The sequence below is a fragment of the Microbulbifer mixtoriginis (SeqCode) genome, assembly GCF_052468275.1.
In genome coordinates, this window is record NZ_CP174341.1 from 4,378,331 (window position 1) to 4,436,001 (window position 57,671).

The following is a 57,671-nucleotide window of genomic DNA, read 5'->3' on the forward strand; positions in this document are numbered from 1 at the left end:
TTAAAATACTTACCAAGCCCTCTTTTCCCAGCAAACGCTCGCTGATTTGCTCTAATGGCAGCCCTTGCTGATCAAGCTGCTGTGCCTCTGCAGATAAATTCAACAGAAATTCATATTTCTGCTTTAACTGCTGCCAGCCATTTTCTACAACGCCTCGATGGGGACAGAGAATGACTTCGAAGGAGTGCTCCAATACACTTTTGATACTGCTTAACAGGATGGGAATATCCTCATCGATGCGAAGAAACTTTAAGTAATTGGCAATATATAAATCTGCACTGAACAACCAGCCGCGCTCTGGCAACAGGTAACAAGTCATATCTTTGGCATGGCCAGGGCTAAATAGGGGTTGCACTTCTTCAGTACCAATGCGGATATCTTCTGGCAGTGGCGCTACTTCGGCTTTTCCAGCGGTTCCCCAGAACAGTTTTTGCATGGGGGGGATACGAAAGCCCTTTTTTAATATCCCTATAGTTAAGTCCGGCGCATAAGCCTGCACGCCGGTGAGCTTCTGGATAGCTCCGGCGTTGCCGCTGTGATCCTCGTGGTGGTGAGTCAGCAATAGTTGTTTTAGCGGTGTATTTTCAATAAACGGCTTAACATATTTCCACTGGTTACTAGGGCCAGTATCTATTACTGTGCCATTAAGCCTATAAACGACAAATGTGGTGTTGACCCCCATATTCAGGCGGCCAACTCGGATTGCCTCCAGGCCCTGATATTTAAACGTTTCTCTTACCGACATGGGGAACTCTCTTACAGATTTTGGAGTATTTTCAGGCAAGTGGCACAAGCGGAGAAATTGCAATTTCCTCGAATGTAGGTGACATATCACTACTAATCTCTAGAAGGGGACAAGCAAGAAGGCCCAAGTGAGGCATAAATCCCCTAACCCAGTAGCAAACTGTTCTCACAATGCTTCCAGCGACACCACCTCAATCCCTCTTTCCGTGTAGCGCCAACACAAATTGAACCCACACAGCGCCATGCCATAAATTCGCTGTGGATCGTTTTTTTGGTAAGCCGGCCGGGGATCTTGTGCCAGAACCTGCTCAATTAACTTCGGCAGATCGGTGCCCCAGTCATCTTTATAGGCCTTGGCTTGGTGAAGAATCGCTTCCGGGATATTTATAGTGATTAATGCGGGGGCGGCATCGGCAAAAGCGCTTTCAGCATGTTGTAGGGCATCGGCATAGGGCACATAGGGTTTGATATCCAACACTGGTGTGCCGTCTACCAGGTCGGCTCCACCGACAATCAATTCCACTTTGGGGGAGGTGCGCACTTCCAGTAAACGCACCACGGAAAGGCCAATATTATTGGGCCTAAAGGGGGATCGAGTGGCGAGTACACCGAGCTTTTTATTACCACCCAAGCGCGGGGGGCGGACCTTGGCGGACCATTGCCCGGCAGCCTGGTGAAACTGGAAAACAACCCAGATATGACTGTTTTCCTCCAACCCCGCTACCGCATCTGCCACATTCAGTGGCGCTAGTAGTTCGATACTGGCCCGGCTGGCATCGGCGAGCAGTGGCTGACGGGGAACACCAAATTTTTCACCAAAACAGGAGTGCACACGGGCAATGGGCTCAACAACCATGGAAAATCCAGACAACCAATAATGAGCCCGATATTTTAAACCAGTTGCGGGAATTATTTATCGACACCAGCAATACACAAATATTTTATTTCCATGTAGTCCTCAATACCGTATTTAGAACCTTCCCGTCCCTGACCAGACTCCTTTACACCTCCAAAGGGCGCCATTTCATTGGAGATAATCCCTTCATTCACACCCACCATGCCGTACTCCAGCGCTTCAGACACTCGGCAAACCCGTCCAATATCACGGGAATAGAAATAAGAGGCGAGGCCAAACTCGGTATCATTAGCCAAGCGAATCACCTCTTCTTCCGTGGAGAATTTAAACAATGGTGCCACTGGACCAAAGATTTCCTCTTTAAACAGATTCATTTGCTCAGTGGCATTTCCCAGTATTATGGGTGCATAGAACTGATCGCCCATAGCATCGGGTCCGCCAGCAACCAGAGTTTTCGCACCTTTTTGAAGGGCATCTTCTACCAACCCCTCCACCTTTTCGACCGCTTTGACGGTAATCATAGGGCCAATATCGGTTCCCTCTGCAAAGCCATTCCCCATTGTTAGCGCGTTAACTGCCTGGGCAAATTTCTCCGCGAAAGCCTCGTAAACCCCTTCCTGTACGAAAATACGATTGGCGCAGACACAAGTTTGCCCGGCGTTGCGGTACTTACAGACAATGGCACCTTTCACTGCCTCATCCAGATCCGCATCATCAAAAACAATAAATGGCGCGTTGCCGCCCAGCTCCATTGAGGTTTTCTTCATGGTTTCAGCACACTGCGCCTGCAGTTTCTTGCCCACAGCAGTGGAACCGGTAAAGGTAAACTTGCGCACTAGAGGATTCTTCGTCATCTCGGTGCCGATGGCCGGCGCATTTTGACCAACCACAATATTGAAGATCCCCGGGGGAATACCCGCTTCCTCCGCCAGTACCGCCAGCGCCAGGGCGGATAATGGCGTCTCATGGGCCGGCTTGGCGATAAATGGACAACCGGCCGCCAGGGCCGGCGCCATCTTGCGGGCGATCATGGCATTGGGGAAATTCCATGGCGTGACTGAACAAGTGACCCCAACAGGTTGCTTGATCACCACGATGCGGCGGTCGTTGGCGGGGGGCGCTATGACATCGCCATAAATGCGCTTAGCCTCCTCGGCAAACCACTCGATATAGTTGGCACCGTAGACTATCTCTGTGCGTGACTCAGAGAGGGGCTTCCCCTGCTCGGCGGTAAGAATTCTGGCTAAGTCCTCGGTGTTATCGATCACCAAGTTGTACCAATGCCGCAGTAACTTGGCCCGCTCCTTAACCGGAGTAGCAGCCCAGTCTGGCCAGGCAGCACTGGCCGCCTCAATAGCGCGACGGGTCTCATCGGCACCAAGGTCAGCTATGCTGGCCACTACCTTGCCGGTGGCCGGATCTTTAACGTCGAATGTAGCGCCGGAATCGGCATCGACCCATTGGCCGTTGATATAGGACTGGGTGCGCAATAGCGCGGGTTTTTTCAGCTCCAGCATCGCCATCTCCTTAGGTGTCGTCCCTGATCCCGGTCGGACCCGCGATCTACCGCTAAGGATATTAACCCGTAAAATGCCCCCCGCAGTGCAAGACAAGGGGGGGATTGGCGACACTCTGGCTTGTAGGCGTGTGGAACTTTATTTTTTCTTTTTCACAAACTTCATCAGGCGGCGTTTCTTGGCCTTCTGGCGATCACTCAGTTTGTTTTTCTTACCGGCGTAGGGGTTGTCACCGGTACGGAATTCGATTTTCACCGGTGTCCCGTGTAGCTCCAAAGCCTTGCGGAACGTCTTTTCCAGATAACGTACATAGTGCGCAGGCACCTGTTCGGTCTGATTGCCGTGAATAACGATCACCGGCGGGTTCTGGCCGCCCGCATGGGCGTAACGCAGTTTGATACGATGGCCGTGCACAAGCGGTGGTTGGTGCTCACTTACTGCCCATTGCAGAATACGCGTGAGGTGGTTGGTGGAGAGTTTATCTGTCGCACTCTGATAGGCGGCCTCGATAGACTCGTACAAATGGCCAACGCCAGTACCGTGCAGGGCGGAAATAAAGTGCACATCGGCAAACTCGACAAAACGCAGGCGGCGCTCCAGCTCCGTTTTCACGTAGTCGCGGTGATCTGCCTCCAGGCCATCCCACTTGTTCAGAGCCACCACCAAGGCTCGTCCGGCCTGAATCACGCTGCCCATCAGGTGCATATCCTGGTCCACCAGGCCCTCGCGAGCATCAATCACCAGCACCACCACATTGGCGTCTTCCACCGCCTGCAGGGTTTTGACGATAGAGAACTTCTCCACCGATTCCTTAATGTTCTTGCGTCGGCGAATACCGGCAGTATCGATCAAGGTATAGGGCTTCTCATCGCGCTCATAATTGATATAGACACTGTCGCGCGTGGTGCCAGGCTGGTCGTATACCACTACGCGGTCCTCGCCGAGCAGGCGGTTGACCAGGGTAGATTTACCCACGTTGGGGCGCCCAACAATGGCAATCTTGATTCCAGTGGCCTCTTCCGGCTCCTCTTCAGCCGCCACCTCAGGAAGATCCTCAACCACGCGCTGCATCAGGCTGCGCACACCACGACCGTGGGTGGCAGTGGTGGGAAAGAGTTCACCGATACCCAGCTCATAGAAGGGCGCCAGGGCGATATCCGGGTTGACACCATCGACCTTGTTGGCAACCAGGAAGGTCGGCTTGGAGCGAGTGCGCAGCCGGTCTGCGATCATTTCATCCGCCGGGGTCAGGCCATCGCGACTATCCACCAGGAACAGTACGATATCCGCTTCTTCGATAGCCTGCATAGACTGCTGCGCCATGGCCGCATCAATGCCCTCTTCTCCACCGGTGATACCGCCGGTATCTACGAGAAGTACCTTGCGTCCATCGATTTCGGCCTCGCCATATTTGCGGTCGCGAGTAAGACCGGCGTAATTAGCCACCAAGGCGTCGCGGCTCTTGGTTAGACGATTAAACAGTGTGGATTTGCCCACGTTGGGGCGCCCGACCAGGGCGATAACTGGCAGCATAGAATTCTGGCTTTAGCCTAATAAATAAATACAAACGCCCGCACAAGGCGGGCGATTTCAATTCACCTGCGAAGCAGGCTCCTTTTGCGGGCTGGTGCCCAAAAGCGGACTGCCTGTCCGCCACAGCAATATTGCGCGCTTAGCTCCGAGCGAGGGTCAGGGCTACCAACTTGCCGTCATCAGACAGGACAAACAACAGGTCGCCATCCACCAGCATGGGGATACGAATCGAATCGTTATCCACCTCTTCGCGGCCGATAAACTGACCGGAACTGGGGTCAAGCACATGCAGGTAACCTTCCAAGTCGCCGACAATCACAACATCCTGGAAATAAGCCGGGCCACTCAGTTCGCGGCGCAGTAATTCATTGTTACTCCAGGCGATCTGGCCAGCGCCCACATTGTAAGCGTATACACTGCCCGAGGCGCCGCTCAGGTACACATGCCCTCCACCAACAGCCACTGAGTGGTTGGTAGAGGCATCACGCGCCCAGAGGCCGCGACCGTTTTCCTTGGATAAAGCGACAACACGCCCCTGGTAACTGGCGGCAAACACCAGATCACCGCGCACTACCGGCGACCCGTCGATATCCACAACCCGCTCCAATTCAGCAGAACCCTGCGGAATGGCAACGCGTTGTTCCCAGCGGGTGATACCGTCGCGGGCGTCCAGGGCAACCAATTTGCCATTATCGAGGCCGGCAATTACCAGACCGCCGCTAATCACGGGGGCCGCGGTGCCGCGGAGAGTCAGTACGGGCAAGGTGGTGGTTTGGCTCCACAACTCTTCACCGCTGCTGGCATCCAGGCCCACCAACTTACCGTCAACGGTTTGCAGGACCACAACACTGGATCCTATTGCCGGAGCGGAGACCACTTCACCAGAGACTTGATAGGTCCACAGTTGAGCGCCATTTCGCAAGTCCAGGGCCACCGCGCGGCCGCGGTAGTCGACAACTACAGCGATACCCAATCCAACACCGACACCACCGCTTAATTCAATATCCAGATCGGTTTCCCACTGGGGCCTACCGCTGCTGCGATCAAAAGCGGTCACTTCACCGTCGCTGCTGGCGGCAATCAGTTTACCGTCAGCCAGACCCGGCTGCAGCATCGCATAACGCTTCTCGTCGATGCTGCCCACATCCGCCGACCAGACTTCGCGCAGCTGAACACTAGGCGCGAAATCGACCAGGTCTACCGGATCGACATCCTCCTTACTCTCGTTGGAGGCGCAGGCACCCAGAGCTACCGCTAGGGCAACCGCTGCGGTGCGCCCCACAGCGCGATTGAGAAATCCCATTATTCGCCTCCCTCAGGTGCTGGTTCACTTGGTTTCTGCTCTTCGCCAGAGGCCACTGCTAGGCTCTCAACTTTGAGTTGTAGCAGCTGGGTACTGCCCGCCTGCTCTGGTAACAGCTCGGTCAAAGCCTGTTCGTAGGCACTGCGCGCGCCGGCGTCATTGCCTTTCTGTCGGAGAATATCACCGCGCGTCTCGGAATAGAGGGCGGCAAAGGCCGGGGGCACACTGCCCTCAATCAGCTTCAAAGCTTCATCTGGTTTGCCGCGCGCGGCAATCACCGTGGCCAGGCGGCGCTTGGCCAACAGCTTCATGGCGTCTTCTTTGGTGTTGTCGAGCACCCACTGCAAGTGAGTCTGCGCGACTTCCAGGTCATTCTTTTCCACAGCAATTGCGGCCAGGCGCAAAGAGGCCTGACTAGCGTAGATACGGCTGCCGTACTCGTTTTTCAGCTGCTCGGCAAGTGACTTCGCAGTAGTCAGCTGCTTGTTGTCTGGCTGGTTGTCATTAGCGGATACCGCCTGGATAAAACCTTGGTAAAGGTCCGAGGCCGCCTCAGCCTTGGAGCGCTGGTCACCCTGCCACCATTGATAACCAAAGTAGCCGGCCAGAGCCAGGACTATGCCGGTAAGAATGCCCCTGCCGTTTTCCGCCCACCAGCGCTTCAGCGTTTCTATTTGTTCTTGTTCGGTAAGATGCTCAGACATTGGGTAAATCGCCTTTCCTGTGGTTTCTAACTATCCTGGCGGGGGCCACCGCCACCCTGAGTATTTGAATCAGCCCTGCAGCAATGCCGCAAGTTCCGTGAGCGCGAGAGTCTGTTGCTGTTGCTCGGAGCGCAGATATTTCACTGTAATCTGACCATTTGCAGCCTCATCCTCGCCGATAATCAGTGCGTAATCGGCACCGCTTTTATCCGCTTTCTTCATTTGGCTCTTAAAGCTCCCACCTCCGCAGTGCGCCTGTAGACGCAACCATGGTAGCTCGTCGCGCAATCGTTCGGCGGCAGCCAAGGCGGCTGATTGTACATCACCCACCGCCACCAGGTAGGCATCTACTTGCTGCGCCAGACTCTCCGGTAGTACTTCAAGGGTTTCCAACATCAATACCAGGCGCTCGGCACCCAGGCCAAAGCCAACTGCTGGAGTGGGCTTCCCACCCATCTGTTCTACCAAACCATCGTAGCGGCCGCCGGCACAGACAGTGCCCTGGGCACCGAGACTGTCGGTCACCCATTCAAAAACGGTTTTACCGTAGTAATCGAGACCGCGCACCAGTTTGGGGTTGATCTCGTATTTCACCCCTGCTGCATCCAGTAGCTCGCGCAACTGGGCAAAGTGGGCGGCAGATTCCTCATCGAGGAAATCCAATAGACAGGGCGCCTCGGCGAGCAGTTCCTGGGTTTGCGTATTTTTACTGTCGAGAATACGCAAGGGATTGCGCTCCAGGCGGCGCTGGCTGTCCTCGTCCAGCTGCTCGCGGCGCTCGCTGAGGTAGGCCACCAGGGCCTCACGATAGGCTGCGCGGCTGTCGGAGTTGCCCAGGGAGTTCAACTGCAGGGTGACGTGTTCACCGATACCCAGCTGACGCCACAGCCGCGCAGTCATAATCAGCATTTCCGCGTCGATATCCGGCCCTTCGATGCCGAACACTTCCACTCCAAACTGGTGGAACTGGCGCAGACGGCCTTTCTGTGGGCGCTCATAGCGGAACATGGGGCCGAAATACCACAGGCGCTGGGGCTGAATCAGCAGGTTGTTTTGGATCGCTGCGCGCACGGTCCCTGCGGTGCCCTCTGGGCGCAGGGTAACGCTGTCTCCGCTCTTGTCCTCGAAGGTGTACATTTCCTTTTCAACAATATCGGTAGCCTCGCCCACGGCGCGGCTGAACAGCTGGGTTGCCTCCAGAGTGGGCGTACGGATTTCACTGTAGCCATAGCGGGCAAAGAGTTCACTGAGGGTCGCTTCCACATACTGCCAAACCGGGGACTGTTCCGGCAGCAGGTCGTTCATGCCGCGAATTGCGCGAAGTTGTTTCAACGCTGTTCCTTAAATTTCTAATTACTTAAATCAACGAATAGGGCAGTGCAATAGACGTGCCCGCTACGCTTTGGCGATGATATCTGCCTCACGCTCGGCCTTGGCAGCGGCCTTTTCGCGAATTAGGCGTTCCAAATCATCCACTAAATTCTCATTTTTGAATTTGCGGTCTGGCTGGCCGTCCACATAAATCGCGTGGCTCGGTGTACCGCCGGTGAGGCCAATATCCGCTTCCTTCGCTTCGCCCGGGCCATTGACGATACAGCCGATCACCGCCACATCCAACGGCGTGGTGACATCTTCAAGGCGCGTCTCCAGCTCGTTCATGGTTTTTACCACATCGAAGTTCTGGCGTGAGCAGCTGGGACAAGCGATAAAATTGATCCCCTTGCTGCGCAGGCGCAAGCTCTTCAGAAGATCCCAACCTACTTTCACCTCTTCCACCGGGTCTGCCGCCAGGGATACCCGCAGGGTATCGCCAATACCGTCGAGCAACAGGGCGCCGAGGCCAATTGCGGATTTCACCGTACCGGCTCGCAGGCCGCCGGCCTCTGTAATACCCAAGTGCAAAGGCTGCTCAATTTGCTGGGCCAGCTTGCGATAAGCAGCGGTAGCCATAAAGATATCCGAGGCTTTCACGCTCACCTTGAAGTCTTGAAAATTCAGGCTATCAAGAATCTCAACATGGCGCAGTGCGGACTCCACCAGTGCATCTGGCGTGGGCTCACCATATTTTTTTTGCAGGTCTTTTTCCAGAGAGCCCGCGTTTACACCGATACGAATCGGGATGCTCAGATCGCGGGCCTTGTCCACCACCGCACGAATACGCTTCTCACGGCCGATATTACCGGGGTTGATGCGCAGGCAATCCACCCCCAGGTCGGCCACACGCAGAGCAATGCGATAGTCGAAATGAATATCCGCCACCAGCGGAACATTCACCTGCTTTTTAATTTCCCCAAAAGCCTCAGCGGCCTCCATGCTGGGCACTGAGACCCGCACGATATCCGCACCGGCATTTTCCAGACGCTGGATCTGGCCCACAGTGGCGGCCACATCACAGGTTTCGGTATTGGTCATGCTCTGCACCGAGATCGGCGCATCGCCACCGACCGGTACATTACCCACCATGATCTGGCGCGACTTGCGGCGGACAATGGGAGATTCAAATTGCATAGGGCGGACCTGGCAGTATTGCTGCTAAAAATTCGAGGGGGAGATTATAGAGAGATTGGGCGCAAACCTACAGAGTTCGCGCCCAAACGGCGGAGATCCTTTAATTGCCCACAATCAGGCGGCGGGTGCGGCGATTGCCAATGGGGTCGCTTTCAATCGTTTGCTCGCGATAAACCACCTTGGTTGCACGGGCATTGCCGAGCATCACTTCGAAGGGCGCGCGCCCATCCAGGTTCTTGGAACTGCCGGCTTGCTGAACACCGGCGAGCAGTACAACACCCTCGGCATCCTTTACTTCAACCCAGGAATCCTCGTCGAAACTGAGACGCAGCGCTCCTTGCAACTGTTCATCCAGCTGCGCAACGGTTGCGGGTAGCTGGGCGGTAGCGTCTTCAGCTTGCACGCTGACCTGAGGTTCAGTAAGCGCATTATGTTCGGGAGTTTGAGCCTCCTCCGCGACTTCTTCCCCAGCGGGCTCTAGTTGTTGCGCCGGTGCCTCAGCAACCTGCAACTGGGTTGAACCAGGCTCCGCCAATGCTATTTCATTGATATTTACGGATGGCTCAGCAACGGATAGCTCAGCAGTTTCGGCAGGAGCTGCATTTTGCTCTACTGAGTTCTGCAGGCCGGGAATATTTACCGGGCCAACATAGAGCCACCAAAATACAGCGCCCGCCACCACAAATGGCAGGAGAGCCAACAGACCATAGCCGTGTTTGCGCGCCGGGCGCAGGGAGTCGGCTTTCATCTCGATACGTCGCGATTCTTTGCGCACCTGCTGTTTTGGACGTGCCGCATCGTAGGCGGTAAGCACAGGAGCGGAGTCAATGCTCAGCTCCCGGCAAATATTGCGAATATAACCCCGCGCATAAACCGCTTCCGGCTGGCGCTCGTAAAGGTCTTCTTCTAACCACTCCACCGTATTGTCGATAATACACAAGCGCCGGGACAGCTCCTCGCGAGACAGCCCGGCCGCCTCGCGCGCAGAGTGCAGTAGCGCACCGGGAGAAGCCTGTGTACTGGATTCGATTTGGCCGCTGTCGCGGTGCACGGAGTTACTATCCGTCATTACCACTCAACTCCTGATATTTCAGTGTTTCCGCAGAGTACGGGTACAGATTTTTTAGCGCAAGAGCATAACTCAGCTCCTTGTCGCGGTTGCCAAACACCTTTTCGATACGTATCCCCAACCATAGGGATTGGGGTGTCTGGCGTTTATTCTCACTGTAACGATCAAGGTACTGTTTGGCCGCAGAATAGTCGCCGGCCTCATATTTAAGCTCCGCCAACTCCAGTAGCGCTACCGGCAGATTGCTGTTGAGAGCGAGCGCACGCGTGTAGGCCCGTTCTGCTTCATCTGCTAAGCCCAAGCGATTGGCAGTACGGCCATAGTTAACCAGGGCAAAGAAACGGCGGTTATAAGTCAGGTCACTGGAGGCGTGACGAAATTGCTCTAAAGCATCCTCATAGCGCTCCTGCTGGTAAAGGAACACGCCATAGTTTGTGCGCGCCATGGAGAAATTGTCGCTGTAGCGCAGGGCCTTTTTGAAATGGGACTCGGCCACCTTCAATTCGCCATCGGCCTGGTACAGCAGAGCCAGGCCATGGTGGGCCATAGGATTCTTCTTGCCCAGCTCCAGCGCTTTGTTGAAGTGACGGCGAGCCAGCTCGCGGTTCTCTCCACTCTGCAGATAGCGAATACCCAGTTGAACATGGGTTTCCAAAGCCTTCTCCAGGTTGACCTCCTGGCGCTCTGGCAAACCAGTGGTTACACATCCCCCCAGTAACACAGTGAGAATCAGGCCTAAGAACCGCAGGCCAAAAGAATTTGCAGACACGACATCACCTGTACATTTATTTTTCATCTATCCATCAAGCGGGATCGCAGTGATTAATCACTATCGATCAAGCACCAGGGCGGGGCAAAGTAAAAAAATAGTGGTGTGCCCACTGTGATGGCAGAGCAGTCCCCAAGATAACCTGTCTGCAATGCCTCTTCCGATACTGGATCCGGACGCAGATCCTGCCTCCCGACTCATATAGTGCCGCAAAGCACCGTGAGTTTCAGCTGTGTACCCCTAATTAATTCCAATTGACTCGGCGATATCTCTCGCTGATAACAAAATAAAATCGGGGCAGTGCGGAACCTGCACAAAAGTCAGAAAATTTCGTTAGTACCGGTAATAAAACCACCACTAGAGCTCCTTACCGGAGCTATCCCTCGCATCCAGCTGTTTGCCATCAGGACCCCCGTCGCGGGTAGGGATCAGGGCACGAACGGAATTTGAGGAGGTGTTGGCCGCATCCGGGTCGGTCAGGGTCTCAAGAAAACGTACGACCAGGTCGATCTCGGCATCGCTGAGATTATTACCGGCATCACCACCGGTGGTTGCAAGGATTGCTTGGGAGAGCGCAAGGCCATTGGGCGCCACCTTACTGGCACAATCTGTTAACTCTGAAAATTGTGACAAATCGCACATTTCGTTGTTGGTGTAATACTGGTTAACCGATGCCGCACGGTCGCGATAGTGTTCGACATTTCTGCGTAGCGTCGCGAATTGACCACTGTGCCCCCAAGGGCCAGTGAGCGCGACATTCAGTAATGTTGGGGGACGGAAGGCACCAGCACCGTTCGCCCCCAGATCCGCGCCACTGCCATTCTCATCGGTACCTATACCAATTTGTGGATAATTCGCAGGCCGTGGCCCTTCAGTAGTAAAAAATGCACCCGCATGGCAATTAGTACAGCCGGAATTCCCTGACATAAAAGTAATTGCACCGCGCTTCTCATCATTATCGAGCGCATTCAAGTCGCCATCTACATAGTCGAAGAAAGGGTTGTCGATAAAGAGCTGCACCGCTTCAAAAGCGGCTATAGCCTGCGCAATACGGCTGAAAGTAATCTCGTCGTCACCAAAAGCTGCGTTAAATAACCCGCTCCAGGATTCCCGCCCCAGATTGGCCGCCACTATATCTTCGCGGTAATCGGTGGTGCCACTATCACTACTCGCATCGTAACCAAATTGAGTAACATCACCCATTTCTGCAGGATTGGTTACTGGAAAATGCGCCTGCGCCATCATCAGGGCCAGGGTGCCAGTACCCACCGCCGCTTCGGTATTAAAGCTGACATCCCGTGAGTCGGTGCGGATACCGCGATCGGTAAGTGCCACCCGGTTATCCCAAAAGAGCCCACTACTCCACAATGCCACATTACATATCGGCTGGGCGTTTCTGGGTACTATGGGTACCTCATTGATACCGTCAGAGCGGCCTGGGCCAACCAATGCAGGATCTAATGGATTCACACCCACGGGCATAGAGAGATCGTCACCGCCACAGCCGATAGCAGCGTGGTGACAGGAGGCACAGGCTACATCGCCATTGGCACTGAGGGATTGACTGTAGAACAAGCGCATACCCAGCTCGACCATGGCGGGGTCTTGTTCACTTCGCACCCTGGCAGCAAAAGCGCGCATATCTTCCAGATGCCCAGCCATGTTGTTCGATTCCAGCATGGCCGCCAGGCAGGTATCCAGATCTTCATCTAATAAATTCAATGCACTGCGAACATTTTTACATTCACTAATGTTCACAAGGCGCTCGAGGACCGGTACTGCAACCGCACCATTGTTAAGGCCGCTATTCGTATTATTGATTAGTGTTTTCGCATTGACCCGGGCCGTTTCATTCTCGCTGATCACATCGCCACTGGTCACTGAGTAGCTGTACTCGGTATTTATCGAAAGGCCCTGGTCAACATAAAAATGATTATCTGTCTCGGCAATTTTTTCTCCGCCACGATAGATAGCATAGGTTGCCCCATCGCGCTGCCAGGAAAGGCCGATACTCGTTCCTGAAAAAGCATTGGCGATCAAGGCCTTCGGCGCACTGCCTTGCCCGGTCTCTGCGCCATTGCCTGTATCATCGTCATTATCTGTGTCGCCGCCATTGCCCGTATCATCACCACCGGAGTTTGTATCGGTATTTCCCCCAGCGTCGGTGTCAGCTTCCACCGTTTCCGAGCCAGAGCTGTCATCGCCACCGGATGAACCGGAGCTGCAGCCCACAGCCAACAGAACAAGCGGCAGTAGCACTAATCGCAACAGTGCTGCGCATGATATCGGCAAATTATTGCTCTGGGTTTTCATAAATACAGCTCGACTCCGCCACTGAAAAATCGTTTTGAACAGCACTGGACAGACAATGGAGCTACTAGTGCCCCATTCGGCACCAAAAGCTAATATTTTGGAACTATCCAACATTTTTAAAGGTAGTTTTTTGGGGAGCAGAAAGAGTTGCCTGCCCTCACAATACTTTTCATGAAACCGAACTTTTTGGTCAATTTCATGGGATACAGAGGTAATGACCCTAAAGCTTTTATTTGGCAAATTCTGTTGAGAGAGTCGCAAAGCACTGATGCTGGTACAGTGATATTGGATACTGTGAATTGTCTCTGGGTTTAAAGAAATAGAGAAAACGGTATTGAGAAGGCTACAAGCTAAGTTTGCCCATACTGCGACCCAGCCTAAAAAATTAATTGCACAAATCGCAAAGATAAGTATGAGGGTATAAAAACTATACCCTCATACTTTTGACTTTTTTCTAGCTATTCACTTGGCTATAAAACAAGGTAAACAGGGAATTACAAACTCTCCCCATTCCGGTTTCTAGCATCCAGCTGTTTGCCATCCGGACCACCGTCTCTGGGAGGAATCAAAAATTGAATCTCATTAGAGCTACTATTGGCGGCGGCTGGGTCAGTGAGAGTGCCCAGAAAAATGACAACAAGGTCGATCTCATCATCAGTCAGGCGGTTGACACCACCACCATCATTCCCTGCAAGAATATCCTGAGACAGAACCAAACCATTAGGCGCTACTTTACTGGGGCAATCCTGTAAATCTTTAAACTGTTCAAGATCACACATTTCATTATTGGCAAAGTAACTGGCAATTGAGACACCCTGATCCCTGTAATGCTCGACATTTCTACGCAAGCTGCCAAACTGCCCGCTATGTCCCCAGGGGCCGGTAATCGCCACATTTAACAGCGTTGGGGCTCGGAATGCTCCAAAACCCAAAGACCCCTCACCACCCAAATCAGCTCCACTGCCACTCTCATCAGTACCAATTCCAATCTGCGGATAGTTGGCAGCCATCAGCGCCTCGGAAGTAAAGAAGGCCCCCTTATGGCAGAAAGTACAGCCAGAATCTCTCGACATGAACGTGATAGCACCACGCTTCTCTTCAGCGCTAAGCGCTTGTAAATTGCCCTCGACATAGGCAAAAAATGAATTATCTATAAATATCTGCACCGCCTCATAAGCTGCAATAGCCTGGGCAATACGGCTAAAGTTAATCTCAGGATCACCAAAAGCGGATGTAAATAGCGGCCCCCAAGCTTCGATATCCAGATTCGCCGCCAATATATCTTCGCGGTATGCAGTAAAGTTTTCATCGACAGAATCATCGTAGCCAAAGTCAACGATATCCCCCATCTCAGGTGGTGCTGTAACAGGGAAGTGTGCCTGTGCCATCAGTAGTGCCAGGGAACCAGAACCTACCGCGGAGGAAGTATTTCGGGTAACGTCCGTTGAATCTGTGCGCAGCACACCATTAGGACTCAATGAAACCCGGTTGTCCCAAAACAGGCCACGAGACCAGAGCGCAGTGTTGCAGGTCGCTGGTGAATTCCTCGGCACTATCGGCACTTCATTAATACCGTCAGAACGCCCCGGCCCTAGCAACGTACTATCTACCGCATTAATGCCAACCGGCATTGATAGATCATCCCCACCACAGCCAATCGCCGGGTGGTGACAAGAGGAGCAGGAAGCATCTTGATTGGCACTCAGGGATTTATTGTGGAACAGGCGCATACCCAGCTCAACCATGGCTGGTTCCTGCTCGCTGCGAACACGCGCGGCAAAAGCACGTATATCCTCAACAAGAGAGGCCATGCGATTGAGCTCAAGCATGGCTGCCAGGCAGTTATCAAGATCTTCCTCGAGTAAATCCAGGGCACTGGCGACATTTTTACACTCGGCAAAAGTGGATATACGCTCGTTTAAGACATCGTCTTCTGTGCCGTTATTTAGCCCTGTATTCGTGTCATTTACCAATGTCTTAACAACAATCTGATCGGCCTCAGAGGCGCTGGCAGTATCGATTGTATTTAGCAAGTAGCTGTACTCAGTCGCTACCGTGAGGTTTTTATCGACAAAAAAGTTATTACTGGTTTGCGCGACTCTTTCACCATTGCGATAAACAAAATAGGTCTCACCATCCCGCTCCCAAGCAAGGCCGATGCTGGTCCCGGAAAAGGCATGGCCAATCAATTTACCGGGCCCACTACCCCGCTCAGATTGCGGATCGGGGTCTGAGTCTGAATCACCCTCTACAGTATTCGGTGTCGAAGTATCATCATCACCTCCAGATGATCCTGAACTGCAAGCTGCCAAGGATATACAGAGTATTAAAAATAAATATCGCAATAGGACATTGGCAGACACCTTAAAATCCACTTTTTCAGTACGCATAAAATTTAACAGTCCTTTCCATCCACTTTCGTAAAGTTCTGGACTGTTAACGCAGTATCCTGGGATTTGGTTGACACCAATAAAAGGGAGATCAGAAAAAAATGGAGAGGCTTTAAAGGAATTACGACCCTAAGGCCTACAGAAAGGATAGGACAAGCCCGGATCTAAGCTAGCAAGTGGCTATGCAAATCATCCAGGCTGGGTTCGTTGATCAGCCGACTATACGAACGGGGCGTTCGGCGTTGCGGTAGCGCTCGGAGCGGCGGGTGCGGTCGTTAACACTGCCGGCCAGCTGGCCACAGGCTGCATCGATATCGTCGCCGCGGGTAGTGCGCACGGTAACCGTATAACCCTTATCAAGCAGTATCTGCTGGAAGCGACGCAGTGCGTTATTGCTCACTCGCTGATAGTCGGACAGCTCAAACGGGTTAAAGGGAATCAGGTTAATTTTCACCGGAATCTCTTTCAGCAGCTCCGCCAATTGCTCAGCGTGCTCCGGGCGGTCGTTAACCTCGCGCATCAGCGTGTATTCAATGGTCATTTTACGGTGCGTATCCGGCATACGCTCGATATAGCGCTTAGCGGAATCCAACAACACCGCAATGGGGTATTTCTTATTGATCGGCACCAACTCGTTACGCAATTCGTCGTTAGGCGCGTGCAGGGAAATCGCCAGGCTCACATCGGTCACATCAGCTAGGCGGTCCAGTGCGGGCACCACACCGGAAGTTGACAGGGTGACACGGCGCTTGGAAATACCGTAGGCATTATCTTCCATCATCAGGTTCATGGAATCGACCACATTGTCGAAATTGAGCAATGGCTCACCCATGCCCATCATCACCACGTTGGTGACTTTGCGCGGTCCTTTCGGGTCTAATTGACCGAAAGATTTACAGGCGATCCACACCTGCCCGATAATTTCTGCCGCGGTTAAATCGCGGTTAAAGCCCTGCTTGCCAGTTGCACAGAAACTGCAATCCAGGGAACAGCCCACCTGCGAGGAGACACACAGAGTGCCGCGATCGCCATCGGGGATATAAACCGTCTCGATAGCATTGCCACCGGAGACTTTAATTAGCCACTTGCGTGTGCCGTCGGCAGAATCCCACTGATTCAATACTTCCGGGGCACGGACTTCGGCCACTTCCGCCAGCTTTTGACGCAGGGCCTTGCTGACATTGGTCATCTCAGCAAAATCATCAACCCCATTCTGGTGAATCCACTTTAAAACCTGAACTGCGCGGAAGCGCTTCTCGCCCAATGATTCAAAAAAGGCGGCCAGCTTTTCTACTGAAAGGCCGAGCAGGTTGGTTTTCTCTGTGGTCATTCATTTCACCTCGGGGGAAGAATTGCACCGGTCCGGACAGACCGGTGCGATTTGTGGCGCTAATTAAGCGCGCGCGCAGATTTCGTCGTCGGCGAAGAAGTAGCTTACTTCGCGGGCGGCGGACTCTGCGGAGTCGGAACCGTGTACAGCGTTGGCGTCGATGCTGTCAGCGAAGTCAGCGCGGATGGTGCCAGCAGCCGCTTCTTTCGGGTTGGTAGCGCCCATCAGATCGCGGTTTGCCAGGATAGCGTTCTCGCCTTCCAGAACCTGTACAACAACCGGACCGGAAGTCATGAAGTCAACCAGGTCTTTGAAGAAAGGACGCTCTTTGTGCTCAGCGTAGAAACCTTCAGCCTTTTCACGGGACAGTTGAACCATTTTCATGGCAACGATGCTCAGGCCAGCTTTCTCAAAACGGCTCTCGATTTCACCGATTACATTCTTGGCTACTGCGTCCGGCTTGATGATGGAAAGGGTACGCTCCAGGGCCATGGTTATCTCCAAATTGATTTTTTGTAACTTAACTTACATATAGAAAGAGCAACCTACACAGTTGCTCTTCCCTAGTATTCCTTTCATACCCACCGGGGGTACTCAATTTTTGATCACCGCATTTCGCGGCCGGCGGATTATACGGGGTATTGATCGACTTTTGTACTCCAATACCAATACCCCCTTAAACCCATTCTGACTACTCGCGTTCCTCAATCCAGGCGGCCTGAATAGCCTCCAGAATCTTTTCACCACAACGGCCCGGCTCATCATCAAACTCAGGTAACGCCATCACCCAGTTGCGCAAGTCGACAAAATTGACCGTGAGCGGGTCCACATCTTCATGGGCTTCGCAGAGCTCAATAGCGATATCGTGAATATCGGTCCACTTCATTGTTTTGGCTTCCTCACTACCCGCGGTACTCAGTGCTTTTCCGATACCTGGTTGATGGTGTATTTGGGAATTTCCACCACCAGATCTTCATCTTCAACGATCGCCTGACAAGACAGGCGCGACTCGGGCTCCAAGCCCCAAGCCTTGTCCAGCAGGTCTTCTTCCAGCTCATCGGGCTCCTCCAGGGAGTAGAAGCCTTCGCGCACAATCACATGGCAGGTAGTACAGGCACAGGCCTTCTCGCAGGCGTGCTCGATCTCGATATCGTTGGCCAGTGCCGCATCGATTACACTGACACCGCTCTCCGCTTCCACCACTTTACCTTCAGGGCACATTTCCGGGTGGGGTAAAAATACTATCTTCGGCATGGGTACTGACTCTCTATGGTCTCAATCCGACGGGGGCAAGCCCCGGCCGCAAGTTGTGCGGGCTAGACGCCCACCGCTTATTTATCAAATTCATCCAGGCTGTGGCCGCGCATGGCGCGCTTGATAGAAGCGTCCATACGCTTGGCCGCAAAGGGCTCCGACAGCTGGTTAAGGGTCTCCATACGCTGACGCATCTCATCGGCATCGCCCCCGTTATGGGCCAGGCGCAGAGCTTCCATTGCATGCTCCAACTCACTCAGCTCATGGTCTTCCAGCAACTCGGCACCGTTTTCACGCAGGGCCACCAGCAAGCTCTCTAAAGTCCGCTCCGCCTCAACCTGCGCCTCGCGCAAAGCACGCAGAGCGATATCCTCGGCGGCGTGGGTATAGGATTCCTGCAGCATGCGCGCTATGTCCTTATCCTCCAGGCCGTAGGAAGGCTTCACTACGATATCTGCACTAACACCACTGCTCTTCTCCATGGCAGTCACCGACAGCAAGCCATCCGCATCCACCTGGAAGGTCACGCGAATATGAGCGGCACCCGCCACCATTGGAGGAATTCCGCGCAACTCGAAACGTGCCAGCGAGCGGCAGTCGCTAACCAGCTCTCGCTCACCCTGCACCACATGAATCGCCATGGCGGTCTGACCATCTTTGAAAGTGGTGAATTCCTGAGCTTTAGACACCGGAATGGTGGTATTGCGCGCAATCAACTTCTCGGTGAGTCCACCCATGGTCTCAATACCCAGAGACAACGGGATTACATCTAGCAGCAGCAGGTCGTCGTCGGATTTATTGCCCACCAACACATCGGCCTGCAGGGCGGCGCCAATGGCTACCACTTGATCCGGGTCGATTTCCGCATGGGGCGCACGGCCAAAATAGTCTTCGACCCGCTCACGCACCCGCAAAGTCCGAGTGGAACCACCCACCAGGACCACTTCCTGAACTTCATCCACACCGATATCGGCATCGCGCAGGGCGCGTTTACAGGCGCGCAGGGTCTTGTCGATCATGGGGTCCAGTAACGAGGCCATGGTCACCCGGTCGAGCACGCCACGCCAGTCCCCATGGTGTATTTCTACCTGCTCGGCACCACTCAGGGACTCCTTTGCAGCGCAGGCACTGTCCAGCAACACCCGCTGAGTCGACGCATCCAGATCGGTGCCCAAACCCGCCTGCTCGGCGATCCAGGCCGCAATAATGCGGTCGAAGTCATCGCCACCCAAGGCCGTATCGCCACCGGTGGCCATTACCTCAAAAACACCGCGGGACAGCTGCAGGATTGAAATATCAAAGGTGCCGCCGCCCAGGTCATAGACAGCAATCACGCCCTCTTCCCCCCGATCGAGGCCATAGGCTACCGCCGCGGCAGTCGGCTCATTGAGCAGGCGCAGCACCTTCAGGCCGGCCAGCTTGGCCGCATCCTTGGTCGCCTGGCGCTGGGCATCATCAAAATAGGCCGGCACGGTAATCACTGCGCCGTCGAGCTCGCCATCCACTTTGCCGTAGAGTGCATCGCGGCCACGCTGGGCCAGCTTCTTAAGGATTTCCGCAGATACCTGCACCGGGTTGACCGGGCCGGCGGCAGTTTCAATAGTGGGCATGCCGCCATCGGTATCGGAAAAATGATAGGGCAGCTGCTCGCCCAGGCTTTTTACATCGGCGACCCCACGACCCATCAAGCGCTTGATCGACAACATGGTATTGTAGGGATCAGCAGCAGCACGCAGACGCGCCTCGCTACCAACGGTAATACCGTCGCGGCTGTAGTGCACCGCCGAGGGCAGGATGACACTGCCATCCTCTGCCGCAATGGCCTCTGCCGAGCCGCTGCGCACCGTGGCCACCAGTGAGTTGGTGGTGCCCAAGTCGATGCCCACCGCGTATTTGCGCTGATGGGGGTCGGGACTCTGTCCCGGCTCGGAAATCTGCAGTAATGCCATTACTTATCTCTTCTATCAGCGGGATTGTTCGCGTTGGCACCGCCTGTGCCTGATCCCGGTTTATTTTCTGGTAGCGCTTGTTTAATCGCCGAACAGATCAGCTTCCAGCTCTTCCACTTGCGACTGCAGCTTGACCAGGAATTGCTGCTTGCGCAGGGCGTCTTCTGCTTCGCTAAACTTGCCCGCGGCATAGGTCTCAGCAAATTGCCGCTGCGCACCGCGGTAGAGGCCATCCACCTCTTCGGCGAGTTCCTCCAGGGCAACAGTGGGATTTGCTTGCTCGCGCACTTCCTCCAGGCGCTCGCGCAGCACCATCTGCTGCATCAGGAACTCTGTATCGGCGGTAGTCTGCTCAGGTGGCACTTCCACTCCAGCCAACTTGAGCAGGTAAGCAGCGCGTTGCACCGGATCGCGAAGTACCGTGTGGGCTTCATTGATCTGCGCAGCCATTTGAATAGCGAGCAACTGTTCGCGCTCGGATTTGGAAGCGTATTTATCCGGGTGGAATTCCCGCTGCAATTCCCGATAGCGTGCGGACAGAGCACTGCGATCGAGTTCAAAGGCGGGGTCAAGCCCGAATATTTCAAAATGGGTCAGGTTGGTTGCCATCTCAGTTCACCTGCCGGCACTGGGCCTTAAAAACTGGGCGGCGGCGCCCCACCCGGCAACTGCCGGGCCAATAAAAAGGCCGGCATGCGCAGTGCATCCGGCCTCGCTGAAGCGGGCCACGCTCAGACGTGGAAACTCTCGCCGCAGCCACACTCGTTTTTGACGTTGGGGTTGGTGAAGGTGAAGCCTTCGTTGAGCCCTTCTTTAACGAAATCGAGCTGGGTACCGTCTAGGTAAACCAGACTCTTGGGGTCTACGATCAGCTTTACTCCATCCTGCTCGAATACCACGTCTTCGGCCTCTGCCGAATCGACAAACTCCAGTACATAGGCAAGGCCTGAACACCCGGCGGTCTTAACACCCACACGAATGCCGATTCCCTTACCGCGCTTGGCCAGCTGACTCTTGATATGAGCCTCAGCGGCCTCGGTCATAGTAATAGCCAAAACAATACCTTCACTGCTATTGGGCCCTGGGCCCGGTGGTTAACCTGCGGCGGATTCCGGCGCGTCAGCGGCTTCGGCAGACTCACCGCGCTTTTCACGGATGTTGCGCACCGCAGCCTTGATTGCATCTTCGGCCAGCACGGAACAGTGAATTTTCACCGGTGGCAGCGCCAGTTCCTCGGCGATAGCGGTATTTTTGATCTGCTCCGCCTCATCGATAGTCTTACCCTTCACCCACTCGGTGAGCAGGGAGCTGGAGGCGATAGCGGAACCGCAACCGTAGGTTTTGAACTTGGCGTCTTCAATCACACCCGCGTCGTTCACCTGGATCTGCAAGCGCATCACATCACCACAAGCGGGCGCACCCACCATACCGGTGCCTACATTGTCCGCCTTGTCGTCCATGCGCCCGACATTGCGGGGGTGTTCGTAGTGGTCAATTACTTTATCGCTATAGGCCATGACTTTTCTCCTAACTCTTGTGCGCGCTTAGTGAGCGGCCCATTCAATCTTGTTCAGGTCCACACCGTCTTTGTACATATCCCAAAGCGGCGACAATTCACGCAGTTTCTCCACTGCCTTGCGCACGGCGGCCGCGGCGGTGTCCACGTCCTGCTCGCTGGTGAAACGGCCGAAGCTGAAACGCAGGGAGCTGTGCGCCAGCTCATCGTTTACTCCCAGGGCGCGCAACACGTAGCTGGGCTCAAGACTGGCGGAGGTACAGGCGGAACCGGAGGAAATTGCCAGGTCGCGCAGGGACATAATCAAGCTCTCGCCCTCTACAAAGGCAAAGCTCACGTTCAAGTTGCCCGGTACACGCTGTTCGGCGGAACCATTGATATGGACTTCTTCCATATCTTTGATCTGATCCCAGAAGCGGTTGCGCAGGGAAACCAGACGCTCGCCCTCTTGCACCATTTCCTCTTTGGCGATGCGGAAGGCTTCACCCATACCGACAATCTGGTGAGTCGGCAGAGTGCCGGAACGCATACCGCGCTCGTGGCCGCCACCGTGTATCTGCGCTTCCAGACGGACGCGGGGTTTGCGACGTACATACAGGGCGCCGATACCTTTGGGGCCGTAGATTTTGTGGGCGGAGAAGGACATCAGATCGACCTTCACCTCCTGCAGGTCGATAGGCAGTTTGCCTGCGCTTTGCGCCGCGTCCACATGGAAAATAATTTTGCGCGAGCGACACAGCTCACCGATCGCGGCGATATCGTTAATTACACCGATTTCGTTATTCACGTGCATCAGGCTCACCAGAATGGTGTCCTCACGCAGCGCTTCCTCAACCTGTTGCGGAGTAACGATGCCGTCTTCACGGGGGTTCAGATAGGTTACTTCGAAGCCTTCACGCTCCAGCTGGCGACAGGTGTCTAGTACTGCCTTGTGCTCAATCTTGGAAGTGATGATGTGCTTGCCGCGGCCCTGATAGAAGTGCGCCGCACCTTTAATCGCCAGGTTGTCGGACTCGGTGGCACCACTGGTCCAGACGATCTCGCGGGGGTCAGCATTAATCAGCTCAGCCACCTGACGACGGGCATTTTCCACCGCCTCTTCGGCTTTCCAGCCGTACAGGTGAGACCGTGAAGCCGGGTTACCGAAGTTGCCTTCCATCGTCAGCTGCTCTGCCATCTTTGCAGCGACACGCGGGTCAACCGGGCAGGTAGCTGAATAATCCAGGTAGATGGGAAGCTTCATAGTCATACCGTTTCCGCTCAATAATTCTCAAATATTCCGCTTTGGCCACAGTTGTGACCGATATTTACAAGCCGCCGAGTACGGCGACCCGCTCTTCCGGCGCTTCGCGCATATCCTGGCGGCGTGCCACTTCCTGTACCTCGGCGCGAGACACCAAGTTGGCCAGGCTGATTCCGCTCAGGAAACCGTGAATCTGATCACTCAGGTCTGACCAGAGGTAATGGGTCAGACATTGTTCGCCATTGGCGCAATCGGCGTTGCCGCCACAGCTGGTGGCATCCACCGATTCATTGACTGCATCAATGATCTGAGCCACAAAAATTTCTTCGCCATCGCGGGCTAGACGATAACCACCGCCGGGGCCGCGCACACTGGACACCAGTCCGGATTGCCGCAGGCGGGAAAATAACTGTTCCAGATAGGACAGGGAGATGCCCTGCCGTTTGGAAATATCTGCCAAGCTGATCGGCCCACGCTCTGCATGCAACGCCAGATCCAGCATGGCGGTTACCGCATAGCGGCCTTTGGTTGTTAAACGCATACCAGCTCCCAACTGATGAACAGCCCTTTTCCGATCGGGGCGCGAGTATGAAATAACCCAGCACCTTAGTCAAGTATATAACCAAGCAAAGTACTCGGGTACTCAACTAGTCTGGGCGCCCCTTGCCACCAGAGCGGTGAATATAGTTCTGGATGGAGGTGAGCATGCCGCGCAGGATACCCAGCTCCATATCATCCGGGCGCACACGGCTGTACAGCCTACGCAGTCGGGTCATAGTCTGGCGAGGGTTATCCGGATCGATAAAGCCCAGTTCACCTAAAGCTTGCTGGAGGTGCTCAAAATAGAGCTCCATATCGCTGGCTTTGGACGGTGGGCGATCCCAGTCTGCATAACTCACAGGCTCGCCTTTCTCTGCTTCTAGCGCCGCCATACGCACCTCATAAGAAAGCACCTGTACGGCGGTCGCCAGGTTTAGAGAGCTGTACTCGGGGTTGGCCGGAATATGCACATGGTAATTGCACGCCTGAAGCTCTTCATTGGTCAGGCCGCGGTCTTCGCGACCAAACACCAGCGCCACCGGGTGGCTGGAGGCCTCGGCCACTGCGCGCTCACCGCACTGGCGCGGTGTCAGCAGAGGCCAGGGAATACGTCGCTCGCGGGCACTGGTGGCCACCACCAGGCCGCAATCCGCCACCGCCTCTTCCAGAGTGTCCACTACTACTGCACTGTCGAGCAGCTCCGCCGCACCAGCGGCGCGCCATACGGCATTGGCCGCAGGGAATTCCCGCGGTGCAACCAGATAGAGCTGGCTCAGGCCCATATTCTTCAGGGCGCGCGCCGCGCCGCCAATATTTCCTGGGTGGGCACTGTTAACCAGAACCACACGCACATTGTCGAGCGCACTGAGCGGAGTCGTGTCTAATGGGGACTTGGCCATACTGAAAGTAATAATTCGGTGTCATGGGGGCGCGCGAGTGTAGCAAAAAGGAGCGGGAATCCATACAATCGCGTCCGCTGCGGTTAACCCGCGGTCTGCTTTTTAACCACTTCAACCACTTAGTGCGGAATAGTTATGGAACCCATGCTAAATATTGCCCTGCGCGCAGCGCGCAAGGCCGGAGAATTGATCGAACGGGCCTGGGAGCGCGGCGACCTAATGAAATTCGAGGAAAAGGCGCGCAACGATTTCGTCACCGAAGTGGACAAGGCCAGCGAACAGGAGATTATTTATCACCTGCGCAAAGCCTACCCCAAGCACAGCATCCGCGCTGAAGAGAGTGGCCTGATCGAAGGCGCCGAGCCCGACTACGAGTGGATTATCGACCCTCTCGATGGCACCACCAACTTTATCCACGGCGTACCCCAGTTTGCGGTATCTATCGCCTGCCGCTACCGCGGCCGCATTGAGCACGCGGTGGTTCTCGACCCGATTAAGCGCGAAGAATTCACCGCGAGCCGCGGTCGCGGCGCGGCCCTTAACGGCCGTCGCATCCGTGTTTCCCCCCGCCAGGGCCTACGCGGCGCTCTAATTGGCACCGGCCTACCCTTCAATGGCCCCGCTCTGGAAAACATCGACCCTTACTTGGGCGCTTTGAAAGAGATCGCCGGGCAGACCGCCGGTATCCGCCGCCCCGGCGCCGCCGCACTGGACCTGGCCTATGTAGCGGCCGGGCGCTTTGACGGTTTCTGGGAGATGTATCTGAATACCTGGGATATCGCTGCAGGCTCGCTACTGGTCAAAGAGGCCGGCGGTTTAATCAGCGACTTCCGCGGTGGAGAGGACTACCTGGAATCCGGTAATCTGGTCTGTGCCACCCCCAAAGTCTTCAAGCCGCTGGTGCAGATCGTCGGTAAGCACCTGGGCTCCGTGCGCTAAGCTTTATTCGCTCACTGGCCCGGCGACTGCCGGGCCAGCTGTTACGGTGCCGCTAAACTGACCGACCGGCCCGCCCAAGGGTTTCCGCCAGCACACGCGACAACTGCATAAAGTCAAACTCTGCCGGAAGTGCCGGATAGTTCTCCCCACTGGGTTTTTCACCAACCAGTACAAAGCGCATGGCTCTAGTGGCGATATCCTCCTGCAAAATAGAGATTAGGTCCGCAGCGGACATGCCCGGCACTTCACTGTGAAACAACAGTACATCGGGACGCTGCGTTCGCGCGATAAAAATTGCCTCCACCACATCGGTGGCAATCAGGCACTGAACCTGGGGACTCTCCTTCAGCATTTCCTTAAGCTGGTCGGCCGCAGCAGGGCGGTTATCCACAAGTAACACGCGCCCCTCCGGCAACTGCGGAGGCTCCTGTGGATGAGCAGAAAAGCTCATAAGGGCATCGGGCGCATCGATCATAGGGAATTCGATCCAGAAAACTGAGCCCTGCCCCTCCTGACTATCAAAGTCGATTCGCCCACCCATAGCCTCGGTGAGCCGCTTGGCAATTGCCAGACCCACGCCGGTCCCCTCTATATGACCCTTTTCCTCCCCCAAACGATTAAAAGGCTCGAACACCTCGCTGCGCCGATCCGGAGAAATGCCCTTACCGGTATCGAGAATACTCAAGCGCAGCCAGCCCTCTGCCTGTGGAGTGAAATTAATAATGACCCTGCCATTATCCCGGTTGTATTTCACTGCATTGCCGGCGAGGTTTAGAACCACCTGCTTGTAACGTACCGGATCAGCGCAAATATAGGCAGATTCCCAGCCGAGAGGCTCGTAGACCAGACTGACCCGGCGGGTCTCCGCCAGTGGTTCCAGCAGGCGCTTACATTCGGCCACTAATTCCACCGGGCGCACCGATTCCATTGAGGGGCCGAGCCGCCGACTGTCGATACGGGCGAGCTCCAGCACATCCCCCACCAGGTGCAATAGGTGTTGACCCGCTCGGCGAATCTCCCCCAGCCGCTGGCGTTGGTCGGAATTCAAGCTCTGATCCAACTCCACCATTTGGCTGTATCCCAAAATGGCGTTGAGAGGGGTCCGCAGCTCATGGCTCAGGCTGAATAAAAGATCGGCTCGATGGGCATTTTCCTCGCGCTGCTGGTGCAACTCCCGTTCCAGCCGCGCCTGGCTCTCACGTCCAGCGCTAACATCCTGCAAAACCCCGAACACCCGCACCGGTTGACCGCGGCTGTCCAGTTGGGCCTTGCCGCGACAGCGAACCCAAACCAAGCTGCCATCGGAGCGCCACAGGCGGAATTCCACATCCAGGGGCAGCCGGTCGCGCACATGGTCCAACATCGATTGTTCCACCCTGGCTATATCCTCGGTGAGAATACGCGCTTTCCATTGCTCCGCAGCAGAGCGCCCAATACTGCGAATCGGGCTCACCTCGTAGCCAAGAATCCCCCAACAGGCGTCATCGAGTACCATTTCATCGGCGCGTAAATCCCATTCCCACAAACCATCTCCCACCCCGGACAACGCCTGCAGTGGCCGCTCACTGGGTAGATTGGTCAGATAGCGCTGCGAAAGTGCCTCGCTATAATCGGCACAAGTGCCAATCGCGATCACCTCGCTGCCATCGGCACTGGTGGTAGCCCGGCCACAAAAGCGCAGCCAGCGCATTTGTCCGGAGATGTCGTAGGCGCGAAAAGCGATGTCGAAGTAGCCACCCTCGCTGGCGATCCTTTTGCGTAACGCAAAAATGCGGTGGCGCTCATCAGAATGCACCGGGTGCAACTCGGCGCCAGACCACAGACCCTGAAGGGCGCGATCAGCACTATCGGCAAACAAATGCCAGATATCCCCCTGAGCGCGCTGGGCGCCACTATTTAGGTGCCACTCCCACAGACCGCAATCCACATCCATCATCAGCCCCTGCAGGCGACCGGTTTGGTGTGTGAGCTCCAGAACATCCAGAGAGTGCAACTCCTCTGGAGTTGCCAGCAGGAAAGGGAGATGGGGCGGAACGGGGTTCTGAAATTCGGACACGCTTAACTCGATTCGTTGGCATTGCTGGCAAAAAAAGGGGCATTTATACCTAGGCGCGAAAAGGGCGTCTATTTACCAAGCATTAGTGCCAATCAGAATTCCACACAGAGTCACAAAAATAAAATTTTTTTCGAGTGGGAGCGCTTGGAAAGAGGGATAGAAGAATAAAAAAGGCCCCGCAGAGCGGGGCCATAATCAGCGATGATGAGAGAAAACGGGAAGTTCCTCATTGGAAACGGTTTGCCATAACCCCATGCAAACTCCCCGAAGTACGGGTCATGCGTCCCGTACGTTTCTAATGCTGCAATCGGTATGCCAACTTTCTCGTAGGATTTTGCGGTGGCCGATCTCTTTTTTTCCTGGCGACCAAGCAATATGAACCAACAAGTGCCAAAAAACCTAAATATCGCACCAAAAAGAGGCGCAACCTGCCAAGGACAGCAACCACTAGAGGCCTGATGTAAAAAAATCCCTCTGAGAAATTCTGTGCGCCACTAGATTGGATGATCCACAAATATCCTTTAGGTAGAACAATGCCAAAGGCCTTTAGTGGGACAACATTGTGATGGGGCAACACCGCCACTCTCTGCTGATCGCCGCCAGTATGAACTTTGCTTTCGGCCTAATCCTCGGTCTGATTACCGGAGGTATTGTCGCCATGTTTTTGCTGGCAGGTGTTTTGCGCATGGTAATCAATCACCATGCCGCCTTCGCTTTCAACTCTTTGGGGCCACCACTGGAGCAAAAGAAAGTTCAGGGCGATATTTCGGCCCGGGACAACCCTGTTATCCATACTTTTGCATTTGGCGAGGGCTATCAAAACTCCCATCACGCCTTTCCCAAAGACTATCGAAATGGCGTAGGCTGGTTTGCGTACGACCCGACTAGACTAAAGGGCTGATAAAGGGCCTCAGTTGGCTGGGTATCACTTGGCAGTATGGATGGCTGCAAAAAGCGCACTGCGCCTCCTCACAATAATTATCTATATTCTCTGTGTAGCATCGTATTGGTAACTGGAAATTATCCCCAGAAATACACCGCCAAATAACTTCATAGAAAAATTGCGCCACTAACTATACGGGGCTTCCCGAGGCCGTTTCACAAACAGGCTCGAATTATGAATACTACTTCACCAACATCCACAACCAAGCGCAAATGCTTTTGGGTTCCCACAGTGCTGTTTGCCAGTACAGGTTTCCTGGCCCTGACCGCCGTGCCCATCTACGGGCTGATGGTTGGATATCACTGGTACCAGTGGCTCGCCTTCGCACTATTAGCCGCCTTGTGCAGTCTCTCGGTAACAGCAGGCAATCACCGGCTCTGGTCTCACAGAAGCTATAAAGCCCACTGGTCTCTACGCCTGTTCTTTGCCTTGTTCAGCGCGGCTGCCCTACAAAACTCCACCCTGACCTGGAGCGCTGCGCACCGCTTGCATCACCGCCATATTGATGACAATGATCGCGACCCCTACTCAGCAATGCGCGGCTTCTGGTTTTCTCATATCGACTGGATGATGCACGAATATCCAAGCAGCCACTTGGATTATAAAAATGTCGGGGATCTGAAGCGCGACAAGATCGTGATGTGGCAACACAATCACTATATCCCCATCACCCTCAGTATGAATCTGGGTATTCCTCTAGTGCTTGGGCTTCTCACCGGCGATGTGATCGGTATGCTATTGCTCGCTGGAGTACTCCGTATCGTAGTCAATCACCACACAACTTTTTTGGTCAACTCTCTGGCGCACATGTGGGGCAAACGCCCCTACAAAAACGATATCAGTGCACGAGATAATATCTTTCTGAACTTGTTGGTTTTCGGTGAGGGATACCACAACTACCACCACGCCTTTCCTGCCGATTATCGCAATGGCGTAGGCTGGTTTGCGTACGACCCAACTAAATGGATGATCAAGCTGTTCAGTTGGATCGGTATCACCAACGACCTAAAAACCCCCTCAGCGGTACAAATACAGAAAGCCAAACTGTCAGTGCAGTTCAGCCAGGCGGAGGAGAAGCTCGGAGGCAGCGCACACCGGGAGGACTGGTTAAAACTATTGGAGAACGAGGCCATACAATTCGCCAGGGCTCTGGAAAACTGGAAAAACCTGCAGTTACAGCGCGCCCAGTGCCGCGGGGATAAGATCGCGGAGAAGTGGCGTTCGCTGGCAATTCAAAACAAGGTTAAGGAGTTAGAGTTCGGCTTGAAAATGCAGAGCCGGCGTCTGAGTAGACTGATAAAGCAGTGCCAGACGGATTCAGCCACATCCTCCTAACAGTGCTGCGAAAATGCTGGAAAGTGGCAATAGGCAACTGCCTTCGAGTGGGTTAAAGGGTTTTTTCCGCAGCGAATTCACGCATGGAATACGCCACCCGCTCGTCCACCCCTTTCTCGAGCATCTCTTCATCCAGCCCCTCGATAAAACGCAGGCGCTGGCGCAGACCCACACCGTTAGCTACCTGAATTGCGAGACCGGGACGAGCATTGGCTTCGAGTAATAGCGGACCGCGCTCGCGATCCAAAACGATATCGCAACCGAGATAGCCGAGACCGGTCATTTCATAACAGCTCGCCGCCAGACGCACCAGATCGTACCAACCCGGAACCTTCAGCTCACCGAAAGACATCTTGGTATCCGGGTGGTGCTGGATGCGTAAGCCGCGCTGTACAGCGTGGCAGCTCTTGCCAGTGGCCAGGTCGATACCCACTCCTACAGCGCCTTGGTGCAGATTAGCTTTACCATCGGAGCTATGGGTAGAACAGCGCAGCATTGCCATCACCGGAAAACCGCGAAACACAATCACGCGAATATCCGGTACTCCCTCGAAAGAGTAATCCTGAAACACCGGGTCGAAATCCACCAGAGCCTCCACCATTACCCGGTCAGGCTTGCCGCCGAGGCTGTAGAGGCCACTGTGAATATTGTTAACGTGACGCAGAATATCCAGGGCTTCAACTTCAGAGCCGGAAATCTTCTTGTACTTATCCCCATCGCGCCCGGCAATGACCAGGATACCTTTGCCCCCCGAACCGCGCGCGGGCTTGATTACAAACTTCCACAAGGGATCGATCACTTCCATCACGCGCTTGCGGCTGGCCGGAGTTTCAAAGGCTGCGATCAATTCCGGTACTGGTATGCCTGCGCGCTTGGCCGCTCGCTTAGTGTTCAGTTTGTCGTCGACAATTGGGAATTTTTCCCGATCGTTGTAGCGCGCAATGTAATTGATATTGCGTGCATTCATCCCGAGTATGCCCATCTCATTCAGGGCCATCGGCGAAACCATACCACCGCGAACCTTGTTGATGATGTGCTTGAATGAAAATTGAAGCATCGCAACCCCCTACTTGATCAGAGGCCGAAAACGCATCAGCTCGCTGAGGCGATAACCGGTGTAGTTACCCACAACCAGGATAAAGGCCAGAAGAACCAGCAGCAGCTCGGGGAAATTAAAGGTCCAGTGTTCCACATAGCGGTTAGTCATCACCCACCAGGCCAAAACAGCCACCAGCAGGCTGCCGCCGGCCTGTACAATTACCTCGTAGGGGCCATCCTCCTCCCAAACGATGGACATGCGCTCAATGGTCCAGGCCAAAATAATCATCGGGAAGAAGGTCACCGTCAGTGCCTGCTCAATTCCGAGCTTATAACTGACCACACTGATCACCCCCATAATGAGCACCACCGTGACCACCACGGCGGCGATCCTCGACACAAGGAGCAAATTGAGCCGACTCAAGTAGAAACGCACCCACAATCCGAGCACCAGGATCAATACAAAAATTGATAGCCCTGTGAGCAGCTGGGTTTCAATAAAGGCTATTGCCAGGAGTACCGGCATAAAGGTACCGGAGGTGCGCAAGCCGACAAAGATGCGCAGCAGCACCACCACCAGGGCACCTACCGGCACCAGTAAAATCAATTTAAAGATGCTTTGTTGCTCGATGGGCAGGCTGTAGATGGAGAAATCCACCAGCGCCTCTTTTTCGCCCTTTGTGCTGCGCATGGAGACATCCCGTGCAGGCACGTCATTGGAAATGACCGAGAAAGTCACCTGCGAATTGCGGCCACCCTCCAGGTCCAGCAGACTCTTGCCACCGCGCTGCCAGATAAAGAAGTTTTCTGGAATTCCGGGCAAGCCGCTGCTTGGCTCGAAAACAATCCAGCGCTGACCATCGTAAACTTCGAGCAGATCCTCTGGAGCAAGGCGGCGACGGTCGTCCTCAAGATAGAGGCCGCGGATACGATGCGCGGGAATATCGGCGGTAGCCAGCATCAGCAGAGCGACATCCACCAGGGATTTATCGGTGTAGTGGCGGAAGACCAGGTTGCGATCCTGGTTACCATCGTCGTTCAGCTCAAACAGCAATTGAGTGGTGAAAGATTCCACGTCGGAGGAGCGCTCGCGGGCCTGCTTAACTAACGAATCAATCGCCAGACGCACGGCTTCTTGCTCCCGTGCACCGAGGAAAGGTTTCTGTACCTGGGTGCTGAGATTCAAAGGCTGTTCGAGCGCCGCACCGGGAGTCTGGTACACATCCAAGCGATAGAACAGGGACTGGGGTCCCTCGGCGGAGCGGCGCGTCCAAACTGCCCGATACTCATCATTTTCCCGGGCGATAAAAAAGCCAAAACCGGAGGAACTGAAAGTCTCGCCGAGGATTTCCATATTGCGTTGCTCACGGGGCAAAGTCAGCGCAGCTTTTACCGGGCCGCCCTCCGCATCGAAACCCACTTTGGCCTCAATGGTCCAGACAGTACGGTATTCACCCGGCAGCAGTGGAAAACCTAATTCGAAATGTTTGTAAGCGGTGAGACCCGCCCCGATCAATGCGAGCAATGCCGCAATAACATAAACTTGAACGCGCGGCGACATTCGCCCTTCCCCGTAACTCTAGGGTTCCAAAAGGAACCTAATCTTAATAAGCGGCCTATTTATTCCCGAACACCCGAGGCTGCCCTTGGATATTGCGCCGGCTCACATCGACAACCGCGGCATCTTTGAGGAAATTGCGTCCCAGCACCATCACAATATCGTTGCGGCCCTCATCCGTCAGACTGACCTCAACCATATGAGTAACCTCACCCACAGTGAGATTCATCTCCACTACCGGGCGACGCTGGCTCGGGAAACCAATACGGTTCGCACGGATATGGCGTTTGATGGGCAGTTCGATAGTAGAAGTTTCCGCCTTACCATCCACTTCCGGCAGTGCCAGCTGAATTCTGATCCAGTCCTCACCATCGCGCTCAAAGCGTGTCAGTGTCTGGGCACGCAGGGTGGTTGTCGGCGCACCGGTATCCACCACAGACTCAACTACCAGACCGGAGGGCTCGATAGAGATTTTCTCCACGGCTCCTAGCACCAGTTTGTCCTTGGCGACGGGCACTTCGACTACTTTTTCTAGGGTTCGTTCGATGACTTTTTCAACGACCCTGACCTCTGGTTCTGCGCAGATCACCTCCACAGGCTCTGGGCACTGGAGTATTTCACCCTGAGATTGGCCCGATTGTGCAGTAGCGGGTTCTGCCCCTTGCTGGCTCTGTGCGGGGTACATCAGCGACTGACAGCCCAGCAATAACTGGACCGCGACCAATAACCACAGAAGGGAAAATTTCTGCATCCTAACGATTACCTCTAGCCCCATTAGCATTCCAATCCGACCGCACTGTCTTCGCAGCGTTCACGGTAGCAAGCGCAGAAATTCCTCCCAACGCAAGCAAAAGGCCGATATTAGCCTATGAAAGAGCTTGGTGAACAGGGATGTTCCTAGAGTCGAGCGATGCAAGCGCCACAATGTGACACGCGCCAGATCTTGAGAATTTGACGGCCAACCGTGAATCGTTATAGCTAACAAAGTAGATGAAAGCGAGGTGGGGCGCCCAGTGGACGCCAGAGAGGAGGACTCAGCCGCGCTGCAGGCGCTCGTCGATGCCCTTGAGAATCTTGATCAGAGGCTCAGCGCCTCCCCTCTCTTTGAAGAACTCTTCCGCGATTGGCGCTATGCCACACTGTTGCGGTAGCGGCATCTGCCCCTCAATTAGCTGGCGCATACGCGGCAAAAAGATGAATTGCAGCCACTGCGGCAGAGTCAGGGTATCTACACAGAAAGGTTCCCTGCTGGCTAAGGCTTCCGCTGTTGGGGCCTCCTCCTGCCACAGGGCCATGCGGCGCAACTCGGCTTCGAGCTGTAACAATTGATCGGCGACTTCAGAGTAAATAGCTTGCATAGATCCAATCCCTAAACCGCCCTGCCGGGCGGCTTGTAATCCCAGTGCCCCTGGCAGGAATTCCAAACCTGTAGACGAAAATGGGGCACACCAAAGAGTAAGAGGTTATTCGATATGGCGGTTAAAGGGCGGCAGTGAATTGAGAATCGCCTGGCCGTAGCGACGGCTCACCACACGTCGATCCAGCAAGGTGACTGTTCCACTATCCCCTTCCGCACGCAACAAACGACCGCAGGCCTGTACCAGTTTCAGGGCTGCATCCGGCACGGTGATCTGCATAAATGGATTGCCACCCTTGGCCTCAATCCATTCTGCCAAGGCCGCCTCTATTGGGTCATCGGGCACCGCGAAAGGCAACTTGGCAATCACCACATGCCTGCAGTAATCCCCAGGCAAATCCAGGCCCTCGGCAAAACTGGCGAGACCAAACAACACACTGCTGCCACCACCATCGACGATTTCACGGTGTGAGTCGAGTAAATGCTGACGGGACTGCTGCCCCTGCATCAGGATGCGGTTGCGCCAGGTACCGGGCAGTGCCTCGTAGACCGTCTCCATCTGACGGCGAGAGGAGAAGAGTACCAGGGAACCACCAGAGTCCTTGAGCAACTCCGGCAGAGCATCAATCACCGCATCGGTGTGCTGGTCCGCGTTACCTGCATCCACGGCACAAGCGGGAACCTGCAGAGTGGCTCTGGAAAAATCAAAGGGACTGGGAACCACTTGGTAGCTGGCATTTTCCGGGGTACCGGCACGCATGCGCAGGCGGTCAAACTTGCCCAGTGCGGTGAGCGTCGCGGAGGTAAGCACCGCACCATAGCAGCGCCGCCAAAGGCTGTAATCCAAAGTCTTGCCGGCCAGGATGGGCGAGCTGCACACCTCGAAATCGGTCGAACCACCCCAATCCACCAGAGTAACCCAGCGCGCCTGAGGCAGGGCGCCATCGGCATCTGCGCGGGCATAGTTGGCCCAGAGCAACAAATTGGCCTCGGCACGCCCATACCAGCTGCCTAGCTGAGGGTACCAACGCTCCAGATCTACAATAGGCACCGGAGAGTGAGCGTCCTCGAGCATACGCTGGGCCGTTTGCAACATTTTGCCGAACAGCCCCTCCAGCTCGTCAAAATCCTCGCGCAACTTTTCCGCCAGCTGCATCATGGAATCCGGCACCACTCCACCCTCGAAGCGGTGTCGAGTGGTATTACCCCGCTCATCCTCAAATTCGCACAATTCTTCAATCAGCGGCCACATTTGCTCCAAGCCCTGTTTGGCAGAGGTGAGCACCGCCGGTAGCTGCTCACCACAGCGATCCAGTTCGGCACCATCGCCGATCTCTCCCAACATCTGGCCAAGGGCCTTGTTGGCTTGGTCGAGCCAACCGGTGGAGGCGCCGACACGGCTGTGATGGGAGAAATGATTGAGGGCCTTGTCCGGCAGGTGATGGGCCTCATCGAGCACGTAAATCGTCTCTTCTGGGGGAGGCAATATGGCACCGCCGCCCAGGGCCAGGTCCGCCAGTAACAAATCGTGATTGGCAACAATCACTTGGGTCTTGCCCAAGCTCTCGCGCGCACGAAAGAAACTGCAATTGGTGACATGGGGGCAGCGACGGCCGCTGCATTGACGGTGATCTGTAGTTATCCGACCCCAGTCATCGGCCTCGATAGTTTCCGGCCAGTTGTCGCGGTCACCATCCCAACGGCCAGAGGTCAGACTGTCAGTCATCTTCTGGTAGAGGGCAACACTGTCCTCTACCACCTGGGGCAGCTCGTCTTCATAGAGTCCCAGAGAGAGGCCGGTACCGCTGGCGGAAAAACTGGAGAGTAGTTGATCTAATTTTGACAGGCACAGGTAGCGACCGCGCCCCTTAGCCAGGGTGAACTCAAAGTTGAGGCCACTGTGACGCGCCACTTCGGGCAGGTCCTTGTGGATAATCTGTTCCTGCAAAGCAACTGTGGCGGTGGAAATCACCAGGGTTTTGTCCTGGGCCTGGGCCAGGGGAATGGCGGCAAGTAAATAGGAGACCGTTTTACCGGTACCGGTACCGGCTTCCACTACACAGATATGCTCGCCTTCTGTCTTGCTGCTGTCGCGCTCGCCACTGGCACTTTGCACAATCGAGCCCAGCGTGCGGGCAATGGCTGCCACCATCAGTTTTTGCCCATAACGGGCCTTGAGGCCACGGCTGGAAAGGAATTGGCTGTAGGCAGCCTGGATGGCAGTTTTGTGTTTATCGTTGAGCACGGGGGAGAGTCTATTCGCTAGTGGGTGGCGCAGGGGGCGTTATTATCCACTAAGCGCCCCCTCCTCACCAGCACCGCAGAGGCTGAGTGCCCCTCTTACACTGATTCCAAAACAGTTATTCAAATGCGAGGCGTGAAACTACCGGGTTGGCATAGGCCTGGATCGCCTTTTCCCGCCAACGCTCATCGACCTTGGCCATGCGCGCTTCAAACTTCTCACGGGTCTCCAGGTGTTCACTGGCATCCCAGGGCTTGTGCGGGTAACCCACCGGCAATCCGGACACCTCGCCGTAGATCATTTCGTAGGCGATCAGATTCGTGGGATGCAGGGTGTAATTGCCGACAATCTGGCGATCAATCTCTTCAGCGACGCTGTTAACGTCATTGAAATCCGCCTCGATCGGTGTACCAAATGCGGTGTGCACCCGCCCTTTGAAGCCGATCACACCCTTGCCGATGGAGGCCAGATCCTCGTTCTTGGCCTTCTTGTACTCGTCCTTGTGTTCGGTGATGTAGAGTTCCTTGGCTTTCTGGGCATCGCAGGGGTCCCACTCGTAGGAGATGGACAGGGGCACTATGTGCAACTTGCGCCAGAAATCCGCAAAGGGCATATCCCGATCTTTCGTCATGGCGAACATGGCCGCCAAGGCCGGATTAGTACGATCCATACCATCCTTCGCACGCCCGGAGCGCTGCGCGATCCACACATGCTCATTGTCATTCACGATGGAATGGTAGATGTAGTTAGACAGCATTGTCGCCGACTGCAGCTTTTCCCTGCGGGTGCCAGAACTGCGCTTAACGGTAAAGCACTTGTTGAGCTTCATAATATCGCCGGCAAACTGCTTGCCCAGCAGGTTATCGCCGATGGCGATTCGGGAGGTCTCATGCCCCTCCTTGTACATGGACACGATGGCAAAAGCCGGGTCCATGGCGATATCCCGGTGATTGCTTACAAAGAGACAGGCGCGGTCCCGCGGCAGGGTATCCAGCCCAGAAATTGTCAGCCCGGAGGTGGTGCGGCTCACCACCTTGTCGATGTATTTTTCTACAATCGCCTGTACACCACGTACATCGTGCACTTTGCGGAATTCAAAACGCAGGAACTGGCGTACCAGCCAGGCCAGGGGGCCTTCCAGGCGCGCCAGTTTGGGGATCAGGAAATGCGCTACAGCATGGGACATTTCCGGGTCGGCGATCAGCCTGTCCAGAACAGCACGCACCTCATCGTCGCGATAAGGGCGCATATCCTCAAATTGAGCGGGGTCTAACTCACTTGCTCTCATGACATCACTACCTGCCGGACCGACTATCTACCCGTGGCCCGGGCTCATTTTATTGTACGGCCACAGGGTAGCCGGGATAAGAAATCGGCGCAGAACATACCGGAAGCCTCGCCGAACTGCTAGCACCTCACCCGACCAGATCGATGACCAAGGCGATGAAAGAACCGTTAGACGGGTCAGTCAGTAAAAAGGTCCTCCTGTCCCAATTGCTATTCAAAGTAGACTTCACCGTCCCAAGCCGGGAGAATAGGAGGGACAACCGCCGCCGACGGCAAAAACAACGATAACGAATACGGCACAAGCCACGCAGTCAAGCAGGAGTCCACCTTGTCTCAAGCCACCCCCACTAATGAACCGCGCACGCCCAGCCTGCTGGATGCGTTGATCCCCCTGGGGATCCTGATCGCACTCTTGTCACTGTCAGTGTATTTTTATGGCGCCGATTCCTCTTACGGCCCCAACCAAATTGCACTGTTGTTGTGTGCCTGCGTGGTTGCGCTCATGGGCATGAAAAACGGCCACAGCTGGAGTGATATGGAAGGCGGCATGCTGCACGGCATCGGCCTGGTATTCGGCGCGATTCTGATACTACTGGCGGTGGGCGCTTTGATCGGCAGCTGGATATTAGCTGGCACTGTGCCTTCGATGATTTATTACGGGGTACAGATACTCTCGCCCCAATGGTTCTACGCCGCCAGTTGTATTATCTGTGCCGTAGTGGGTCTTAGCATCGGCTCCAGCTGGACCACCGCAGGCACACTGGGTGTGGCTCTGATGGGGATTGCCGGTGCTCTTGGCTTGTCCCCGGAAATCACTGCGGGTGCGGTAATTTCCGGCGCCTACTTTGGCGATAAGATGTCGCCGCTATCTGACACGACCAACGTGGCTGCGGCGGTAACATCGAATGATCTGTTCCAGCACATTCGCCATATGATGTCGACCGCGATTCCAGCCTTCGTTATCGCCTTGGTGGTGTTCGCGTATCTCGGCCTCACTTCTGAAGCCAGCACTGCCTCCGCATCAGATATCGAGTCTTTACTTACCGCCCTGAAGAGCGAATTCAAAATCTCCCTGATCAGCCTGCTGCCTCTGATCTTGCTACTCGCTATGGCCTGGCGCAAAGTCCCCGCCTTCCCCACGTTGATCGTCGGCTCCCTGGTGGGCTGTGCCATCGCATTGATTTTCGAACCGGAGACTGCCCGCCGTCTGGGGGGAGATGAAGGTGCCCTGGCCGCGCTCAAAGGCGCCTGGTACAGCCTGTTCGATGGCTATAAATCCACCTCTACGAATGAGAATGTCGCCGCACTCCTCTCGAAAGGCGGTATGAGCAGCATGCTCAATACCGTGTGGCTGATCACCTCCGCCATGGCCTTCGGTGGCGCCATGGAGCGCGCCGGCTTCCTACAAGTGATTGTCAACTGGACTCTGTCACGTATTAAAACCGTGGGCGGCTTGGTGACCTCCACCGTATTCACCTGTTTCGGCATGAACGCCGCCGCTGGCGACCAGTACATGGCAATTATTATTCCGGGCCGTATGTTCAGAGAAGCCTTTGAAGAGAAGGGCCTGCATGGGCTAAACCTGTCCCGTACACTGGAGGACTCCGGCACCATCACCTCCGTGCTGATCCCCTGGAATACCTGTGGGGCCTATATGACGGCTACCCTTGGCATTTATACCTTCTCTTACCTACCCTATGCCCTGTTTAACATCATCTGCCCGCTGCTGGCGATCGCCTACGGCTGGTTGCACTTTAAGCAGATGCCGATCTCAGTTGCGGCCACAGCACCCTCCGATAAAAAAGAAGGAAATCTACAAAGCTGTCATGAGTGAAAGCGGTACCCTGAGCGCCCTGATAGAAGAGGCGGACTTTAAATTACGCTGGTTCGATCTGGGCCGGCGTCTTCAATCTGTACCAAAGTCTACAGCCGAGGCTTTCGAGGCGGGCCAAAAGGCCTGGCCTCACCCCTATTTGCGCCAGGCCTGGAGTGGTCTCTTGCTGCAACCCGTTGAGGGTGGTGAACCGGCGGTTTGGTTCCTGCGCTTTCCCCTCGATGAGCAGGGCAAGCTACAGCTACAGGCCCGCGATGGCTTGCTGCGCGCCCTGGCCCAAGAGCTGAAGCAGGCGCCCGCTTCCGAATCCGCAGCGCAGCTGGACCAATTACTGCAACAAAGCGGTCTACTTTATACCCCTTCCAACGAGCGCCAAGCTGCATTTCACGCGCACACCCAACGGCTTCTGAAGCGCACACCTAGCGCGCACTATGCAGCAATACTCGACTATTTCCACAACCCCCAGAAGTCCCGCTGGGATAACCTGGCCCTACAGGGAATTGCCGATCTATCAGCCCGCTGGGACTCCCAGAAAGAGCTTCTGTTAAATCAGTTGTCCCATATTGCTGCGCCAGTTTTTGTCAATCTGTGCCACTGTCTGGAAAATGAAGTGGTCGATCACCAGCTGGTAGAAGCCATCGCCACTCGGGCACATGACTCTTTACACAATGACACTCCGGATTTCACCCTGATTGCCGCTGCAGTGCGTGGTATCTCTCATTCGCCGGCGCAGGGGTTACGCGGCACTTTACTGCAAGAAGTTTTAAAGCATCTGACACAAAAATCATCGAGTGGCACTCAGAGCATCAAGGCTAAGTCTATAGAGCTTCTTGCTGCCATCGGCAGCCGCTGCCCCCAAGACCTAGAAAATCCACAATTAGCCAAACTTTGGCTCAATGCACTGGCAGATAGTAATAACCAGGATACCTTTAACTTATTGCTCTCTGACTTAATGTTTCTGCCCAAGGTGCGCACCTCTCTACTAAGTACATTACGCGACCCAGAACGGGAAGAAACCCTGGCTCAGGCCTTCGGTCATTTCCTTCATGGACCCAAATCCATTCACTAGGGTCTTCAATCTGGCAATGATGTAGCAAAATTTTGGCCTACCTCATTGCCATATTTACGCCTTATCTTTACACATTCCACCTGTAAATGATTTTCGTCATCTTCATAAGAAGAGTACTCATCTGCGCAACGAATAAAAGACTGCCATTTTTACATTCGCTAACTTCTATTCCAGCAATAGTTCACCTAAAATCCCGCAAAAGAAAACTGCAACAAAAAACATTAAAAAATAAATTTCAACTCACTCCACCGCCACAAAAAACAACACACTTAGCAGCACCTCAGAAAGAAAACGCTATTTTTACAGCCTAAAACCCTACAAACTGGCGCAAGCTTCTCCCTGACTTTGCACCTGACAGCTTTTTTTTTCCTGCGCCTATTACACTCAATTAGGCGGCTTCTTTGTAAAACACATTTTACAAAGCTGACCAACAGGTGACGTTTTATTGGCTATGCTAATGGCTAACATCAACGGAAAGGAGTTAGGGGATGAATTTCACTCCAGCCAAGTACTTAATCGGTATTATCAGTGCACTGGTTCTAGCAGGTTGCTGTAGCCCTCCGGCACCGCCAGCTTACTGCCCACCAGGTGCTGAACAAATTCCAGTTTCCATGGCCTGCCCTGCAGATGCTGACTGCTGGATGGCTTCTGACAGAGTACGCTGCATGAAAGTGGTGAAGTAAAATCGTTTCAAGCAGAACAGCGTGGTGATTCATACTAAATGAGGTTTTGACTAAATTTACACTGACAGACACACAAGTAACAAAGCATTATTTAGTATGGATCACCACCAAATGCCGCTTTAACGAGCGGCATTTGTTTTTTCTCTCCCCCATTCTTAGCGAAGACTCTTTTCTTGTAATAGACTGTACCGTCTCAGATACTGGCCCCGCGAAAGTAATAAGTTAGGATTGCCAACCCTTTGACACCAAGCACCGTTCAGCTTGGAAAGACCGAAAAAAATTACTCAAAAGAGAGTTAATTAACGATCAACATGACAAGTGAAGCTCTGGCCCTGAGCCGTACCTCTGCAATTGGACAACTCCAATTTCATTTCAAACAACAAAAGTGGTCTTTACGCGAACTTTTCGCCACCGATCCCCAGCGCACAACCAGTTTTAGCTGCGAAGCCTCTGGTATCTATCTGGACTTCAGTAAAAATCACCTGCGGCAGGACACTCTGCAACTGTTACTCGACTATGCCGAAGATCAGGATTTGAGCAGCCAGATTGCTGCCCTGCTTGACGGTGCCAATGTCAATAATACCGAACATCGACCAGCCCTACACACCGCCCTTCGCTTTCAGGGAGTGGCAAAAACTGAACACGAACGCGCCGTGGCTGACTGCCGCGTTCAGATGCAGCGGTTTGCCGATAGCATCCATCAGCAAAAGTGGCTCGGATTCAGCGGCAAAGCTATTCGCCATATCGTCAATATCGGCATCGGTGGCTCCGACCTCGGTCCGCGTATGGTGGTTGAGGCTCTCGGCTCATGGCACAAGGAAAGTATTCGAGTACATTTCGTAGCAAATATTGATGGTGCCGACCTCAGTGATACCCTCAAAGGTCTCAACCCGGAAGAGACTCTCTTTATCATTGCCTCTAAATCTTTTTCCACTCTGGAAACCCGAGAGAATGCTCTGAGTGCACGTCAATGGGTACTAGCGGCGGGTGCCACTGAAAAACACTTATCCCAACACTTTGTTGCCGTAAGCAGCAATATTGTGGCCGCACAAGACTTTGGTATTGCCCCAGAAAATATTTTCCCTATGTGGGACTGGGTAGGTGGCCGCTACTCACTGTGGTCGGCCATTGGTCTGCCGATCATCCTGGCCTACGGCTACAACGTTTATGAGCAACTATTGGCCGGTGCCCATAGCATGGACACCCATTTTGCCAGTGCCCCTCTGAAGGAAAACCTGCCGGTATTGCTGGCTCTTATTCAGTTCTGGTATCGCCAGTGCTGGGGTGCCAGCAGCCAAGTGATTCTGCCCTATGCTCAGCGTCTATCCAAATTTCCCGCCTGGATGCAGCAATTGGATATGGAGAGCCTGGGTAAAAGCGTGGATAAAGAGGGCAAGCCTCTGGAGTATCCCAGCGGCAGTGTGATCTGGGGCTCCGAGGGGACCAATGGACAGCACTCCTTCCATCAACTATTGCACCAGGGCACTGACCTGATTCCAGCGGATTTTATCGCCATCAAGCAACCGACCTCTGAGCTAAGCGAGCAACACCGCTGGTTACTGGCTTGCTGTATCAGCCAGAGCCAGGCTCTACTACGGGGCAAATCCCTGCACGAAGCCCGCCAGGAACTGGAGGATGCCGGCTATACCCACCGCGAAGCCCATGCGCTGGCACCACATAAAGCCATTCCCGGTAATCGCCCAAGTAATACTTTGATACTGGAAAAGTTAGACCCGCATCACTTGGGAGCTCTGTTAGCGCTTTACGAGCACAAGGTATTCACCAGCGGTTGCCTTATGGGAATTAACCCATTTGACCAATGGGGGGTAGAGCTAGGCAAACAGTTAAGTGCGCAGATTTATAATGCCGCAGATGGAAATGTTCCCGAGGATTGGGATAGTTCAACTCGCTCTCTGATGGAAAAGCTCTTGTAAGACCATTTACAGAGAGCTCCACTAAAAAGGCCACATCAAAATGTGGCCTTTTTAGTTATGTTTCACAGAGAAAGAGAATTCTTTATTTCTGCGCCTCAGCACCACGCTTCAATAGAGGCTCAATCAAATCCAGTGGAAGTGGAAACACAATGGTTGAGCTATTATTTGCTCCGGCAATATCAATCATGGTCTGCATGTAGCGCAAAGTAATGGCGTTAGCATTTTGAGATAGCTGATTGGCAGCTTCTGTTAATTTTAAGGCTGCCTGGGCTTCGCCTTCTGCATGAATTACCTTGGCTCGTCGTGCCCGCTCTGCTTCAGCCTGCTGGGCAATAGCACGCACCATGCTCTCATCCAGGTCGATATGTTTAATTTCGACATTAGTGACTTTAACACCCCAGGCATCAGTTTGCTCATCAAGGATTTTTTGAATATCCACATTGAGTTTGTCCCGCTCGGAAAGCATCTCATCTAACTCATGCTTACCCAGTACAGATCGAAGCGTCGTCTGGGCCAGTTGGCTGACAGCTTCGTGATAAAATTCAACATTGATAATCGCTGACTGTGAATTAACAACCCGGTAATAAACGACCGCATTCACTTTTACTGAAACATTATCGCGACTGATCACATCCTGTGTAGGGACATCCATCACTACGGTGCGCAAGTCCACGCGCTCCATGGTCTGGATAATTGGGATGATGATAATCAGGCCAGGTCCTTTCACCGTCTGAAAGCGCCCCAGAAAAAAGACCACCGCACGCTCATATTCCCGCAAGATTCGGATGGCATACATCAATAGCAGTAATACCGCGAGCACCAACAGCCCAACAAAATAACTGACCATGCTTATCTCTCCCTATAACTGCTTGTAAATTTTGCTGGGGTAAATTCGCACCAGCAAAAGCCAATTTAAATGCCAACCGCAATGACTAGCCCGGCTCAACATAGAGCAGCAAACCACGCTGGGCGATAACACGCACTCGCTGCCCAGGCTCCAGTGGCGTCTCACAGTGCGCCCGCCATATTTCACCACCGAGGTGCACCAGCACCTCTTCTTCGCTCACATTGCTCACCACTGCCACTCGTCCCACCAGGGCCTGATCGGAGGCAAGTCGCGGTTTGCGCAAACTCCTGCCCACCGCCATTAAAAGACCCAAAAGAAAAACACCACTCACTCCAGCAATTGCCGCGATGAGTTTTCGCGATACCTGCATGCCCGGCACATCGGTATCGATCAGCATTACTGAACCAATCACCAAGGCAATAATCCCACCAATTCCCAAGGCGCCAAAACTGGGCATAAAGACTTCCGCCACAATCAAAAGCGCCCCAACAATAATCAACGCCAATCCGGCATAATTAATCGGCAAAACCTGCAAAGCATAAAATGCCAAAAGCAGGCAGATAATCCCCACAATGCCGGGCACAAAAGCGCCGGGGCTATACCCCTCGAAAATCAGCCCATAAATACCGATCAATAAAAGAATATAAGCCACCTGGGGATTGGTAATCAGAGCCAGTAACTCATTACGCCAATCTGGCTCGTAATTTTCTATGGGGAGTTGGGCAATCTCTGCCGAAATGGTAATTTCACCGGAATCAAGAGATACTTTACGTCCGGCCACTTGCTTCAGTAAATCCTCGTCATTCTTGGCAACAATATCGACAACATTCATCTCAAGCGCTTCCGAAGCGGTCAGAGTTGCCGCATCACGAACGGCCTTCTCCGCCCACTCGGCATTGCGTCCATTGCGTTGTGCCAAGCCTCGAATAAAAGCAACGGAGTCATTAACCATCTTGCGCTCCATGGCGGTGCCGGATAATGGCTTTTCCTTTTTGTCCTCGTCTTTACCTTCCTCGTCGTCTTTATTCGCTTTCTCTTTTTCCTCTTTTTGGTCGCTCTCTTTCGGATTGCCACCCGGAGATGGCGTTCCCGGTGGTCCGCCTATTTGTACCGGCGTGGCGGCCCCCAGAGTTGTAGCCGGGGCCATAGCTGCTATCTGGCTGGCATAGAGGATATAGGTGCCGGCACTGGCTGCACGGGCGCCCGAGGGGTACACATACATGGCAATAGGGATAGGAGAGGAAAGGATATGCTGAATAATATCCCGGGAAGCCGCATCCAGACCGCCTGGAGTATCAATATGCACAATGATTAACTCGGCACCCCGCTCACCAGCACTCTCAGTGGCACGCTTAAAGTAATCCGTCGTAGAGGGGCCAATGGCGCCATCAATAGTCAACAGCGCCACATGGGGGGAAGTACTTTCCTGTGCGGCACTTTTTGAAATCAAAACGACGAGGAGCAGCGTCAGGATGAGCGCGCCGCGCAAGAATACCGCTGACGATATCTGATTCGACATGCATCTTTCCCTGATGCGATTGCGGAGAAACCCGGGCCAGCCATCGTATTTCTGGCCGGGGTAACTCAATCAGATTAACAGAAAAAAACGGCGTTATCCGAAAACAAGGAAAGTGACGTTAAACTGGGTTGCGACGGCTATGCCAGTTTACTTCGCGGGCGTATTTATCCACTTGACGTTCCACCCCTAATAGCAGGGCAAACAAAGCCATACGCACCAGCAGGCCGTTATCGGTCTGGCGGAAAATCGCCAGGCTCGGATGTTCGTTCAGGTCGGTATCCAGTTCGTTGGCCTCTGCGCGTGAATCCCTCGGCAGGGGGTGCATAATCACCGTATTGGGCTCTGCATAGCGAGTAAAAATCGCCCGGTTAAGGCGGAAACGCCCGCGATAGCGGTTGGCCTCATCCTGAGAGGCAAAGCGCTCTTCCTGGATACGGGTGGAGTAGACGATATCCACATGGGCGATTGAGGATTCCAGCTGGTCGGTCACCGTCACCTCGTGCCCCACCTCGCGCAGCTTCTCCACAATCGCATCGGGCATTGCCAGCTCCGGTGGGGAGACCAGAGTGATATGTACACTGCCAAATAAGCACAGCAGCTTGCACAGGGAGTGCACGGTGCGACCGTGTTTGAGATCGCCAATCATGGCGATGCGGAAATCATCCAGGGTACGGCCATGGGCGGCCAGCTCTTTGCGAATAGTGTAGAGATCCAACAGCGCCTGGGTGGGATGCTCATTAGCGCCATCACCGCCGTTGACCACCGGCACGCGGCTCGCTGCAGCAAATTCTGCCACAGAGCCCTCCTGCGGGTGGCGCATACAAATCACATCGCTGTAGCCCGACAGTACCCGCGCCGTATCGTAGAGGGATTCTCCCTTAGCCATAGCGCTGGCAGTAATCCCCACAGTTTCCCGAACCGTGCCACCCAATAAGTTAAAAGCAGCCCCAAAGCTCAGGCGGGTACGGGTGCTCGGCTCCATAAACATATTGCCGAGAATCGCCCCCTCCAATACGCGCGTTACCTTTTCGCGCTTTGCATAGGGGGTCATGGCGTCAGCCACATCGAATACGCGCTCTATATCGGCACGTTCGAACTGGCTGACGGACAGAATATTGGCTCCGATAAAGTCCATGGTTACTCCAGTGATTGCGCCTTGTGGGCGCGGGTGTTCGCGAGCGGCATTCTACTCGGGCACCGCAATAGAGCCCAGTGAAAGAATGGCCGCTGGCGCGATTCAACACATTAGGCGAGTAAGCTATCGCCCCAGTTTTCCAGCTCGGTAATCAGCGATATCCGCTCTGGATGCTGTACTCGCAGTTCGGACAGCTGGCGGAAGTAATCTTCGAGGGTGATAGAGGCCCCTGCGGTGGGATCGGTTAACCGCTGGAAACACCAGATCTGCCAGCGCTGATGTTCCTCGTCCGATAGGGTCTCTGGGAAGTTGCGCGCACGCATGCGGAACAATAACTCGGGTAGGCGCTTGTCACTGAATGGCACTTCGCCAGCCAGGGCTTCGGGCCCGCGGGCTGCCAAGCCGCGGTGCAGCTCACGGCAGATATCGCGGTCGGCATCGCTGAGGAAACCGCCGTAGAGATTCGCCTCTACATCTTTCTGGGGAAACTCCCGATCCAGAAATACGTTGTGCAGTTTCTCGGTCAGATCAACGCTTTTCAACTTCTGCCAGTTGGCCTCGCAAACCGCCCTATCGATGCCCAGCTCACTGGCACGCTTATCGTCGAGCATATTGGCTGGGGCCAAGATCGGGCACTTGTTCAAGTGCACCAGTTTCAGCCCAACCGGCAGTTCGCTTTCGCCCAGCTGATCGCGAGCGGTATAGAGGCGCTCACGCAGCGTATCCGTATCCAGGTTGAGTAAAGGCTCGGGGTCCATCGCTAAATTGGCAACAATCACGGCATTGCGATTCACCGGATGGCTGGCCAACGGCATCACGTAGGTCAGATGCCCATGATTGGCAGAGATCTTACCGGAGATATGCAACAGCGGGCGGCGCTCACGCATATCAATCATCTTGGCGGCTTCCTGCTTTCGGCGCAGGCGGAAAACATAATCGTAAAGCTTCGGCTGTTGCTTGCGGATCAGCCGCGCCATATCTATCGTAGCGTGGACATCAGAGAGTGCATCGTGAGCGCCCTCGTGGGAAATTCCATTGGCTGCGGTCAGTTCTTCCAGGCGGAAAGACGGCGCACCGTCTTCGCGTGTCGGCCACTGGATACCCTCCGGGCGCAGGGCATAAGTGAGGCGCACCATGTCGATAATGTCCCAGCGGCTATTGCCAGAGCGCCACTCGCGCTCATAAGGATCGAGCAGATTGCGGTACAGGGTGTAGCGGGTTACTTCGTCATCAAAGCGCAAACTGTTGTAGCCCACTCCGCAGGTACCAGGCGCACCCAGTTCAGCGAGGATACGCTGGATAAATTCAATTTCCGGCACGCCGTTAGCCAGGGCCTTTTGCGGGCTGATGCCCGTCACCAGACTCGCCATGGGCTGCGGCAGGCAGTCCGCTGAAGGGCGGCAGTAAATCATCAATGGCTCGCCGACGATATTCAGCGCTTCGTCGGTCCTGATACCGGCAAACTGCGCCGGTTTGTCGGCACCCGGGTCTGTGCCCCAGGTTTCATAATCGTGCCAATAAAGTGTGGTAGAACTCACGGTACCTCCATAATTTGGCGGCATCATACCACTGAGCACCACACCATCTGGACACCTGTACCCAGATTTGAGTCGCTCTCCAGCCCTCGCTGGTTGCAAAGCCGCCACCGCCCATTAAAATTCGGCGTTTCCACGAATTTAAGACAGCTATAACCCTCTATGAATATTCGCCAACTCCTCTCCGACAAATTCCAGGCCGCCATGCTTGCCGCCGGTATCCCCGTAGAATGCGGCCCGATTGTGGCACCTGCGAAGAAAGCCGGATTTGGCGACTACCAGGCCAATGGCGCTATGGGCGCCGCCAAGCGACTGGGCACCAACCCGCGTGAGCTGGCCAGCAAGATCCTTGAGCAGCTGGACAAGGGCGATATGATCGAAAAGGTCGAGATCGCGGGTCCTGGCTTCTTAAACATCCATCTGAGTGAACAGTGGCTGAGCCAACAGCTGTTGGCTGCCCAAGGCGACAAGCGTCTCAATATTGCCTCTGTTGAAGAACCCAAAACCGTAGTCATCGACTATTCCCACCCCAATTTGGCCAAGGAAATGCACGTAGGCCATTTGCGCACCACCATTATCGGTGATGCCTTGGCGCGCTTATTGGAGTTCCAGGGCCACAAGGTGGTCCGTCAAAACCATATGGGCGACTGGGGCACCCAGTTCGGTATGTTACTGGCACATCTGTCCGACAAGCTGGCAGACAATGCTGCGGAAGTAGCCCTTGCCGACCTGGAAGTCTTCTACCGCGAAGCCAAAGTACGCTTCGACGAGGAAGAGGGTTTTGCAGACCGCGCCCGTGAATACGTTGTAAAACTGCAGGGCGGCGACGAACAGTGCCTGAAACTGTGGAAACAGTTTATCGATATTTCTATCAGCCACTGTGAAGAGATCTACTCCAAGCTCAATGTCACCCTTAAGCAGGAAGACGTTTACGCGGAGAGCCAGTACAACGACGATCTGCCGGTGCTGGTTAAAGAACTACTGGATAACGACATCGCCGTAGAGGACCAAGGTGCTATCGTAGTCTTCCTGGAGGAGATGGCCGATAAAGAAGGCAATCCAAGCCCGATGATTATCCAGAAGAAGGGCGGTGGTTACCTATACGCTACCACCGATCTGGCTGCCATTCGCTACCGCGCAAACCAGCTCAATGCAGACCGTATTCTCTACGTAGTGGATGCCCGTCAATCCCTGCACTTACAGCAGGCCTTTGTCGCTTCACGCAAAGCGGGCTTTTTGCCAGAATCCGTTTCTCTTGAGCACTGCGCTTTTGGCACCATGATGGGCGACGATGGCAAGCCGTTTAAAACCCGCACCGGCGGTACGGTAAAACTGGCCGCCCTGCTAGAGGAAGCGGTGGAGCGAGCAGAAAAACTGGTAGCCGAGAAGAACCCTGAGCTGGATGCACAAACCTGTGCGGAAATCGCGCGCAAGGTGGGCATCGGCGCGGTGAAATATGCGGACCTAAGCAAGACCCGCACTAACGATTACATCTTCAGCTGGGAATCCATGCTCAGCTTTGAAGGCAATACTGCGCCTTACCTACAGTATGCCTATACCCGCGTGCGCAGTATTTTCCGCAAGGCCGGCATTGAGGCGAGTGAACTCAAGGGCAATATTAATCTGGAAAGTCCCCAAGAGCGCGCACTGGCAGTAAAACTGAACCAATTTGGTGAAGTACTGGATCAGGTAGCCAAAGACACCTTCCCACACGTGCTCTGTACTTATTTGTACGAGCTTGCCAGTGCTTATATGAGCTTCTACGAAGCCTGCCCGGTCTTGAAAGAAGGGGTAAGTGAAGAACAGAAGCATAGCCGTCTGCGGCTGTGTAACCTGGTGGCCAGCACTATCGCGACTGGCCTCGGCTTGCTCGGTATTGAAGTTATGGAGCAAATGTAAATTGTTCTTGCCCGGCCATACCTCCAGCAAATATGCAGGCTGGCTGGCCGGGCGGCTCTCTGGCGGGCAGGCTTCCCTAGCCTCCAGCCAAACTATCCTGCACCATTCATTACCCCACATAGGCCACCGTTTCCCCACTGGTCTAATTAAAGGAAAGTAACCCGTGAAAATCCTGATTACCGGCGCCTCCGGCCTGCTGGGCCGTAGTGTATTTAAACAACTTTCCAACAAACCTACTTTTTCCGTAATCGGCACCGCTTTTTCTCGCGCAGGCGAAAACTTAATTCGCCTGGACTTATCGGATAGCAGCGCAGTGAAAGCTTCCCTGAACGATATCAGGCCGGAAGTGGTGATCCATTGTGCCGCTGAGCGCTGGCCAGACCGCTGTGCTGACAATCCAGATACCGCCTGGCAACTCAATGTCAGCAGCACAGAGTTGTTGTCAAAGCACTGTAGCGAAATCAATGCACAGTTGGTGTATATCAGCACAGACTATGTCTTTGATGGTACTGCCCCACCCTATGCCCCTGATGACACACCCAATCCCGTGAATTTCTACGGCCGCAGCAAGTTGGCGGGAGAGGAAGCAGTATTGAAAAACGGTAACCATTGGGTTTTAAGATTGCCCTGGCTGTTTGGACCCGTCTCCTACCTGGAGGAATCGGGTATTACCGCCCTATTAGAGACACTGCGAGAGCAAAAGCCGGTCACACTGGATCACTGGGCAATTCGTTTTCCCACCAGTGTGGAGGAAGTGGCAGAAGTATTGGAGCAATGCCTGTTGAAAACCCAGCGTGGCATCCAATTTGAAGGTATCTATCAGTGGAGCGGCGACACCGCCTGCACTCGCTTTGAACTTGCGCATATTATTGCCAAAGTATGCGAATTGAGTGCTGACCATATCAGCGCAGATAGCAAACCCGATTTTTCAGTACCGCGCCCCTACAATTGTCAGCTGGATAAATCGCGCTTAACAAACCTCGGCATCAAAGGGACCGAACCATTGCCTCAGCAACTGGCACGCAACCTGAAATCTTTTATCCAGAATTAAAAGCTAATGGAAAACGAATAAAAGAAATTAAATGGTATAGGGATATACCTGTGCCGGCCTATAAGCCGGCGTTAACTTTTGTAATTGGGCACTATTTATAGCTAACAAGCGTTAATGGTAGTTATTACAGGAGTGGCCATGTATCGACACAGGGAAGGGTCGTGAAATCGCCAATTAAAGACTCTCGAACCATAGGGAAATATAGATGAAATTAAAACGTTGGCTATCTGCCGGAGCCCTGATTCTTGGTAGCTTTGCAACCCTGGCCTCCTGCCATGCGGATAATGGTCGTCATGGAAAGCGCCTGCACCAAGCAACCAAAAATGAAGATGCCCAACCGATTATCTGGATCGGCGACTTCAATAACTTTGACGATGCCGTAGCATTGATGCTGATTGCCAAAGACCCACGCTACACCCTGGAGCTGGCAGTGGTTGAAGACTCCTTCAATACTGTAGCGCACGGAGCCAATACGGTTTACAACATCCTCGAGTGGTTGGGTAACAACGATACCAAAGTGATACGCGGTGCCTACTTTGCCACTGAGGAGGTCGCTTACGGGGCTAACGGTAAGGCTTCCAGCGCTCCTGTCAATGACGACAACGCTGTAACTGGCCGCGATGATTACCAGCTGCCCAACTCCTCCGATTTCAGCACCGGCACATGGAATCTGGAGCGCCGCAATGCCATGGGTATTAACCTTTATGGCCAGTATGTGCCCGGTCCCTGGCGTGACAACGGCTCCACCTTATACGGAACTGACCACCTAATCCCCCGCGCAAAACAGGAACACTACCGCTACCAAGGTAACAATGGTGTCTCCTTCAATTTTGAACTGGCCGAAGACATTATCCTGGAAACTCTGGATAAACTGGAGCAACGCCCAGTGGTTTTCAATACCGGCAAACTCACCACACTGGCCCGGGTACTCGGCAAGGCCAACGAAGAGCAGCTGGCAAAAATTGATCGTGTGATTATGATGGGTGGAGGCTTTGAGAATTATGAGCCGTTTACCGAGAATCACCAGGCAGCCTGCTTTGGCGATAAATCTAGAAATCTGGGCGGCAATATTTTCTCCCACCCGAGTTTTGGCTGTGACAGCGACTTCAGCACCCACCAGGAATTCAATATTCTACTCGACCCGCTGAGTGCGCAGTGGGCCTTTAACGCCCTGAGTGAAAATGATATTGAAACCTATTTGGTACCCACCAACTCTACCGACATGGCCAAGGTACAGGGCAGCACCATCAAAGCCCTGGCTAAACGTCGTGCAACCCCTGAGGCCTGCTATACCTCCAAACTCCTCAGCTCTATCCGTGAATTTGAAGGTGGGGATTTCCAGGGTAATGGTGACTTCGCTATGGATGCAGTAATTCGCCTGTGGGATATTATCGCCGCACTGGTACTGTTAGAGCCTGAAACTCTAGAAATGGATCTGGTGACCGGATTTATTGAAGTCGACCAGTTAAATACTGGTCTGGCTGACAGTATGACTCCTTACGACCCCATTTCCTTCGACCCCACCGTGGGTAAAACCACTTTTGCCGAAAACGGCGAGGGCCTAGAAGTGAATGTCGTAATGGGTATCAACCACGATGCCGCCCGCACTGCAATGATTGAGCGCCTGCGCGATCGTTTTAATTCTGCTCGTAAGGGATCTAGATGTAGACTGTAATTTACTAAATTGAAATTAGCCCCCCGTACTCCATTGACAGAGTGTTATGAGGGATATTGGGGGGCTTTCGAAGATCCTTAATAAGGTAATTTTAAGAAATTAGTCAACCCTAAAGTACTAGTAATAATATTCTAAACCTACCTCTAAATAATCATCTTTTTGGAAACTACTCAATGGATCCTCCTTACCATAACTATTAAAAATCCATCCATTCACCCTCCACAGCCAAGAATTTGTAATCCTACTCGATGCTTCAAGCTTTATAGCTCTGGAGTTAAAATAATCAAGATCCTGGGTTACCCCCAACAATATCTCAGTCCCTGCGATATCATTAACTGCAAGTCTAGTTCCTATAAAAATATCTTGCTGCCATGCTGTCGTAGCACTCTGTCCACGGGAATCATACAAAACTTCCGTTAGAATACCTAAATCCATATTTGTATCAGTGATCCCTACAAGGCTGTATTCAAAACCTGCGGTTATTGCAAAGTACTCTTTTTCACCAGTATCACGCCACAGAGCTTCGGAAACCCAAGAAAAATCTCCTTTTAGCCACTGGGCATCAATTCCAACTTGTCTAATCTGCCGGTAAAAAGGTAACAATTGCTGCTGGTTATAGATAAAATCAGGATCTCTACCAGTGCCCTGGAAATAGCTTACCCCCAGATCAACCGAATTCATACTAGTAGAGTATCTAGCTGCAAAATCCAAATGCCTATTCCCTTTCGAGGACTTATACTGAGCAGACGAATTTTCAACGCCTAAACTAAGTCTCCCATCCTCACCTGGAAATGTACGTTCTCGAAAATAAGGGAGTAGAAAACCCTCAACACTTCCCCATTCCTTAATCCATGATACATGAAGCATTGGCTGACCGAGTTTATCCTCATTATCTAATGATTCGATACTGTCAGTTTGATTAATTATATCCACTAGATGCTGAGACTCAGTTACACCCCAAAATACCTTACCTATTCCAAGATCAACCTCAAGATCTAGCTCTTTAAAGTGATATCGCACCATAAATTCACGGATATCCCAGTGAGACCGTTCATCATCTAAAGCATCTAACCGTAAAAAAGGTACTACAGTGATGCTAGCACTGTCTTTCAAAAAAGATTGATAGAGTTCTGGTTCAACAAAAACAGAAGGCTGAAAGGTCTTCTGACCAACCTCGCCTCTAGCAAGGAATTGGCGATACTCAACTGCAGCAATCCCTCGTAATTCGACACAACTAGCACTAGAGGCGGAAGCAAGTAGAAATATAAAAAAAAGACAATTAAAGATGTGTAGCTTCATTATAAAAAAATCAACGTATTCTTTTAAGCGTCGCTACATTAAAATCATCTTCACCCAACCCTACTTTAAATTTAAGATCATGAATGGTGAGCACAGTACTTTTGCCCGTCTGATGGTTTATCATTGTCAAAACATGTGCCCGCCAATATTGTTCCAAATATTGGCGATAGTCCTCCAAATGTAATGTTTTTAATAACTCTCCCTTTCGATCGTAAAATTCCGTTCTAATTGGTTGATAGTGATCTTTATCAATCCAGACTACCTGCCTTGTATAGCCAGAATACTCATCAGTGGGTATTTGTTCCACAACAAGGGTTTCCCTCCCCTTTATTAGCTCCTCTCTTAGATAGCTGAACTTATATTTCTGCAATTCAAAGGAAGTCATGTCTTCATAGGCAAATTCACTACTCATAAAAGGCCCTGATTTATTTCGTGAGGCTATTCGCTTAACTCTCTTTAACCGAGGTAGATAAAGCCACTGATCATCAGGACTATTAATGTGAGAATAGGATAAAAAAGCAGTTCCTTTTACATCACGAGGCTCATCAAATACAGTTAATCCTCTATCTCCATCACCTTCAATTTCCAGAGTTCTAACCCTAAGTTCTCTTGAGCTAGTTTCACCCAATGCATTTTTCAACAACATACTGACAGTTGCAATTGAGTCTCTCCAGCCTTCATCTCTTACCTTTCTCTCTTTGGCAATTTCCAGCCCCATTTCGGTATTCGCCATCGCGAGGGAAGCCAAAAGAAGTAACAGGCAAGTTAAAATTCCATTCTTTATCATGATTTTTCCTATTGATATTTTTAATTGGCAGCAGACAAAAACTCATTATTGGCCTTGTCTTGCACAATATCCGTTCTTCTATCAAAAATTAAAAGCACAGCTGGCAGAAGTAAGAAATCGACAACTAGGGCAATTGTAATCACTAAAGCACTTAAAAGACCTAAATCTGAATTCAACCGAAAACTAGATAATGCAAGAACAAGAAATCCAGCAACCAGCACGAGAGAAGTTACCCAGAGAGCACGCCCCACGGTATTAAAAGAGTAGGATATTGCTTCTTCCACAGAGTTTCCCTGCCGACGAGAATATTGATATTTACTCAAAAAATGAACAGCATCATCCACCACAATACCCAATGTAAGTGACACGACTACAGACAAACCTAGATTCACCTCTCCTGAAATAAACGCCCATAAACCAAACCCCAATAAAACTGGAACCAATGTAGGTAACAAGCTGATTATTCCAATCCTCAAAGACTTTAATGCAATAACTAAGAGTGTAGAAATTAACACTAAAATAATTGGTAATGATTTAAGCATGCTATGCATGTTTGTCTCTCCAATATGTGCAAACATAAGAGAGGGACTAGATGCAACTATTTCATATTGTGGAGCATTACTACTGAACCAGTTATATATTTTGTTTTCAAAATCAACAAGCTCACCGCTACCTAAATTTTTAGTTGTCAACTGCAATTTAACCGCTGATTTATCAATATCGACTTCATTATTAATATCTAATCCATAGGGCAAGGAAAGTTCATACAATAGAAGATATTGTGCAGCCAACTCTCTATCATTGGGTAACTTGTAGTATTCTTCCTTGTCACCATGTAGGTTTTTATTTAACCTTTTATAGGTATCCACTAGACTAGCAACATGATCTATTTGTGGCTGCATACGAAGCCAATTTGTAAAATCATCTAGCATAGAAATAAAATCAGGATCAACTACACCCTGCGATTTACCAGACTTGACAGCAATACTAATATTAGTCATGCCGCTAATATGGTTCTCCATGTAATCGGCAGCAATTCTAAATTTATGACTGGAATCAAAGTACTCTATCGGCTCATCATTTATTCGATTCTGCATCACCATATAGCCAGCAATCAAAACCACAATAGTGGAGACACAAAAGATACTTCGATGGTAACGAATTATCAGATTTGGTAGTAATTGAAATAATTTAGAATAAACGCCTCCTCTCTCCTTATATACTTTTACTGGCATCAATAATAACAGTACTGGCAAAAGGAAAATCGAAAAAACAAAAGCCAACATAACTCCCAAAGCAGATAAACTACCCATATGCCGTAAGACAGGCGAATCAGAAACATTCATTATTAGGAATCCGATAGCCGTCGTCACAGAAGTAATTAAAATAGCCATAAAGTTCAGTTTAAAACTATGAACAACAGCTTCTCGATTTCCCAACCCCTGCCTTTTGCCTTCATTGACAGAGGTAATCAAGTGTACACAATCTGCCACTGCCAAAGTCATTATCATTGTGGGAACATTAACTGTGGCAATGCTCAAATACATTCCAGCCCAACCATAAATCCCCATAGTTGCCACTACACTTGCAACAACAATAACCAAGGTTAAAATTACATAGGTGATCGACCTTAGCGTCATAATTAATAATAAACTAATTACCGCAAACATTACTGGCACTAAAGTGAGAATGTCTTTTTGAGCAGCCTTGGTAAAGGAAGAGTTCATAGCAACGATGCCAGCCTGATGAAATGAAACATCAGGGTATGACTCTTGATAGGAAGCAAGCATCCTATCTGAATGGTCCGTGATTTCAGCTACTCGAGCGGTCTTATCGCCTGACGGCAATTGAAAAGTGATATTAATAACTGCGGAATCACCTGTTTTTGAAACCAAGGCCCCCTTAAGCCTTGGGGCATTCTCAGCAACAAACTTAACTTTATTAATATATTCTGTATTTAACGGATAATTCTTGAATACGAGATTTTCAACTAAAAGATCATCTTCTTGAGCCTCAGTATGCTGATAGTTGGCAATTGAATCCACTCTACTGGAATAAGGAATATTCCAAGCATCTTCTGTGAGGAGCATTATCAATTCGAGATATCTTTCAGTATAAATATCGCCAGTTTCTGGCGCTATAATTATCGCCAAACTATCAGTCTTGTTAAAGGTACCTTCAATCTCATTGAACGCCTGAAGCTCTTTATTCGAATCGTCAAAAAAAATTGCATAATCACCACGAAAAAAAAGGTTTTTAGCACCAACTGTACAGGCAACAAAAAAAAGCAAAAAAACAGACAATACCAATTTTGGACGCGATAGAATCCCTCTAAATAGTTGCTCCATTACATAGGTCTCCCAAGAGAATATTTTTCTAACAAAAATTAGTAACCATTACTAAGCAATTCCACTCACCAGCTCGATATCACCAAACGGAGTCTTCAAGACTTGAGTAAAGATATCTTTAAAGCAAGCTTCAGCAAGAGCTTTTTCTACTGAACCAGCAGATAAAGAGAGTGGACCCAACTTTAGTTCTGCGTGAATACGACCAACAATGTGAAACTCAGGAGATGTTCTTTCGCTGTTCAGCTTTTCATGAAAGCTAAGGAACATTCCACCAGGATTAAGAGATTGACGTATTTTCTCTAAGGTATGAGTAAGATCATCGGCGTAATATAAGACCATCGAAGCAAAAACTAAATCATATCCGCTCCCTAGAGAAGCTGTGTTCATATCACCTTCTAAAACATTTATCTGTGCTTTTTGAAAAACTTGTTTTTTAATTAGAGAGGCAATACCAGGCAAATCAAAAATTGTTACTTTAAGATCTGGCTTAACCGAAAGTAGATCTATAGCCAACTGCTCTGAACCTGCTCCGAGATCCAATATATGATTAACATCAGACCAGTTAGGCTGTGACATTAGAACATCTAAAACTATTGGATTTCTAACTGATAAATGAAATAACCTAAGGCCTTCTATCATATCGTTCCAAAATTCTGGATCTTTCATAGTAGGGCCATTTTTCTTCTGATGCTTACTGCTCAGGAGGTCAATAATCTCAGATTCACTTACATGCTTTATCTGACTGAGATGTTGCAATAACCCACACAAAGAAGAATCGGAACCAGAAGTCAATAAAGAACGATAGGAGCTACTTATTTGATACTTTCCTTTAAACTTATTAATCAACCCTATTGAAACCATTGA

The 57,671-nt window shown here is 52.7% G+C and carries 48 protein-coding genes (2 of these 48 running past the window's edge); 10 read left to right on the plus strand and 38 right to left on the minus strand.

Translation table 11 applies throughout. The features are described from left to right. From ACJJIC_RS19245 to trmJ, 23 genes are all read right to left on the minus strand, one after another. Positions 1 to 745, minus strand: partial view of an MBL fold metallo-hydrolase gene (locus ACJJIC_RS19245; RefSeq protein ID WP_445357683.1) — the 5' portion only. It extends 77 nt beyond the left edge of the window; the window shows 745 of its 822 coding nt (coding positions 1–745); it begins with the start codon at positions 743 to 745; its stop codon lies off the left edge, out of view. A gap of 165 nt (positions 746 to 910) precedes the next feature. Beyond that, a complete protein-coding gene (tsaA, locus tag ACJJIC_RS19250) occupies positions 911 to 1,600 on the minus strand; it encodes a tRNA (N6-threonylcarbamoyladenosine(37)-N6)-methyltransferase TrmO (RefSeq protein ID WP_445357684.1) in 690 nt (229 codons plus the stop codon). 53 nt (positions 1,601 to 1,653) lie between these two features. Continuing rightward, a complete protein-coding gene (locus ACJJIC_RS19255; protein WP_445357685.1) occupies positions 1,654 to 3,117 on the minus strand; it encodes an NAD-dependent succinate-semialdehyde dehydrogenase in 1,464 nt (487 codons plus the stop codon). A gap of 138 nt (positions 3,118 to 3,255) precedes the next feature. After that, a complete protein-coding gene (gene der / locus ACJJIC_RS19260) occupies positions 3,256 to 4,650 on the minus strand; it encodes a ribosome biogenesis GTPase Der (protein WP_252084821.1) in 1,395 nt (464 codons plus the stop codon). Positions 4,651 to 4,789: 139 nt separating this feature from the next. Further along, a complete protein-coding gene (bamB, locus tag ACJJIC_RS19265) occupies positions 4,790 to 5,953 on the minus strand; it encodes an outer membrane protein assembly factor BamB (RefSeq protein ID WP_444924343.1) in 1,164 nt (387 codons plus the stop codon). Continuing rightward, positions 5,953 to 6,657: a YfgM family protein gene (locus tag ACJJIC_RS19270; protein ID WP_445357686.1), complete on the minus strand. Its 705-nt coding sequence runs from the start codon at positions 6,655 to 6,657 to the stop codon at positions 5,953 to 5,955. Before ACJJIC_RS19270 ends, bamB begins: the two co-directional genes overlap by 1 nt. Before the next feature lie 69 nt (positions 6,658 to 6,726). Continuing rightward, a complete protein-coding gene (gene hisS, locus ACJJIC_RS19275; protein WP_445357687.1) occupies positions 6,727 to 7,989 on the minus strand; it encodes a histidine--tRNA ligase in 1,263 nt (420 codons plus the stop codon). Positions 7,990 to 8,052: 63 nt separating this feature from the next. After that, a complete protein-coding gene (gene ispG, locus ACJJIC_RS19280; protein WP_445357688.1) occupies positions 8,053 to 9,165 on the minus strand; it encodes a flavodoxin-dependent (E)-4-hydroxy-3-methylbut-2-enyl-diphosphate synthase in 1,113 nt (370 codons plus the stop codon). 100 nt (positions 9,166 to 9,265) lie between these two features. Beyond that, the gene (locus tag ACJJIC_RS19285) at positions 9,266 to 10,234 is read right to left on the minus strand and encodes a RodZ domain-containing protein (protein WP_445357689.1); all 969 of its coding nucleotides are present in this window, start codon (positions 10,232 to 10,234) and stop codon (positions 9,266 to 9,268) included. Next, positions 10,224 to 11,003 (minus strand): type IV pilus biogenesis/stability protein PilW, encoded by a 780-nt coding sequence (pilW, locus tag ACJJIC_RS19290; RefSeq protein WP_252084815.1) that lies wholly within the window; start codon positions 11,001 to 11,003, stop codon positions 10,224 to 10,226. Before pilW ends, ACJJIC_RS19285 begins: the two co-directional genes overlap by 11 nt. A gap of 357 nt (positions 11,004 to 11,360) precedes the next feature. Then, positions 11,361 to 13,316, minus strand: a complete 1,956-nt coding sequence (locus ACJJIC_RS19295) for a cytochrome-c peroxidase (protein ID WP_445357690.1) — start codon at positions 13,314 to 13,316, stop codon at positions 11,361 to 11,363. 494 nt (positions 13,317 to 13,810) lie between these two features. Next, positions 13,811 to 15,706: a cytochrome-c peroxidase gene (locus tag ACJJIC_RS19300; RefSeq protein ID WP_445357691.1), complete on the minus strand. Its 1,896-nt coding sequence runs from the start codon at positions 15,704 to 15,706 to the stop codon at positions 13,811 to 13,813. A 211-nt stretch (positions 15,707 to 15,917) separates the two neighbouring features. Next, positions 15,918 to 17,036, minus strand: a complete 1,119-nt coding sequence (gene rlmN / locus ACJJIC_RS19305) for a dual-specificity RNA methyltransferase RlmN (RefSeq protein WP_252084812.1) — start codon at positions 17,034 to 17,036, stop codon at positions 15,918 to 15,920. A gap of 63 nt (positions 17,037 to 17,099) precedes the next feature. After that, complete coding sequence (gene ndk, locus ACJJIC_RS19310; protein WP_108731991.1) at positions 17,100 to 17,528, minus strand: nucleoside-diphosphate kinase; 429 nt, start codon at positions 17,526 to 17,528, stop codon at positions 17,100 to 17,102. A gap of 199 nt (positions 17,529 to 17,727) precedes the next feature. Further along, positions 17,728 to 17,922 carry a Fe-S cluster assembly protein IscX gene (iscX, locus tag ACJJIC_RS19315; protein ID WP_444885872.1) on the minus strand — a complete coding sequence of 65 codons (195 nt, stop codon included), beginning with the start codon at positions 17,920 to 17,922 and terminating at the stop codon, positions 17,728 to 17,730. Between the two features lie 29 nt (positions 17,923 to 17,951). Then, the gene (gene fdx / locus ACJJIC_RS19320) at positions 17,952 to 18,290 is read right to left on the minus strand and encodes an ISC system 2Fe-2S type ferredoxin (RefSeq protein ID WP_152451921.1); all 339 of its coding nucleotides are present in this window, start codon (positions 18,288 to 18,290) and stop codon (positions 17,952 to 17,954) included. A 77-nt stretch (positions 18,291 to 18,367) separates the two neighbouring features. Further along, a complete protein-coding gene (gene hscA / locus ACJJIC_RS19325; protein WP_445357692.1) occupies positions 18,368 to 20,239 on the minus strand; it encodes a Fe-S protein assembly chaperone HscA in 1,872 nt (623 codons plus the stop codon). 81 nt (positions 20,240 to 20,320) lie between these two features. Further along, positions 20,321 to 20,848 (minus strand): Fe-S protein assembly co-chaperone HscB, encoded by a 528-nt coding sequence (gene hscB / locus ACJJIC_RS19330; RefSeq protein WP_444885874.1) that lies wholly within the window; start codon positions 20,846 to 20,848, stop codon positions 20,321 to 20,323. A 122-nt stretch (positions 20,849 to 20,970) separates the two neighbouring features. Beyond that, positions 20,971 to 21,282, minus strand: a complete 312-nt coding sequence (iscA, locus tag ACJJIC_RS19335) for an iron-sulfur cluster assembly protein IscA (protein WP_435583629.1) — start codon at positions 21,280 to 21,282, stop codon at positions 20,971 to 20,973. 51 nt (positions 21,283 to 21,333) lie between these two features. Then, on the minus strand, positions 21,334 to 21,756 hold the full coding sequence (gene iscU / locus ACJJIC_RS19340) for a Fe-S cluster assembly scaffold IscU (RefSeq protein WP_252084807.1): 423 nt from the start codon (positions 21,754 to 21,756) through the stop codon (positions 21,334 to 21,336). Between the two features lie 27 nt (positions 21,757 to 21,783). Beyond that, complete coding sequence (locus ACJJIC_RS19345; protein ID WP_445357865.1) at positions 21,784 to 22,998, minus strand: IscS subfamily cysteine desulfurase; 1,215 nt, start codon at positions 22,996 to 22,998, stop codon at positions 21,784 to 21,786. Positions 22,999 to 23,062: 64 nt separating this feature from the next. Then, the gene (gene iscR, locus ACJJIC_RS19350) at positions 23,063 to 23,539 is read right to left on the minus strand and encodes a Fe-S cluster assembly transcriptional regulator IscR (protein ID WP_252084806.1); all 477 of its coding nucleotides are present in this window, start codon (positions 23,537 to 23,539) and stop codon (positions 23,063 to 23,065) included. A 106-nt stretch (positions 23,540 to 23,645) separates the two neighbouring features. Then, positions 23,646 to 24,437 (minus strand): tRNA (cytosine(32)/uridine(32)-2'-O)-methyltransferase TrmJ, encoded by a 792-nt coding sequence (trmJ, locus tag ACJJIC_RS19355; protein ID WP_444885875.1) that lies wholly within the window; start codon positions 24,435 to 24,437, stop codon positions 23,646 to 23,648. A gap of 135 nt (positions 24,438 to 24,572) precedes the next feature. Between trmJ and ACJJIC_RS19360 the strand changes: the two genes are divergently transcribed. Further along, positions 24,573 to 25,376, plus strand: coding sequence for an inositol monophosphatase family protein (locus ACJJIC_RS19360; RefSeq protein ID WP_252084804.1), 804 nt, complete (start codon positions 24,573 to 24,575; stop codon positions 25,374 to 25,376). A gap of 52 nt (positions 25,377 to 25,428) precedes the next feature. On the opposite strand, the gene ACJJIC_RS19365 is transcribed toward ACJJIC_RS19360, so the two are convergent. Next, entirely contained in the window at positions 25,429 to 27,432 is a 2,004-nt protein-coding gene (locus tag ACJJIC_RS19365; protein WP_444885876.1) for a hybrid sensor histidine kinase/response regulator, read from the minus strand. A gap of 565 nt (positions 27,433 to 27,997) precedes the next feature. On the opposite strand from ACJJIC_RS19365, the gene ACJJIC_RS19370 reads away from it, so the two are divergent. Both ACJJIC_RS19370 and ACJJIC_RS19375 read left to right on the plus strand, forming a co-directional pair. Next, positions 27,998 to 28,333: a fatty acid desaturase gene (locus ACJJIC_RS19370; protein ID WP_444911000.1), complete on the plus strand. Its 336-nt coding sequence runs from the start codon at positions 27,998 to 28,000 to the stop codon at positions 28,331 to 28,333. Positions 28,334 to 28,549: 216 nt separating this feature from the next. Further along, the gene (locus ACJJIC_RS19375) at positions 28,550 to 29,710 is read left to right on the plus strand and encodes an acyl-CoA desaturase (RefSeq protein ID WP_444908874.1); all 1,161 of its coding nucleotides are present in this window, start codon (positions 28,550 to 28,552) and stop codon (positions 29,708 to 29,710) included. 52 nt (positions 29,711 to 29,762) lie between these two features. On the opposite strand, the gene ACJJIC_RS19380 is transcribed toward ACJJIC_RS19375, so the two are convergent. From ACJJIC_RS19380 to ACJJIC_RS19405, 6 genes are all read right to left on the minus strand, one after another. Next, complete coding sequence (locus ACJJIC_RS19380) at positions 29,763 to 30,767, minus strand: alpha-L-glutamate ligase-like protein (RefSeq protein WP_252084800.1); 1,005 nt, start codon at positions 30,765 to 30,767, stop codon at positions 29,763 to 29,765. A 9-nt stretch (positions 30,768 to 30,776) separates the two neighbouring features. Further along, positions 30,777 to 32,309, minus strand: a complete 1,533-nt coding sequence (locus ACJJIC_RS19385) for an inactive transglutaminase family protein (protein WP_252084799.1) — start codon at positions 32,307 to 32,309, stop codon at positions 30,777 to 30,779. Between the two features lie 55 nt (positions 32,310 to 32,364). After that, on the minus strand, positions 32,365 to 33,057 hold the full coding sequence (locus tag ACJJIC_RS19390) for an ATP-dependent zinc protease family protein (RefSeq protein ID WP_252084798.1): 693 nt from the start codon (positions 33,055 to 33,057) through the stop codon (positions 32,365 to 32,367). A gap of 283 nt (positions 33,058 to 33,340) precedes the next feature. Further along, positions 33,341 to 33,664 (minus strand): YqcC family protein, encoded by a 324-nt coding sequence (locus ACJJIC_RS19395; protein ID WP_444885880.1) that lies wholly within the window; start codon positions 33,662 to 33,664, stop codon positions 33,341 to 33,343. Positions 33,665 to 33,769: 105 nt separating this feature from the next. Then, positions 33,770 to 35,908, minus strand: coding sequence for an ATP-dependent DNA helicase DinG (gene dinG, locus ACJJIC_RS19400; RefSeq protein ID WP_445357693.1), 2,139 nt, complete (start codon positions 35,906 to 35,908; stop codon positions 33,770 to 33,772). Positions 35,909 to 36,023: 115 nt separating this feature from the next. Continuing rightward, positions 36,024 to 37,193: a 1-acyl-sn-glycerol-3-phosphate acyltransferase gene (locus ACJJIC_RS19405; RefSeq protein WP_444888193.1), complete on the minus strand. Its 1,170-nt coding sequence runs from the start codon at positions 37,191 to 37,193 to the stop codon at positions 36,024 to 36,026. Between the two features lie 327 nt (positions 37,194 to 37,520). On the opposite strand from ACJJIC_RS19405, the gene nhaC reads away from it, so the two are divergent. From nhaC to pgi, 4 genes are all read left to right on the plus strand, one after another. Next, entirely contained in the window at positions 37,521 to 39,026 is a 1,506-nt protein-coding gene (gene nhaC / locus ACJJIC_RS19410; protein ID WP_444908871.1) for a Na+/H+ antiporter NhaC, read from the plus strand. Further along, entirely contained in the window at positions 39,019 to 40,095 is a 1,077-nt protein-coding gene (locus ACJJIC_RS19415) for a DUF3549 family protein (protein ID WP_444908870.1), read from the plus strand. The genes nhaC and ACJJIC_RS19415 overlap by 8 nt, the downstream gene beginning before the upstream one ends. 488 nt (positions 40,096 to 40,583) lie before the next feature. Continuing rightward, positions 40,584 to 40,778: a hypothetical protein gene (locus tag ACJJIC_RS19420; RefSeq protein WP_252084792.1), complete on the plus strand. Its 195-nt coding sequence runs from the start codon at positions 40,584 to 40,586 to the stop codon at positions 40,776 to 40,778. A gap of 311 nt (positions 40,779 to 41,089) precedes the next feature. After that, the gene (gene pgi / locus ACJJIC_RS19425; protein ID WP_444908869.1) at positions 41,090 to 42,712 is read left to right on the plus strand and encodes a glucose-6-phosphate isomerase; all 1,623 of its coding nucleotides are present in this window, start codon (positions 41,090 to 41,092) and stop codon (positions 42,710 to 42,712) included. Positions 42,713 to 42,794: 82 nt separating this feature from the next. Here the strand turns inward: pgi and ACJJIC_RS19430 are convergent, their stop codons facing one another. From ACJJIC_RS19430 to sbcB, 4 genes are all read right to left on the minus strand, one after another. Beyond that, entirely contained in the window at positions 42,795 to 43,559 is a 765-nt protein-coding gene (locus ACJJIC_RS19430) for a slipin family protein (RefSeq protein ID WP_252084790.1), read from the minus strand. A gap of 85 nt (positions 43,560 to 43,644) precedes the next feature. Continuing rightward, a complete protein-coding gene (locus tag ACJJIC_RS19435; protein ID WP_445357694.1) occupies positions 43,645 to 45,078 on the minus strand; it encodes an NfeD family protein in 1,434 nt (477 codons plus the stop codon). Positions 45,079 to 45,196: 118 nt separating this feature from the next. Next, positions 45,197 to 46,213, minus strand: coding sequence for an aspartate carbamoyltransferase (locus ACJJIC_RS19440; protein WP_252084788.1), 1,017 nt, complete (start codon positions 46,211 to 46,213; stop codon positions 45,197 to 45,199). 110 nt (positions 46,214 to 46,323) lie between these two features. Further along, positions 46,324 to 47,775: an exodeoxyribonuclease I gene (sbcB, locus tag ACJJIC_RS19445; RefSeq protein WP_445357866.1), complete on the minus strand. Its 1,452-nt coding sequence runs from the start codon at positions 47,773 to 47,775 to the stop codon at positions 46,324 to 46,326. Positions 47,776 to 47,910: 135 nt separating this feature from the next. On the opposite strand from sbcB, the gene argS reads away from it, so the two are divergent. From argS to ACJJIC_RS19460, 3 genes are all read left to right on the plus strand, one after another. Next, positions 47,911 to 49,647: an arginine--tRNA ligase gene (gene argS / locus ACJJIC_RS19450; protein WP_445357695.1), complete on the plus strand. Its 1,737-nt coding sequence runs from the start codon at positions 47,911 to 47,913 to the stop codon at positions 49,645 to 49,647. A gap of 163 nt (positions 49,648 to 49,810) precedes the next feature. Continuing rightward, entirely contained in the window at positions 49,811 to 50,698 is an 888-nt protein-coding gene (locus ACJJIC_RS19455) for a dTDP-4-dehydrorhamnose reductase family protein (RefSeq protein WP_444888187.1), read from the plus strand. A gap of 205 nt (positions 50,699 to 50,903) precedes the next feature. Further along, positions 50,904 to 52,373: a nucleoside hydrolase gene (locus ACJJIC_RS19460; protein WP_444908867.1), complete on the plus strand. Its 1,470-nt coding sequence runs from the start codon at positions 50,904 to 50,906 to the stop codon at positions 52,371 to 52,373. A gap of 117 nt (positions 52,374 to 52,490) precedes the next feature. On the opposite strand, the gene ACJJIC_RS19465 is transcribed toward ACJJIC_RS19460, so the two are convergent. The 4 genes in view from ACJJIC_RS19465 to ACJJIC_RS19480 are tightly spaced (at most 51 nt apart) and all read right to left on the minus strand, a layout consistent with a single transcriptional unit that may run on beyond the window. Beyond that, the gene (locus ACJJIC_RS19465; protein ID WP_444908866.1) at positions 52,491 to 53,672 is read right to left on the minus strand and encodes a hypothetical protein; all 1,182 of its coding nucleotides are present in this window, start codon (positions 53,670 to 53,672) and stop codon (positions 52,491 to 52,493) included. 10 nt (positions 53,673 to 53,682) lie between these two features. Next, positions 53,683 to 54,459 (minus strand): outer membrane lipoprotein-sorting protein, encoded by a 777-nt coding sequence (locus ACJJIC_RS19470; RefSeq protein WP_444885890.1) that lies wholly within the window; start codon positions 54,457 to 54,459, stop codon positions 53,683 to 53,685. A 20-nt stretch (positions 54,460 to 54,479) separates the two neighbouring features. Then, complete coding sequence (locus tag ACJJIC_RS19475; RefSeq protein WP_444908865.1) at positions 54,480 to 56,807, minus strand: efflux RND transporter permease subunit; 2,328 nt, start codon at positions 56,805 to 56,807, stop codon at positions 54,480 to 54,482. Between the two features lie 51 nt (positions 56,808 to 56,858). Further along, positions 56,859 to 57,671: the 3' portion of a class I SAM-dependent methyltransferase gene (locus ACJJIC_RS19480; protein ID WP_444908864.1), read on the minus strand. The gene runs 198 nt beyond the window's last position; only the last 813 of its 1,011 coding nucleotides appear in the window; the start codon falls outside the window, past its right edge; the stop codon is at positions 56,859 to 56,861.

What these genes read in the sequence shown, in the direction of transcription:
- tsaA (WP_445357684.1), bottom strand. Translation starts at nt 1,600, where the DNA reads ATGGTTGTTGAGCCCATTGCCCGTGTGCACTCCTGTTTTGGTGAAAAA.
- ACJJIC_RS19255 (WP_445357685.1), bottom strand. Translation starts at nt 3,117, where the DNA reads ATGCTGGAGCTGAAAAAACCCGCGCTATTGCGCACCCAGTCCTATATC.
- der (WP_252084821.1), bottom strand. Translation starts at nt 4,650, where the DNA reads ATGCTGCCAGTTATCGCCCTGGTCGGGCGCCCCAACGTGGGCAAATCC.
- bamB (WP_444924343.1), bottom strand. Translation starts at nt 5,953, where the DNA reads ATGGGATTTCTCAATCGCGCTGTGGGGCGCACCGCAGCGGTTGCCCTA.
- ACJJIC_RS19270 (WP_445357686.1), bottom strand. Translation starts at nt 6,657, where the DNA reads ATGTCTGAGCATCTTACCGAACAAGAACAAATAGAAACGCTGAAGCGC.
- ispG (WP_445357688.1), bottom strand. Translation starts at nt 9,165, where the DNA reads ATGCAATTTGAATCTCCCATTGTCCGCCGCAAGTCGCGCCAGATCATG.
- ACJJIC_RS19285 (WP_445357689.1), bottom strand. Translation starts at nt 10,234, where the DNA reads ATGACGGATAGTAACTCCGTGCACCGCGACAGCGGCCAAATCGAATCC.
- ACJJIC_RS19295 (WP_445357690.1), bottom strand. Translation starts at nt 13,316, where the DNA reads ATGAAAACCCAGAGCAATAATTTGCCGATATCATGCGCAGCACTGTTG.
- ACJJIC_RS19300 (WP_445357691.1), bottom strand. Translation starts at nt 15,706, where the DNA reads ATGCGTACTGAAAAAGTGGATTTTAAGGTGTCTGCCAATGTCCTATTG.
- rlmN (WP_252084812.1), bottom strand. Translation starts at nt 17,036, where the DNA reads ATGACCACAGAGAAAACCAACCTGCTCGGCCTTTCAGTAGAAAAGCTG.
- ndk (WP_108731991.1), bottom strand. Translation starts at nt 17,528, where the DNA reads ATGGCCCTGGAGCGTACCCTTTCCATCATCAAGCCGGACGCAGTAGCC.
- iscX (WP_444885872.1), bottom strand. Translation starts at nt 17,922, where the DNA reads ATGAAGTGGACCGATATTCACGATATCGCTATTGAGCTCTGCGAAGCC.
- fdx (WP_152451921.1), bottom strand. Translation starts at nt 18,290, where the DNA reads ATGCCGAAGATAGTATTTTTACCCCACCCGGAAATGTGCCCTGAAGGT.
- hscA (WP_445357692.1), bottom strand. Translation starts at nt 20,239, where the DNA reads ATGGCATTACTGCAGATTTCCGAGCCGGGACAGAGTCCCGACCCCCAT.
- hscB (WP_444885874.1), bottom strand. Translation starts at nt 20,848, where the DNA reads ATGGCAACCAACCTGACCCATTTTGAAATATTCGGGCTTGACCCCGCC.
- iscA (WP_435583629.1), bottom strand. Translation starts at nt 21,282, where the DNA reads ATGACCGAGGCCGCTGAGGCTCATATCAAGAGTCAGCTGGCCAAGCGC.
- iscU (WP_252084807.1), bottom strand. Translation starts at nt 21,756, where the DNA reads ATGGCCTATAGCGATAAAGTAATTGACCACTACGAACACCCCCGCAAT.
- ACJJIC_RS19345 (WP_445357865.1), bottom strand. Translation starts at nt 22,998, where the DNA reads ATGAAGCTTCCCATCTACCTGGATTATTCAGCTACCTGCCCGGTTGAC.
- iscR (WP_252084806.1), bottom strand. Translation starts at nt 23,539, where the DNA reads ATGCGTTTAACAACCAAAGGCCGCTATGCGGTAACCGCCATGCTGGAT.
- trmJ (WP_444885875.1), bottom strand. Translation starts at nt 24,437, where the DNA reads ATGGCCAAGTCCCCATTAGACACGACTCCGCTCAGTGCGCTCGACAAT.
- ACJJIC_RS19360 (WP_252084804.1), top strand. Translation starts at nt 24,573, where the DNA reads ATGGAACCCATGCTAAATATTGCCCTGCGCGCAGCGCGCAAGGCCGGA.
- ACJJIC_RS19370 (WP_444911000.1), top strand. Translation starts at nt 27,998, where the DNA reads ATGGGGCAACACCGCCACTCTCTGCTGATCGCCGCCAGTATGAACTTT.
- ACJJIC_RS19375 (WP_444908874.1), top strand. Translation starts at nt 28,550, where the DNA reads ATGAATACTACTTCACCAACATCCACAACCAAGCGCAAATGCTTTTGG.
- ACJJIC_RS19380 (WP_252084800.1), bottom strand. Translation starts at nt 30,767, where the DNA reads ATGCTTCAATTTTCATTCAAGCACATCATCAACAAGGTTCGCGGTGGT.
- ACJJIC_RS19385 (WP_252084799.1), bottom strand. Translation starts at nt 32,309, where the DNA reads ATGTCGCCGCGCGTTCAAGTTTATGTTATTGCGGCATTGCTCGCATTG.
- ACJJIC_RS19390 (WP_252084798.1), bottom strand. Translation starts at nt 33,057, where the DNA reads ATGCAGAAATTTTCCCTTCTGTGGTTATTGGTCGCGGTCCAGTTATTG.
- ACJJIC_RS19395 (WP_444885880.1), bottom strand. Translation starts at nt 33,664, where the DNA reads ATGCAAGCTATTTACTCTGAAGTCGCCGATCAATTGTTACAGCTCGAA.
- ACJJIC_RS19405 (WP_444888193.1), bottom strand. Translation starts at nt 37,193, where the DNA reads ATGAGAGCAAGTGAGTTAGACCCCGCTCAATTTGAGGATATGCGCCCT.
- ACJJIC_RS19415 (WP_444908870.1), top strand. Translation starts at nt 39,019, where the DNA reads ATGAGTGAAAGCGGTACCCTGAGCGCCCTGATAGAAGAGGCGGACTTT.
- ACJJIC_RS19420 (WP_252084792.1), top strand. Translation starts at nt 40,584, where the DNA reads ATGAATTTCACTCCAGCCAAGTACTTAATCGGTATTATCAGTGCACTG.
- pgi (WP_444908869.1), top strand. Translation starts at nt 41,090, where the DNA reads ATGACAAGTGAAGCTCTGGCCCTGAGCCGTACCTCTGCAATTGGACAA.
- ACJJIC_RS19430 (WP_252084790.1), bottom strand. Translation starts at nt 43,559, where the DNA reads ATGGTCAGTTATTTTGTTGGGCTGTTGGTGCTCGCGGTATTACTGCTA.
- ACJJIC_RS19435 (WP_445357694.1), bottom strand. Translation starts at nt 45,078, where the DNA reads ATGTCGAATCAGATATCGTCAGCGGTATTCTTGCGCGGCGCGCTCATC.
- ACJJIC_RS19440 (WP_252084788.1), bottom strand. Translation starts at nt 46,213, where the DNA reads ATGGACTTTATCGGAGCCAATATTCTGTCCGTCAGCCAGTTCGAACGT.
- sbcB (WP_445357866.1), bottom strand. Translation starts at nt 47,775, where the DNA reads ATGCCGCCAAATTATGGAGGTACCGTGAGTTCTACCACACTTTATTGG.
- argS (WP_445357695.1), top strand. Translation starts at nt 47,911, where the DNA reads ATGAATATTCGCCAACTCCTCTCCGACAAATTCCAGGCCGCCATGCTT.
- ACJJIC_RS19460 (WP_444908867.1), top strand. Translation starts at nt 50,904, where the DNA reads ATGAAATTAAAACGTTGGCTATCTGCCGGAGCCCTGATTCTTGGTAGC.
- ACJJIC_RS19465 (WP_444908866.1), bottom strand. Translation starts at nt 53,672, where the DNA reads ATGAAGCTACACATCTTTAATTGTCTTTTTTTTATATTTCTACTTGCT.
- ACJJIC_RS19470 (WP_444885890.1), bottom strand. Translation starts at nt 54,459, where the DNA reads ATGATAAAGAATGGAATTTTAACTTGCCTGTTACTTCTTTTGGCTTCC.
- ACJJIC_RS19475 (WP_444908865.1), bottom strand. Translation starts at nt 56,807, where the DNA reads ATGGAGCAACTATTTAGAGGGATTCTATCGCGTCCAAAATTGGTATTG.